The 53,081-nt window shown below is 64.5% G+C and carries 66 protein-coding genes, 1 tRNA gene and 3 pseudogenes (2 of these 70 cut by a window edge); 19 read left to right on the top strand and 51 right to left on the bottom strand.

Going from position 1 to position 53,081, the window contains the following annotated elements; all coding sequences use genetic code 11:
* The 3 genes in view from lexA to WS51_RS18540 are tightly spaced (at most 29 nt apart) and all read left to right on the top strand, a layout consistent with a single transcriptional unit that may run on beyond the window.
* A protein-coding gene (gene lexA / locus WS51_RS18550; protein ID WP_059449636.1) for a transcriptional repressor LexA crosses the window boundary here: on the top strand, positions 1 to 139 show its end. It extends 509 nt beyond the left edge of the window; 139 of the gene's 648 nt are visible here — the last part of the coding sequence; its start codon lies off the left edge, out of view; the stop codon is at positions 137 to 139.
* A 26-nt stretch (positions 140 to 165) separates the two neighbouring features.
* Positions 166 to 504: a hypothetical protein gene (locus tag WS51_RS18545; RefSeq protein ID WP_040144136.1), complete on the top strand. Its 339-nt coding sequence runs from the start codon at positions 166 to 168 to the stop codon at positions 502 to 504.
* A gap of 29 nt (positions 505 to 533) precedes the next feature.
* Positions 534 to 1,232: a DUF2939 domain-containing protein gene (locus WS51_RS18540; RefSeq protein WP_059868595.1), complete on the top strand. Its 699-nt coding sequence runs from the start codon at positions 534 to 536 to the stop codon at positions 1,230 to 1,232.
* Between the two features lie 90 nt (positions 1,233 to 1,322).
* Here WS51_RS18540 and WS51_RS18535 read toward each other — a convergent pair whose 3' ends face one another.
* Entirely contained in the window at positions 1,323 to 1,820 is a 498-nt protein-coding gene (locus tag WS51_RS18535) for a universal stress protein (RefSeq protein ID WP_044843612.1), read from the bottom strand.
* A gap of 327 nt (positions 1,821 to 2,147) precedes the next feature.
* Between WS51_RS18535 and nodI the strand changes: the two genes are divergently transcribed.
* Positions 2,148 to 3,062 carry a nodulation factor ABC transporter ATP-binding protein NodI gene (gene nodI / locus WS51_RS18530; RefSeq protein ID WP_059544592.1) on the top strand — a complete coding sequence of 305 codons (915 nt, stop codon included), beginning with the start codon at positions 2,148 to 2,150 and terminating at the stop codon, positions 3,060 to 3,062.
* A gap of 6 nt (positions 3,063 to 3,068) precedes the next feature.
* Positions 3,069 to 3,902: an ABC transporter permease gene (locus WS51_RS18525; protein WP_059544590.1), complete on the top strand. Its 834-nt coding sequence runs from the start codon at positions 3,069 to 3,071 to the stop codon at positions 3,900 to 3,902.
* Between the two features lie 51 nt (positions 3,903 to 3,953).
* Here WS51_RS18525 and WS51_RS18520 read toward each other — a convergent pair whose 3' ends face one another.
* The 4 genes from WS51_RS18520 to WS51_RS18505 all read right to left on the bottom strand — a co-directional run bounded on the left by WS51_RS18520 (position 3,954) and on the right by WS51_RS18505 (position 7,800).
* The gene (locus WS51_RS18520; protein ID WP_059449632.1) at positions 3,954 to 4,376 is read right to left on the bottom strand and encodes a hypothetical protein; all 423 of its coding nucleotides are present in this window, start codon (positions 4,374 to 4,376) and stop codon (positions 3,954 to 3,956) included.
* 223 nt (positions 4,377 to 4,599) lie between these two features.
* Complete coding sequence (locus tag WS51_RS18515) at positions 4,600 to 5,658, bottom strand: permease (RefSeq protein WP_069229612.1); 1,059 nt, start codon at positions 5,656 to 5,658, stop codon at positions 4,600 to 4,602.
* Positions 5,655 to 6,782 carry a tRNA 2-selenouridine(34) synthase MnmH gene (mnmH, locus tag WS51_RS18510; protein ID WP_059501939.1) on the bottom strand — a complete coding sequence of 376 codons (1,128 nt, stop codon included), beginning with the start codon at positions 6,780 to 6,782 and terminating at the stop codon, positions 5,655 to 5,657. The genes WS51_RS18515 and mnmH overlap by 4 nt, the downstream gene beginning before the upstream one ends.
* A 64-nt stretch (positions 6,783 to 6,846) precedes the next feature.
* Positions 6,847 to 7,800: a LysR family transcriptional regulator gene (locus WS51_RS18505; RefSeq protein ID WP_059501936.1), complete on the bottom strand. Its 954-nt coding sequence runs from the start codon at positions 7,798 to 7,800 to the stop codon at positions 6,847 to 6,849.
* A gap of 163 nt (positions 7,801 to 7,963) precedes the next feature.
* Here WS51_RS18505 and WS51_RS18500 point away from each other — a divergent pair, with 163 nt between their 5' ends.
* Both WS51_RS18500 and WS51_RS18495 read left to right on the top strand, forming a co-directional pair.
* On the top strand, positions 7,964 to 9,385 hold the full coding sequence (locus tag WS51_RS18500; protein WP_059449628.1) for a M20 family metallopeptidase: 1,422 nt from the start codon (positions 7,964 to 7,966) through the stop codon (positions 9,383 to 9,385).
* Positions 9,386 to 9,419: 34 nt separating this feature from the next.
* Entirely contained in the window at positions 9,420 to 10,706 is a 1,287-nt protein-coding gene (locus tag WS51_RS18495) for an MFS transporter (RefSeq protein WP_069229611.1), read from the top strand.
* Positions 10,707 to 10,789: 83 nt separating this feature from the next.
* On the opposite strand, the gene WS51_RS18490 is transcribed toward WS51_RS18495, so the two are convergent.
* Entirely contained in the window at positions 10,790 to 11,842 is a 1,053-nt protein-coding gene (locus WS51_RS18490; protein ID WP_069229610.1) for an NADP(H)-dependent aldo-keto reductase, read from the bottom strand.
* 170 nt (positions 11,843 to 12,012) lie between these two features.
* A complete protein-coding gene (locus WS51_RS18485; protein WP_059848694.1) occupies positions 12,013 to 12,450 on the bottom strand; it encodes a PaaI family thioesterase in 438 nt (145 codons plus the stop codon).
* Between the two features lie 168 nt (positions 12,451 to 12,618).
* Between WS51_RS18485 and WS51_RS18480 the strand changes: the two genes are divergently transcribed.
* Positions 12,619 to 13,101: a winged helix-turn-helix transcriptional regulator gene (locus tag WS51_RS18480; protein WP_059544576.1), complete on the top strand. Its 483-nt coding sequence runs from the start codon at positions 12,619 to 12,621 to the stop codon at positions 13,099 to 13,101.
* Between the two features lie 202 nt (positions 13,102 to 13,303).
* Positions 13,304 to 13,927, top strand: coding sequence for a phospholipase D family nuclease (locus WS51_RS18475; RefSeq protein WP_059501924.1), 624 nt, complete (start codon positions 13,304 to 13,306; stop codon positions 13,925 to 13,927).
* Positions 13,928 to 14,107: 180 nt separating this feature from the next.
* Here WS51_RS18475 and WS51_RS18470 read toward each other — a convergent pair whose 3' ends face one another.
* Complete coding sequence (locus tag WS51_RS18470) at positions 14,108 to 14,326, bottom strand: hypothetical protein (RefSeq protein WP_059544574.1); 219 nt, start codon at positions 14,324 to 14,326, stop codon at positions 14,108 to 14,110.
* Between the two features lie 312 nt (positions 14,327 to 14,638).
* On the opposite strand from WS51_RS18470, the gene WS51_RS18465 reads away from it, so the two are divergent.
* A complete protein-coding gene (locus WS51_RS18465) occupies positions 14,639 to 15,610 on the top strand; it encodes a GGDEF domain-containing protein (protein WP_069229609.1) in 972 nt (323 codons plus the stop codon).
* Positions 15,611 to 15,663: 53 nt separating this feature from the next.
* On the opposite strand, the gene WS51_RS18460 is transcribed toward WS51_RS18465, so the two are convergent.
* A complete protein-coding gene (locus tag WS51_RS18460; protein WP_059501918.1) occupies positions 15,664 to 16,137 on the bottom strand; it encodes a VOC family protein in 474 nt (157 codons plus the stop codon).
* A 119-nt stretch (positions 16,138 to 16,256) separates the two neighbouring features.
* On the bottom strand, positions 16,257 to 16,565 hold the full coding sequence (locus tag WS51_RS18455) for a phosphatidylserine/phosphatidylglycerophosphate/cardiolipin synthase (protein ID WP_069229608.1): 309 nt from the start codon (positions 16,563 to 16,565) through the stop codon (positions 16,257 to 16,259).
* Positions 16,566 to 16,768: 203 nt separating this feature from the next.
* Between WS51_RS18455 and WS51_RS18450 the strand changes: the two genes are divergently transcribed.
* Together WS51_RS18450 and WS51_RS18445 are read left to right on the top strand one after the other, a co-directional pair.
* Positions 16,769 to 17,512: a DUF695 domain-containing protein gene (locus tag WS51_RS18450; protein ID WP_069229607.1), complete on the top strand. Its 744-nt coding sequence runs from the start codon at positions 16,769 to 16,771 to the stop codon at positions 17,510 to 17,512.
* A gap of 453 nt (positions 17,513 to 17,965) precedes the next feature.
* A complete protein-coding gene (locus WS51_RS18445; protein ID WP_069229606.1) occupies positions 17,966 to 18,430 on the top strand; it encodes a plasmid fertility inhibition factor family protein in 465 nt (154 codons plus the stop codon).
* A 73-nt stretch (positions 18,431 to 18,503) separates the two neighbouring features.
* Here WS51_RS18445 and WS51_RS18440 read toward each other — a convergent pair whose 3' ends face one another.
* From WS51_RS18440 to WS51_RS31190, 3 genes are all read right to left on the bottom strand, one after another.
* Positions 18,504 to 19,019 carry a GNAT family N-acetyltransferase gene (locus WS51_RS18440; RefSeq protein ID WP_059544566.1) on the bottom strand — a complete coding sequence of 172 codons (516 nt, stop codon included), beginning with the start codon at positions 19,017 to 19,019 and terminating at the stop codon, positions 18,504 to 18,506.
* A gap of 667 nt (positions 19,020 to 19,686) precedes the next feature.
* Positions 19,687 to 20,646, bottom strand: coding sequence for a class I SAM-dependent methyltransferase (locus WS51_RS18435; RefSeq protein ID WP_081333588.1), 960 nt, complete (start codon positions 20,644 to 20,646; stop codon positions 19,687 to 19,689).
* Between the two features lie 117 nt (positions 20,647 to 20,763).
* Positions 20,764 to 21,657, bottom strand: a complete 894-nt coding sequence (locus tag WS51_RS31190; RefSeq protein ID WP_081333587.1) for a curculin (mannose-binding) lectin — start codon at positions 21,655 to 21,657, stop codon at positions 20,764 to 20,766.
* A gap of 364 nt (positions 21,658 to 22,021) precedes the next feature.
* Between WS51_RS31190 and WS51_RS18430 the strand changes: the two genes are divergently transcribed.
* The 3 genes from WS51_RS18430 to WS51_RS18420 all read left to right on the top strand — a co-directional run bounded on the left by WS51_RS18430 (position 22,022) and on the right by WS51_RS18420 (position 23,771).
* Complete coding sequence (locus WS51_RS18430; protein WP_069229604.1) at positions 22,022 to 22,321, top strand: hypothetical protein; 300 nt, start codon at positions 22,022 to 22,024, stop codon at positions 22,319 to 22,321.
* A gap of 119 nt (positions 22,322 to 22,440) precedes the next feature.
* Positions 22,441 to 22,686, top strand: coding sequence for a site-specific integrase (locus WS51_RS32890; protein WP_069229603.1), 246 nt, complete (start codon positions 22,441 to 22,443; stop codon positions 22,684 to 22,686).
* Positions 22,687 to 23,435: 749 nt separating this feature from the next.
* Complete coding sequence (locus tag WS51_RS18420; RefSeq protein WP_155773603.1) at positions 23,436 to 23,771, top strand: hypothetical protein; 336 nt, start codon at positions 23,436 to 23,438, stop codon at positions 23,769 to 23,771.
* Here WS51_RS18420 and WS51_RS18415 read toward each other — a convergent pair.
* The 5 genes from WS51_RS18415 to WS51_RS18390 all read right to left on the bottom strand — a co-directional run bounded on the left by WS51_RS18415 (position 23,755) and on the right by WS51_RS18390 (position 26,506).
* Complete coding sequence (locus WS51_RS18415; protein ID WP_069229601.1) at positions 23,755 to 24,444, bottom strand: SOS response-associated peptidase family protein; 690 nt, start codon at positions 24,442 to 24,444, stop codon at positions 23,755 to 23,757. The genes WS51_RS18420 and WS51_RS18415 overlap by 17 nt on opposite strands.
* 374 nt (positions 24,445 to 24,818) lie before the next feature.
* Complete coding sequence (locus tag WS51_RS18405; RefSeq protein WP_069229599.1) at positions 24,819 to 25,295, bottom strand: DUF2514 family protein; 477 nt, start codon at positions 25,293 to 25,295, stop codon at positions 24,819 to 24,821.
* The gene (locus tag WS51_RS18400; protein ID WP_069229598.1) at positions 25,292 to 25,837 is read right to left on the bottom strand and encodes a hypothetical protein; all 546 of its coding nucleotides are present in this window, start codon (positions 25,835 to 25,837) and stop codon (positions 25,292 to 25,294) included. The genes WS51_RS18405 and WS51_RS18400 overlap by 4 nt, the downstream gene beginning before the upstream one ends.
* Positions 25,834 to 26,331: a lysozyme gene (locus WS51_RS18395; protein ID WP_069229597.1), complete on the bottom strand. Its 498-nt coding sequence runs from the start codon at positions 26,329 to 26,331 to the stop codon at positions 25,834 to 25,836. Before WS51_RS18395 ends, WS51_RS18400 begins: the two co-directional genes overlap by 4 nt.
* Complete coding sequence (locus WS51_RS18390; protein WP_069229596.1) at positions 26,324 to 26,506, bottom strand: hypothetical protein; 183 nt, start codon at positions 26,504 to 26,506, stop codon at positions 26,324 to 26,326. The genes WS51_RS18395 and WS51_RS18390 overlap by 8 nt, the downstream gene beginning before the upstream one ends.
* 121 nt (positions 26,507 to 26,627) lie before the next feature.
* On the opposite strand from WS51_RS18390, the gene WS51_RS31180 reads away from it, so the two are divergent.
* Together WS51_RS31180 and WS51_RS18380 are read left to right on the top strand one after the other, a co-directional pair.
* Complete coding sequence (locus WS51_RS31180; RefSeq protein WP_167357992.1) at positions 26,628 to 27,422, top strand: SGNH/GDSL hydrolase family protein; 795 nt, start codon at positions 26,628 to 26,630, stop codon at positions 27,420 to 27,422.
* Positions 27,423 to 27,482: 60 nt separating this feature from the next.
* Positions 27,483 to 28,583 (top strand): acyltransferase family protein, encoded by a 1,101-nt coding sequence (locus WS51_RS18380; RefSeq protein WP_069229594.1) that lies wholly within the window; start codon positions 27,483 to 27,485, stop codon positions 28,581 to 28,583.
* Positions 28,584 to 28,848: 265 nt separating this feature from the next.
* Here the strand turns inward: WS51_RS18380 and WS51_RS18375 are convergent, their stop codons facing one another.
* The 7 genes and pseudogenes from WS51_RS18375 to WS51_RS18355 all read right to left on the bottom strand — a co-directional run bounded on the left by WS51_RS18375 (position 28,849) and on the right by WS51_RS18355 (position 33,662).
* A complete protein-coding gene (locus tag WS51_RS18375; protein ID WP_069230007.1) occupies positions 28,849 to 29,850 on the bottom strand; it encodes a hypothetical protein in 1,002 nt (333 codons plus the stop codon).
* A gap of 65 nt (positions 29,851 to 29,915) precedes the next feature.
* Positions 29,916 to 30,155, bottom strand: a pseudogene (locus WS51_RS32885) (baseplate wedge 1 family protein); the annotation flags it as partial.
* Between the two features lie 162 nt (positions 30,156 to 30,317).
* A pseudogene (locus WS51_RS33190) lies at positions 30,318 to 30,731 on the bottom strand (phage head spike fiber domain-containing protein); the annotation flags it as partial.
* Between the two features lie 198 nt (positions 30,732 to 30,929).
* Positions 30,930 to 31,379 (bottom strand): annotated as a pseudogene (locus tag WS51_RS32880) (DUF2612 domain-containing protein); the annotation flags it as partial.
* A complete protein-coding gene (locus WS51_RS18365; RefSeq protein WP_069229592.1) occupies positions 31,379 to 32,560 on the bottom strand; it encodes a baseplate J/gp47 family protein in 1,182 nt (393 codons plus the stop codon). The pseudogene WS51_RS32880 and the gene WS51_RS18365, both read right to left, overlap by 1 nt.
* A complete protein-coding gene (locus tag WS51_RS18360) occupies positions 32,557 to 32,910 on the bottom strand; it encodes a contractile injection system sheath initiator (RefSeq protein WP_069225609.1) in 354 nt (117 codons plus the stop codon). Before WS51_RS18360 ends, WS51_RS18365 begins: the two co-directional genes overlap by 4 nt.
* 8 nt (positions 32,911 to 32,918) lie before the next feature.
* Positions 32,919 to 33,662, bottom strand: a complete 744-nt coding sequence (locus WS51_RS18355) for a Gp138 family membrane-puncturing spike protein (protein ID WP_069229591.1) — start codon at positions 33,660 to 33,662, stop codon at positions 32,919 to 32,921.
* Between the two features lie 9 nt (positions 33,663 to 33,671).
* Here WS51_RS18355 and WS51_RS18350 point away from each other — a divergent pair, with 9 nt between their 5' ends.
* The gene (locus WS51_RS18350; RefSeq protein ID WP_236872396.1) at positions 33,672 to 34,043 is read left to right on the top strand and encodes a hypothetical protein; all 372 of its coding nucleotides are present in this window, start codon (positions 33,672 to 33,674) and stop codon (positions 34,041 to 34,043) included.
* On the opposite strand, the gene WS51_RS18345 is transcribed toward WS51_RS18350, so the two are convergent.
* From WS51_RS18345 to WS51_RS18255, 21 genes are all read right to left on the bottom strand, one after another.
* Positions 34,040 to 35,008, bottom strand: coding sequence for a phage protein (locus WS51_RS18345; protein ID WP_069229589.1), 969 nt, complete (start codon positions 35,006 to 35,008; stop codon positions 34,040 to 34,042). The genes WS51_RS18350 and WS51_RS18345 overlap by 4 nt on opposite strands.
* Positions 35,005 to 35,322 (bottom strand): phage baseplate plug family protein, encoded by a 318-nt coding sequence (locus tag WS51_RS18340; protein ID WP_069229588.1) that lies wholly within the window; start codon positions 35,320 to 35,322, stop codon positions 35,005 to 35,007. The genes WS51_RS18345 and WS51_RS18340 overlap by 4 nt, the downstream gene beginning before the upstream one ends.
* The gene (locus WS51_RS18335; RefSeq protein WP_335645612.1) at positions 35,322 to 35,879 is read right to left on the bottom strand and encodes a phage baseplate protein; all 558 of its coding nucleotides are present in this window, start codon (positions 35,877 to 35,879) and stop codon (positions 35,322 to 35,324) included. The genes WS51_RS18340 and WS51_RS18335 overlap by 1 nt, the downstream gene beginning before the upstream one ends.
* A 14-nt stretch (positions 35,880 to 35,893) precedes the next feature.
* Complete coding sequence (locus WS51_RS18330) at positions 35,894 to 37,891, bottom strand: lysozyme family protein (RefSeq protein WP_069229587.1); 1,998 nt, start codon at positions 37,889 to 37,891, stop codon at positions 35,894 to 35,896.
* The gene (locus tag WS51_RS33185; protein WP_418219701.1) at positions 37,884 to 37,958 is read right to left on the bottom strand and encodes a hypothetical protein; all 75 of its coding nucleotides are present in this window, start codon (positions 37,956 to 37,958) and stop codon (positions 37,884 to 37,886) included. Before WS51_RS33185 ends, WS51_RS18330 begins: the two co-directional genes overlap by 8 nt.
* Before the next feature lie 116 nt (positions 37,959 to 38,074).
* Positions 38,075 to 38,626 carry a phage tail assembly chaperone gene (locus tag WS51_RS18325; protein ID WP_069229586.1) on the bottom strand — a complete coding sequence of 184 codons (552 nt, stop codon included), beginning with the start codon at positions 38,624 to 38,626 and terminating at the stop codon, positions 38,075 to 38,077.
* Between the two features lie 2 nt (positions 38,627 to 38,628).
* The gene (locus WS51_RS18320; protein ID WP_069225602.1) at positions 38,629 to 39,069 is read right to left on the bottom strand and encodes a phage structural protein; all 441 of its coding nucleotides are present in this window, start codon (positions 39,067 to 39,069) and stop codon (positions 38,629 to 38,631) included.
* A gap of 15 nt (positions 39,070 to 39,084) precedes the next feature.
* The gene (locus tag WS51_RS18315) at positions 39,085 to 40,560 is read right to left on the bottom strand and encodes a DUF3383 domain-containing protein (RefSeq protein ID WP_069229585.1); all 1,476 of its coding nucleotides are present in this window, start codon (positions 40,558 to 40,560) and stop codon (positions 39,085 to 39,087) included.
* A 9-nt stretch (positions 40,561 to 40,569) separates the two neighbouring features.
* Complete coding sequence (locus WS51_RS18310) at positions 40,570 to 41,160, bottom strand: phage neck terminator protein (protein ID WP_069229584.1); 591 nt, start codon at positions 41,158 to 41,160, stop codon at positions 40,570 to 40,572.
* A 4-nt stretch (positions 41,161 to 41,164) separates the two neighbouring features.
* Positions 41,165 to 41,536 (bottom strand): hypothetical protein, encoded by a 372-nt coding sequence (locus WS51_RS18305; RefSeq protein ID WP_069229583.1) that lies wholly within the window; start codon positions 41,534 to 41,536, stop codon positions 41,165 to 41,167.
* Positions 41,537 to 41,594: 58 nt separating this feature from the next.
* Positions 41,595 to 42,077, bottom strand: a complete 483-nt coding sequence (locus WS51_RS18300; protein WP_069229582.1) for a hypothetical protein — start codon at positions 42,075 to 42,077, stop codon at positions 41,595 to 41,597.
* 27 nt (positions 42,078 to 42,104) lie between these two features.
* A complete protein-coding gene (locus tag WS51_RS18295) occupies positions 42,105 to 42,488 on the bottom strand; it encodes a DUF4054 domain-containing protein (protein ID WP_069229581.1) in 384 nt (127 codons plus the stop codon).
* Positions 42,489 to 42,496: 8 nt separating this feature from the next.
* On the bottom strand, positions 42,497 to 42,769 hold the full coding sequence (locus tag WS51_RS18290; protein ID WP_069229580.1) for an STY1053 family phage-associated protein: 273 nt from the start codon (positions 42,767 to 42,769) through the stop codon (positions 42,497 to 42,499).
* A gap of 1 nt (position 42,770) precedes the next feature.
* On the bottom strand, positions 42,771 to 43,808 hold the full coding sequence (locus WS51_RS18285; protein ID WP_069229579.1) for a DUF2184 domain-containing protein: 1,038 nt from the start codon (positions 43,806 to 43,808) through the stop codon (positions 42,771 to 42,773).
* Positions 43,809 to 43,818: 10 nt separating this feature from the next.
* Positions 43,819 to 44,307: a structural cement protein Gp24 gene (locus WS51_RS18280; RefSeq protein WP_069229578.1), complete on the bottom strand. Its 489-nt coding sequence runs from the start codon at positions 44,305 to 44,307 to the stop codon at positions 43,819 to 43,821.
* A 12-nt stretch (positions 44,308 to 44,319) separates the two neighbouring features.
* Entirely contained in the window at positions 44,320 to 45,621 is a 1,302-nt protein-coding gene (locus tag WS51_RS18275) for a DUF2213 domain-containing protein (RefSeq protein WP_069229577.1), read from the bottom strand.
* 1 nt (position 45,622) lies between these two features.
* A complete protein-coding gene (locus WS51_RS18270; RefSeq protein WP_081333609.1) occupies positions 45,623 to 46,267 on the bottom strand; it encodes a phage head morphogenesis protein in 645 nt (214 codons plus the stop codon).
* Complete coding sequence (locus WS51_RS31175; protein ID WP_081333584.1) at positions 46,206 to 47,789, bottom strand: DUF1073 domain-containing protein; 1,584 nt, start codon at positions 47,787 to 47,789, stop codon at positions 46,206 to 46,208. Before WS51_RS31175 ends, WS51_RS18270 begins: the two co-directional genes overlap by 62 nt.
* Positions 47,786 to 49,381 carry a TerL protein gene (locus WS51_RS18265; RefSeq protein ID WP_069229575.1) on the bottom strand — a complete coding sequence of 532 codons (1,596 nt, stop codon included), beginning with the start codon at positions 49,379 to 49,381 and terminating at the stop codon, positions 47,786 to 47,788. The genes WS51_RS31175 and WS51_RS18265 overlap by 4 nt, the downstream gene beginning before the upstream one ends.
* Before the next feature lies 1 nt (position 49,382).
* Positions 49,383 to 49,862, bottom strand: coding sequence for a DUF2280 domain-containing protein (locus WS51_RS18260; protein WP_060294337.1), 480 nt, complete (start codon positions 49,860 to 49,862; stop codon positions 49,383 to 49,385).
* 17 nt (positions 49,863 to 49,879) lie between these two features.
* A complete protein-coding gene (locus WS51_RS18255) occupies positions 49,880 to 50,512 on the bottom strand; it encodes a putative metallopeptidase (protein ID WP_069229574.1) in 633 nt (210 codons plus the stop codon).
* A 356-nt stretch (positions 50,513 to 50,868) separates the two neighbouring features.
* On the opposite strand from WS51_RS18255, the gene WS51_RS18250 reads away from it, so the two are divergent.
* On the top strand, positions 50,869 to 51,384 hold the full coding sequence (locus tag WS51_RS18250; RefSeq protein WP_059594705.1) for a hypothetical protein: 516 nt from the start codon (positions 50,869 to 50,871) through the stop codon (positions 51,382 to 51,384).
* 46 nt (positions 51,385 to 51,430) lie between these two features.
* Here WS51_RS18250 and WS51_RS32145 read toward each other — a convergent pair.
* The 5 genes from WS51_RS32145 to WS51_RS32875 all read right to left on the bottom strand — a co-directional run.
* Positions 51,431 to 51,517, bottom strand: a tRNA-Ile gene (locus tag WS51_RS32145).
* Positions 51,518 to 51,628: 111 nt separating this feature from the next.
* Positions 51,629 to 52,060 carry a hypothetical protein gene (locus tag WS51_RS18245; RefSeq protein WP_069229573.1) on the bottom strand — a complete coding sequence of 144 codons (432 nt, stop codon included), beginning with the start codon at positions 52,058 to 52,060 and terminating at the stop codon, positions 51,629 to 51,631.
* A complete protein-coding gene (locus WS51_RS18240) occupies positions 52,057 to 52,386 on the bottom strand; it encodes a hypothetical protein (protein ID WP_069229572.1) in 330 nt (109 codons plus the stop codon). The genes WS51_RS18245 and WS51_RS18240 overlap by 4 nt, the downstream gene beginning before the upstream one ends.
* 10 nt (positions 52,387 to 52,396) lie before the next feature.
* Entirely contained in the window at positions 52,397 to 52,873 is a 477-nt protein-coding gene (locus WS51_RS18235) for a RusA family crossover junction endodeoxyribonuclease (RefSeq protein ID WP_059594702.1), read from the bottom strand.
* Positions 52,870 to 53,081: the end of a DUF1376 domain-containing protein gene (locus WS51_RS32875; RefSeq protein WP_081333582.1), read on the bottom strand. Its footprint extends 892 nt past the window's final position; only the last 212 of its 1,104 coding nucleotides appear in the window; its start codon lies beyond the right edge, outside the window; its stop codon occupies positions 52,870 to 52,872. The genes WS51_RS18235 and WS51_RS32875 overlap by 4 nt, the downstream gene beginning before the upstream one ends.

The raw sequence follows: 53,081 nt of genomic DNA, 5'->3' as shown, positions 1-53,081 counted from the left end.
GCGCCTGAAGCGCCGGCCCGGCGGCCTCGAGCTGATCGCGGAGAACCCGGATTACGAAAACATCTTCGTCAAGGCCGGCAGCGCGGATTTCGCGCTGGAAGGCATCGCCGTCGGGCTGATCCGCTCGGGCGAACTCTGACAATCGGTCTCTCTGAGGAGAACATCATGGAACGCCTTTCCCGTCTGCTGCCTTTCCGTCAATTCGGCCGCCTGCGTCACCTGCGCGGCCGCACGCCCTGCGCGCCGCTGTCCGCGGCGGCGCCCGTGGTGAGCCAAGAAGTCGCAGTTGAACGGCAGGCGTCGCTGCTGCCGTCGGCGCTGCCCGCATTCGCGCGGGTGTCGCTGAACGCCGGCCTGAATCACGCGGAACCGGCACGTCGTGCGCCCGTGCGCGTCTATCACGGTCGCTCGCGCCTGATCATGGTCGGGACGATCGATGCCGTGTGCCGAATGATCGATCGTTGCATCGCGGAGGAACGATCGGCCACGCACGGCGGTCTCTGATTGCGGAACCTGTCCGTACCGGAGGCACCGTGACTGGATCTTCGGGCCGTGCGTGGCGGCTCAAGCCCTTGCTGATCGTCGTGCTGGCCGTCGCGGTCCTCACGGCGATCGGCTATGCATACGCATCGCCGTACGTCGCGCTCGGTCGCCTGAAATCGGCAATCGACGCGCGCGATGCGCAAGCGGTCAGCGAATATGTCGATTTTCCGTCGCTGCGTATCAGCCTGAAGCAGCAGGTCACGGAAGAGCTGATGCGCCGCATCGACGCTTTAAAGAAAGACAATCCGTTCGCGGTGATTGGCGCGCTGATCGGATCTGCATTGATCGGCCCGCTGGTCGATGCCTATGCGACACCGGAAGGCGTCGCGGCGCTGATGAGTGGCATTCCCCCGCGCGGCAATCCGGGAGAACGGCCGCCTGAATGGTCGAGCCCGCCGTCCGGCGCTGCGACTGGCAACGCGCCGGGCACATCGCCTGCCAATCCGGCGAGTGTTCCGGTGCCCGCCAGCAATGTGGCCGCCTCGGCCGCGTCTGTACCCGCTACCGCACCCGCAGCTGCGAACACCGGCGAGGTCGGCCATCCGCAGCAAACGAGCGCTGGCTACCGGAATATCGATGAATTTGTCGTGACCTACCAGCGCAACGCGGACGGCACGCGCTATGCAGCGATCTTCCACCGCTTCGGCCTGTTCTCGTGGAAGCTGTCCGCGATCGACCTGCACGCCTGAGCAGCCGCAATCGGCGCACATGTCGCCAGCGGCACGGCGCATGACCGGCGCGAATCGCGATACGATCCGGCCGGTTACACGATCATTGCGTTACTTGCCGCTCGCGGTGGCCGCTTCGCGTTCGCGTGCGATCTCGGCCTTTTGCTCTTCCGCCGACGAACATGCGACCAGAATGCTGCAGTTCACGCGATCGAGCAGCTGTGTGTTGCCCGAGCCCATCCACCATCTCGACAGTCCGCTGCGGCACCGATGGCCGACGACGACGAGGTCGGCTTTCAGCTCCGTCGCGAGATTCGCGATTTCGTCGATCGGATAGCCGAATGCGAAATGGCCTTCGGCCTGAACGCCGCGCTCGCGCAGCCAGTTCACGCCTTCCTGCAGGATCTCGCGCGCGGTTTCCTCGAAACGGCCGCACGCGACGTCGGTCAGCAGCCCGGCGCTTTGCGCGATGCTCGAGCGCATGTCGACGACCGACAACAAATGCGTTTCCGCCTTCAGGTCCAGCGCGAGATTGGCACCACACCGCAATGCCTTGCGTCCTTCGAGCGTGCCGTCGTAGCACAGCAAAATCTTGTTGTAGCTAGCCATGAAACCTCCCTGTCGCGACTACGTACCCTATGCACTCATCATGGTGCGCCGCAATTCAGGACGCAAGGGATGGAAAACGCTGATTCGCCACGCCGCGCGCGTCGGCGATGATGCGGTGCACGATCCGCGCACGCATGCACCATGCGGAGCACATACGCGCTGAAGAGACGCAGGCGATGCACTAGAATGGCCCGTTCGTGCCGTCGGCGCGCGTTCGCCCCGGTCATGCCCATGTGACACGCATTCATCCGATCCGTTCGCCGGGCTGTATGGCCGCCCGACCGGCCGCGAAACGCGTCCGCGTCCGCTAACAACGACAACCTGCCCATGTCCGTTGCACCGATCGATTTCCGGAACGTCGAAAAGCGCTATGGCGACAAGCTCGTCGTCAACGACCTGTCCTTTCATGTACAGGCCGGCGAATGCTATGGCCTGCTCGGGCCGAATGGCGCGGGCAAGACCACGACGCTGAAGATGCTGCTCGGCCTCGCGTATCCCGACGCCGGCGCCATTTCACTCTGCGGCGAGCCGGTTCCGTCACGCGCGCGGCATGCGCGCCAGCGCGTCGGCGTCGTCCCGCAGTTCGACAATCTCGATCCCGATTTCACCGTGCGCGAGAACCTGCTCGTGTTCAGCCGCTATTTCGGGATGTCGGCACACACCGCACGCGCGCTCGTGCAACCGCTGCTCGAATTCGCGAAGCTGGAAAACAAGGCTGATGCGAAAGTCGGCGAACTGTCGGGCGGCATGAAGCGCCGTCTGACGCTCGCGCGCGCACTCGTCAACGATCCCGACGTGCTGGTGCTCGACGAGCCGACGACAGGCCTCGATCCGCAGGCGCGGCACCTGATGTGGGAGCGGTTGCGATCGCTGCTCGCGCGCGGCAAGACGATCCTCATCACCACGCACTTCATGGAAGAAGCCGAGCGCCTGTGCGACCGGCTGTGCGTGATCGAGGAAGGCCGGAAGATCGCCGAAGGCGCGCCGCACGCGCTGATCGAATCGGAAATCGGTTGCGACGTGATCGAGATCTACGGGCCGGACCCGGTCGCGCTGCGCGACGAGCTCGCGCCGTTCGCGAAGCACACCGAGATCAGCGGCGAGACGCTGTTTTGCTACGTGACCGATCCCGAGCCGCTCAGTGCGCGGCTCAAGGGTCGCACGGGATTGCGCTATCTGCATCGCCCGGCCAATCTGGAAGACGTGTTCCTGCGGCTCACGGGCCGCGACATGCAGGACTGATCGATCATGGACGTACGCAACTATTCCGCCGCCGCGCCGTCCGCACCGCCGCGCGAGTCGCGCTTCGCGATCGCGCTGCCCGCGAATGCCACCAACTGGATTGCCGTGTGGCGACGCAACTACCTTGTGTGGCGCAAGCTCGCGCTCGCCTCGCTGTTCGGCAATCTCGCCGATCCGATGATCTACCTGTTCGGCCTGGGGTTCGGGCTTGGCCTCATGCTGGGCCACGTCGACGGCGTGTCGTACATCGCGTTCCTCGCGGCCGGCACGGTCGGTTCGAGCGTGATGATGTCCGCGAGCTTCGAATCGATGTATTCGGGCTTTTCGCGAATGCACGTGCAGCGCACCTGGGAAGCGATCATGCACACACCGCTCGCGCTGGGCGACATCGTGCTCGGGGAGATGGTCTGGGGCGCGAGCAAGGCGCTGCTGTCCGGCGTCGCGATCATGCTCGTCGCGGGCCTGCTCGGGTATGCACGGTTTCCGTCGATGCTCGCGGCGCTGCCGGTGATCGCACTCGCCGGCCTCGCGTTCGCGAGCACGGCGATGATCGTTACCGCGCTCGCGCCGTCCTACGATTTTTTCATGTTCTATCAGACGCTCGTGCTGACGCCGATGCTGCTGCTGTCGGGCGTGTTTTTCCCGATCACGCAATTGCCTCCGGTCGCGCAACACGCGGCACACGTGTTGCCGCTCGCGAACGCGGTCGAACTGATCCGCCCCGCGATGCTCGGCCGGCCGGCGACGGACGTCGGCCTGCATCTCGCGGTGCTCGCCGGCTATGCAGTCGGCGGATTCGTGGTCTCCGCGTGGCTGTTCCGGCGGCGGATGATGCGCTGACGGCCGGCGCGCACTGCGCCGGCTCGATGCTGCGATGAAACGGCGACGACGTTACTCGTCGTCGTCGCTCCACGGAATCTCGACGTCGGTCAGGAACGCGACGGTCGCCAGCGGGCCGCCTTCGTGCCGGCCGAGCTTGCCGTCGGCGCGATGCCATTCGACGCGGAACTGCGTACCCGGGTCGTCGGCGACGAGATAGACCGCGCGCAGCTCTTCCGCGTCGGCCTCGTCGACCGGACCGTCGAACGACACCAGCATCTTCTGCGGCCACAGGCCGTTCACCGGATCGTAAATGCGGTCGCCCTGCGGGATGTCGATGCTGGCCTCGACGCCGATCGTGGCGGAAGCTTCGATGATCATCGTGCCGAGTGCGTTCAGCACGGCAGTCGCCCGCGCGGAATTGGCCTGGCGGATCGCGAGATCGCCGCGCGTCAGCGCCTTTTCGAGTCGAGGATGAATCTTCGGTTGGGTCATGCGTTTTCCTGTTTGCTTCTTGTAAAGGGCACCGCACGCTTGAAGCTGCGGCGCCGGATGAATACGACGGTCGCGCGGCGGGACCGACCGGCGCGCGGCATGGCGGCCATCGCGCCGGCTCGGTCGCGGGCAGCCGGGCATGTCCTGGCTCGCGCCCGACCGGGCCGCGCGTGTCGCGCCGGTCCGGCCATCGCGCGCGATCGACGTGCCGCCCGCGTGTCCGTCAGAACCCGAATGCGATCGCGAGCAGCCCGCTCACGATCCCGAACACGATCACGAGGCCCGTGACGATCGCCAGCATGTAAGGCTTGAACGAACGCGCGAGCATCGCGAGCGACGGCACGCTGATCGGCGGCAGCGTCATCAACAGCGCGGCGGCCGGGCCGACGCCCATGCCGAGCGACAGCATCGCCTGGATGATCGGCACCTCGCCGGCTGTCGGGATCACGAACAGCGTGCCCGCGACGGCGAACGCGACGATCCAGCCGAGATGATTGCCGATGTCCGGGCCGATATGCGGGAACAGCCATGCGCGCGCCGCGCCGAGCAGCAGCACGAGCACGATGTATTCGGGCACGAGTCGCACGGCCATGCGTGCAAGCAGCTTCATCCAGCGGACGAACGGATTGCCTGCGGCAGCCTGCTCCGCCACCAGCGCGGCGAGTTGCGCGTCGTCGATGCTGCGGTCCTCGGGGCACGCGATACGGTTCAGCAGATAGCCGCCGCCGAATACCATCGCGACGCCGAGCACGAGCCGCAGCGCGCTCCAGTGCCAGCCGAGCACGAAGCCCATGAACACCAGCGCGGCCGGATTCAGGACCGTGTTGCCGAGCCAGAAAGCGACCGCGCCGCCCGGCGACGCATGCCGCGCGCGCAGGCCCGCGACGACCGGCGCCGCACAGCACGTGCACATCATGCCGGGCAGCGACAGCAGGCCGCCCGCGGCGACACTGCCGAAGCCCGTGCGACCCAGCGTGCGTGCAACCCAGTGCGCCGGCAGCAGCGCCTGCACGGCCGAACCGAGCAGCAGGCCGAGCACCATGGCCTGCCAGATCGCCTTGCCGTATGCCCATGCATAGTCGAGCGCCGCCTTCAGCGACGGCTCCGGCGCGCTCGCCGACGTGCCCATCAGGATCGACTGGCCGATCGAATGATGCTCGGCGGCAACGAACGCCTTGTTGTAGTACGGGAACCATTTCACGTAGAACAGTCCCGCGACTGCGATCAGCAGGAAGGTCATCCAGCCGAGCGCCGGATTGGGTTGAGTGCGTGTGGTCGTCATCGTGTGTGGGTCGATTGGTTTTTGTCGGTGTCGGATCCCGCAGCCGCGCCGGTGCCGTGCGTCGCCGGCAGCCCCGCGCGCGCCAGCGCATCGAGCAGCGCGCGCGCCTGCTGACGCCCGTCGACGGCATTCGGCCGGAACGCGAACGTCAGCGCGCGGTTCGGCTTGTCGTACGACGAACGATAGGTGCGTGCGTAGGCAGGATCGTAATGCTTGTCGATCAGCGTGCGGAACAGTTCGGCACGTGCATTCGCGTCGATCAATGCATGCCAGCGCGCGACTTCTTCGCGGCTGTGCAGGCCGATCAGCCGATCGAGCTGCGCCTTGAACGCCGCCGGCTCGTCGAACAGGTGCGCGTAGTCGTCGAGCAGGAACGCAATGCGTTCGTCGCGCTCCGCCTCGACCTGGACCCATGGCCCCGCGCGGAACGCGTCCAGCAACGCGAGGGGCAACTGGATGAGGCCGATCTTGCGGCTCTCCGATTCGACGAATACCGGCAATGCGGGGTCGAAACGTTCGAGCGCCTTGACGAGACCCGAATCGAACGCCTTCTGCGTGGGTTGCGGCACGCCCGGCAATGCGCCGAGCAGCGAACCGCGATGGCAGGCCAGCGCCTCGAGATCGAGCGTCTGCGCGCCTTCGTCGCGCAGCGCGTTCAGGAGCCGCGTCTTGCCGCAGCCCGTATGGCCGACGAGCGCGATGTAGCGAAAGCGCGTGGGCAACGTGTCGAGCGTCGCGCATACCGAGCGGCGATACGCCTTGTAGCCGCCGTCGAGCTGCCGGGCCTGCCAGCCGATCAGGTTGAACCAGGTGGTCATCGACCCGGAGCGCTTGCCGCCGCGCCAACAGTAGATCAGCGGCCGCCAGTTGCGCGGACGGTCGGCGAACGTGGTGTCGAGATGGCGCGCGATGTTGCGCGCGACCATCGCGGCGCCGACGCGCGTCGCTTCGTACGGCGACACCTGGCGGTACATCGTGCCGACGATCACGCGCTCCTCGTTGCTGAGCACGGGCGCGTTCAGCGCGCCGGGAATATGGTCCTCGGCGAACTCGAGCGGCGTACGCACGTCGATGATCTCGTCGAACTCGCCGGCGCGATCGAGGGTGACAATCAGGTTCTTCAATTTGGCGTCGAACAGGGGCGATGCGGCTCGGCGAGCCGCATGGGCACGGAAGGCGGATTGGCGATTATCTCATGCCCGGCCGTCTCGGGCCGCGCTTGGCAACCGGCGGGGGCGACACGCTGCTCATCGCGTCGATCAAATGGTCGCGAAACGCGCGCACGGACGTCGGCAGGTCGCGCCCCGCCATGGTCTGTACCTGGATGCTGCGCTCGCGCAACTGGGCATTCGTGACGGGCACGACGACGAAGCCGTCCGCGTCGAAACGATCCCGCACCGACAGCAGTCCCGTAAACATCACCGCGCCGGTACGCTGCGCGTAGCGGTACATCACCGCGGTGTTGTTGCTGGTCAGCTCCGGCTCGAGCATGAGCCCGTCGAGCACGCACGCGATGTCGATCAGCTGGCGCACCGTCGTGCCGGCCTCGGGCAGTACATGCGGATGCCGTGCGACATCGGCGAGCGACACCGAGTCGCACGCCGCGAGCGGATGGTCGCGGCGCACGAGCGCGAAGACCGGCGCACGCTCCGTGTGTTCGACGCGCACGCCCTGCTCCGGCGCCAGGCTGAACGTCAGCCCGATGTCTGCATCGCCGTCGCGCACACGCCGCGTGGCCTCCGCCGGCGACACGACCCACACCGAGAAGTCGACGCCCGGATGGCGCGCCTTGAAGCTTGCGAGCGCGCCCGGCAGAAAATCGATCGCGAATCCCTCCGAGCAGGCGATCTTCAACAGGCTGCCGTGCAGCGCCTCCAGCCCGCCGATTTCCTTCATCACATGCTCGGCCTCCAGCAGGCTGCGCTGCGCGAAGCCCAGCAGCCGTTGGCCGGCCTCCGACAATGCCATCCCTCGCGGCCGACGCTCGAACAGCGGCGCGCCCAGCTCGCTCTCGAGCTTCGCAATCTGCCGGCTGATCGCCGAGACGGCCACGTGCAGCCGCGTGGATGCGTCGCTGATCGACCCGGTGCGCGCCACTTCGACGAAATACCGCAGCGCGAGACCATGCAGGAAAGCCGCCATTGTTGTGTCCCCGGGCCCGCGTTCAGGCCGCTCTGCTTTGCCTTTTCGGCAAAGAAATGTTCGAAATTCGATCATTGTGACAAAAAAAACGGCTTCCTAGAATCGATCGCACTCTCGGTCGTGCGCGCCGCGCTCGACGCAGAATCGACACAGGAGACACGTCTTGAGCCGTACCGCCGCCATCCAGCATGCGTTGAACCAGTTCGAATCCGGCGCGTTCTTCACCACCCTGAGCCGCCGCATTGCCCTGCGTACCGAAAGCCAGGACAGCGGCGCAAGCGCCGCGCTGCGTGCCTACCTGACCGACGAGATCGCGCCGGAGGCCGCGCGTCTGGGCTTCACGTCGCGGATCGTCGACAACCCGGTCGACGGCGGCGGCCCGTTCCTGCTCGCGTCGCGCCATGAGGACGACGCGCTGCCGACCGTGCTCGTCTATGGCCACGGCGACGTCGTGCGCGGCTACGACGCGCAGTGGCGCGCGCCGCTGTCGCCGTGGACGCTGACCGTCGACGGCGATCGCTGGTACGGCCGCGGCAGTGCCGACAACAAGGGCCAGCACACGATCAACCTGAGCGCGCTGGCGAGCGTGCTCGATGCGCGCGGCGGCCGGCTCGGGTTCAACGCGAAACTGCTGATCGAGATGGGCGAGGAAACGGGGTCGCCGGGCCTCGACGCACTGTGCCGCCAGGAACGCGACGCGCTCGCGGCCGACGTGCTGATCGCGTCCGACGGGCCGCGCCTCACCGCCGAACGTCCGACCGTGTTCCTCGGCTCGCGCGGCTCCGTCAACTTCAAGCTCGGCCTGCGCGCACGCGACGGCGGCCATCACTCCGGTAACTGGGGCGGCCTGCTGCGCAACCCGGCGACCGTGCTCGCGAACGCGCTCGCGAGCCTCGTCGACGCGCGCGGCGCGATTCGCGTCGCCGGGCTGCGCCCGCCGCCGATCCCGGCCGCCGTGCGCGCCGCGCTCGCCGACCTGTCCGTCGGCGGCGGGCCCGGCGATCCGGCGATCGACGCCGACTGGGGCGAGCCCGGCCTGTCCGCCGCCGAGCGCGTGTTCGGCTGGAACACGCTCGAGATCCTCGCGTTCAAGGCCGGCAATCCCGAACATCCGGTCAATGCGATCCCGCCCGTCGCCTACGCGCACTGCCAGTTGCGCTTCGTGGTCGGCACCGACTGGGAGGCGCTGCATGCGCACCTGCGCGCGCATCTCGATGCGCACGGCTTCGCCGACATCGAGATCGACGTCGAACGCGGCGCGCCGGCGACGCGCCTGCCACCGGACGATCCGTGGGTCCGCTGGGCTGTCGCGTCGCTCGCGCGCACCACCGGCAAGCAGCCCGCGATCCTGCCGAACCTCGGCGGCACGCTGCCCAACGAAGTGTTCGCCGATACGCTGGGGCTGCCGACGCTGTGGGTTCCGCACTCGTATCCGGCGTGCTCGCAGCACGCGCCCGACGAGCACCTCCTCGCGAGCGTCGTGCGCGAGGGACTGCAGATGATGGCCGGCCTCTTCTGGGATCTCGGCGAGGCCGCGCCAACCGTTCGCCATCCGGCAGCCGTCGCGGCCGGTGCCGCCCTGTAACGCGCTTCGCCCCTTTCCCGGGACTGCTCACACGATGAATACGATCACCCTCACCTCGCAGGACGCCGCGCGACCCAGCGCCGCGAAGATCCGGCGCATCATCTTCGCCGCGTCGATCGGCAATGCGCTCGAATGGTTCGACCTGATCGTCTACGGCTTCTTCGCGGTGACGATCGCCAAGCTGTTCTTCCCCGCGACGAGCGAGGCGACATCGCTGCTGCTCACGCTCGGAACGTTCGGGCTGTCCTACCTGATCCGGCCGATCGGCGGCTTCGTGCTCGGCGCCTACGCGGATCGTGCGGGCCGCAAGGCGTCGCTGCTGCTGTCGATCGGGATGATGATGGCCGGCACGCTGCTGATCGCGCTGATGCCGACCTACGCATCGATCGGCATCCTCGCGCCGCTCGGGATCATGCTGTCGCGGCTGATGCAGGGCTTTTCCGCCGGCGGCGAATTCGCGAGCTCGACCGCGTTTCTCGTCGAGCATGCACCGCAGCGACGCGGCTTCATGTCGAGCTGGCAGTTCGCGAGCCAGGGCCTCGCGACGCTGCTCGCATCGGGCTTCGGTGCGCTGCTGACGTCGACGCTGAGCGTCGCGCAACTCGAAAGCTGGGGATGGCGCGTGCCGTTCCTGTTCGGGCTCGCGATCGGCCCGGTCGGGCTCTACATCCGCCGCTACGTCGACGAGGGGATCGAGTTCAAGACGCAGGCGCGCTCCGAAGCGCCCGTGCGCGAACTGTTCGCGGACCAGAAGATGCGCGTGCTGCTGTCGATCGGCGTGCTCGTGATCTCGACCGCGATCAACTACATGGTGCTGTACATGCCGACCTATGCGATCAAGCAGCTCGGGCTGCCGGCATCGACGGGCTTCGCGGCGACGCTTGCGACCGGCTTCGTGCTGACGCTCGTCACGCCGCTCGTCGGCCATCTCTCCGATCGCACCGGGCGAATCCGCGTGATGGCGGCGGCGGCCGTGCTGATGCTCGCCACCGTCTGGCCGACGTTTGCCTGGCTCTCGCATCACGCGTCGTTTGCGACGATGCTCGCCGCGCTGATCTGGATCGGGCTGCTGAAGGCGACGTACTGCGGCGCGCTGCCGGCGTTGATGGCCGAACTGTTTCCGTCGCAAACCCGCGCGACCGGCCTCGCCGTCAGCTACAACACGGGCGTCACGCTGTTCGGCGGCTTCGCGCCGTTCGTGATCACGTGGCTGATCAGCGCGACCGGCAACCGGCTGTCGCCGGCGCTGTACCTGATGGGTTGCGCGGTGCTGAGTCTCGTCGCATTGCTGGCCGCGCGCACGCGGCTCGGGATGCGCTGAGCGCGCGCCGGCGAAACCGCGGCGCGCCCCTGCGCGTCGAATGCGGCCGGTCGCGGCACCTCGCCGCGCGGGCCGCTTGCCGTTTACGGCGCCGGGTTCGGCTGCAGTTCGTGCAGCGCGTCGATCTCGGCGAGCACCTCGTCGGACAGCGTCACGTCGATGCTGCCGATGTTCTCCTTCAGTTGCGCGAGCGACGTCGCGCCGACCAGGTTGCTGCGCACGAACGGCCGGCTGTTGACGAACGCGAGCGCGAGCTGCGCGGGCGACAGCCCGTGCCGTTTCGCGAGCGCGACGTAGCGCGACGTCGCCTCGACGGCCTGTGGCTTGCTGTAACGCTGAAAGCGCTCGAACAGTGTGATGCGCGCGCCGGCCGGCCGTGCGCCGTTCTCGTACTTGCCGGACAGCCAGCCGAACGCGAGCGGCGAATACGCGAGCAGCCCGACGCCGTCGCGATGCGTGAACTCCGACAGGCCGTTCTCGAACGTGCGGTTCAGCAGGCTGTACGGATTCTGGATGCTGGCGATGCGCGGCAAGCCGAGCGTCTCCGCCGCCCGCAGGAACTGCGCGACGCCCCACGGCGTTTCGTTCGACACGCCGATCGCACGGACCTTGCCGGCCTTCACGAATTCCGCGAGCACGCCCAGCGTTTCTTCGATCGGCACCGTATATGCATCGTCGACCCACGGATACGCGGGACGACCGAACGTCGTCGTGCTGCGATCGGGCCAGTGCAGCTGGTACAGGTCGACATAATCGGTCTGCAGGCGCTTGAGGCTGCCGTCGAGCGCCTCGGTCAGGTTCTTGCGGTCGAACTGATTGCCTTCGCCGCGAATATGGCGCGGATTGTGCGGCTGCCGGGCCGGGCCCGCGATCTTCGTTGCGAGCACGATCCGGTCGCGCTGGCCACGATGCTGCGCGAGCCAGGTGCCGATGTACTGCTCCGTGCGCCCCTGCGTATCGGGCTTGGGCGGCACCGGGTACATCTCCGCGGTATCGATCAGCGTTACGCCCTGCCCGAGCGCGTAATCAATCTGCTCGTGGGCGTCGCGTTCAGAATTCTGCTCTCCCCACGTCATCGTGCCGAGACCGATCAGGCTGACCTCGATGCCCGAATCGCCGAGTGTGCGGTATTCCATGCTGTTCCTGTCGCGTCAGTGGAAAGCAGAAACGCTATCACATTGAAGCGAGCGCTTCAGACAGCCGGCGCGTTCGCTTACAGGCGCCCTTCGCCGTGCAGCCGGCCAACGCCCGTACGGCTCGCGCACGATCGCGGGCGGCCGGGCCGGCGAACGACGACACCGCTGCGTTACTGCGGCCGCTGAATAAAGCAGGTCGCCGATGCGTGCGCGACGATCTTGTCGTCCGGCGTCTTCAGCGTGCCCTCGGCGACGCCGAGCGAACGCGACAGGTGAATCACGCGACCCTCCGCGATCAGATCGACGTCGCGCGGCACGGGGCGCAGCATTTTCACGTGCAGGTCGACCGTGCCGTAACCGACGCCCGCGTCGAGCATCGAGTGCACCGCGCAGCCCGTGATCGAATCGAGCACCGTCGCGGCGAACCCGCCATGGACGCCGCCGAGTGGATTCAGGTGCCGGCCGTCCGCACGCGCGGCCATCTTCACGTAACCGAGCTCGACGCCCAGCGGCCGCATCGGGATCGTTTCGCAAATCGATGCGAGCGGCAGATCGCCCGCCGCCGCCGCGCGCAGCAGGTCGAGACCGGACAGGGAAAGCGGATTCATCGGGTTGTCTCCTGATTGAAAGCACGTCGCCGCGCGAGTAAGTTCTAAATTGGAACTCATTATTCGCAACCGCCCGGCGCTTGTCAACGCAGTTCCGCGCTTTGCAACCGAAGGCAAGTTCTATAATCGAACCCGCTCCTTCGCTGAACCGCCGCACGAGACTCGATCATGAAATGGGATGACATCGGCACGCTGAACTGTTCGGTCGCGCGCACGCTTGCCGTGCTCGGCGACCGATGGACCATGCTGATCCTGCGCAACGCGTTTCTCGGCTGCCGCCGCTTCGATGCGTTCCAGACGCAACTGGGCCTCACGCGCCACGTACTCGCCGAGCGGCTCGCGCGCCTCGTCGACGAAGGCGTACTGGTCAAGCGCGCATATCAGGAGCGCCCGCCGCGCTTCGAATACCGGTTGACGGAAAAAGGCCTCGACCTCTACCCGGCCCTGCTCGCGCTGATGACATGGGGCGATCGCTGGAAGGACGACGGCCAGGGGCCGCCGCTGCAATTGCGCCATCGCACCTGCGGTCAGCTGATGCATGCGGTCACGGTGTGCTCGGCATGCGGCGAGCCGCTCGATGCGCACGACGTGCAGCCGGAGCCCGGGCCCGGATGGATCGCACGCGAGGCGGCCGGGCCGCTCGATGTCTGACGCGTAGCACGGACGCGTGTCGTGCGCGCATGACTGCGCCGCATGGCCACCGACTGATGCAGATGCTGCCCGGCACGATGAACCGCATCCCGTCGACGGCCCCCTGCCGTCACACGATGCGTCGCTGCGCCCGGGCGTGACCGCGCCGCCGTGTGTGCGTTACACTCACGGCCCGCTGTCTCAAATTCATTCGCTGTCCAAGATGTTGTCGCGCCAACGCCTCGCCGCCGCCTGCCTCGCTGCCTCCCTGCTCGCCACGCCCTTCGCCGCCTTCGGCAAGACGCACAACGAATCGCTGCTGCAGCAGGCGATCGACTTCATCGCGCAACTCTTGCCGGCCCCGACACATGAAGCGCCGGCCACGCAGGTCGTCGAATCCGCGTTCTCGCCCGATGGCGGTGCCGAGGCGCTCGTGCTGAAAGCAATCGGCGCCGCGCGCACCTCGATTCGCGTGGCTGCCTACTCGTTCACGTCGCCCCCCATCACGCGCGCGCTGCTCGCCGCGAAACGGCGCGGCGTGAATGTCGCGGTGGTCGTGGACGACAAGGGCAATCGCGCGAAGAGCAGCAAGCAGGCACTGAACCTGCTCGTCAACGCAGGCATTCCGACACGCACGATCGACGCGTATGCGATCCACCACGACAAGTATGTCGTGGTCGATGCGGAACATGTCGAGACGGGCTCGTTCAACTACAGCGCGTCGGCAGCGAGCCGCAATTCCGAAAATGTCGTCGTGGTCTGGAACAATCCGCAGCTCGCGTCGCGCTACCTAGCGCATTGGCAAAGCCGCTTCGACCAGGGCACGCCATACCGCTCGTCGTACTGAGCCTTCGAACGCGAGCAATCGCCAGGCACCGCTCGCATGCGGCGCGGCTGACGGGCAGCGTTGCGTACATGCGCGGCGATGTCGTCCATGATCAGTGCGCATTGCATGCCGGTCAACCTGGCCGAATGGCCTGCACATCGCGCGCGACGGTACCGCGACCGGTGGAACCGGTCGATGAAATCAGTGGATGTCGGGCGATCGCTCGGAGATCTGCGTCGTCGCGACACATCGGCTCGCGTGCGCGTGTGCGTCGCTGGCCGAAAGCTGCGGTCGATCGCGATTCCCTCCCGGCAGCGCGCCGAGCACGCAGTCCGCACTGAAGGCCAGCGTGTCCTGAACCATCGGATAGAGCAGATACAACGCGAACGCGAGATAGCCCGCGTACAGAATTCGAACCATGGTGCGGTGGATGAGCGATTGATGTCTCCCTGTTTACGGCATCGCGCCGGGGAGCTTGAGCCGCCGCGTATCAAATCCGGATGTCGGGAGGCAGCGCACGACACGCGATGCGTTCATGTCGGATCGACATGTCGCTCCGGAACAACCGGACGTGGCAGTGCCATGGCGAATGCGCGATACTGTCCGACATGCGCTCGTCGAGCGCGGTAATTGATATCGGCAGAAGTGCGCCGACGGGCGTGTGCACGCCCGGCGCGCCATACAGACACGATCGATGACCGGCTTCGCGGCCGGGACCAGAGACAGAGGCCCATGCAGATTGCTCCCAAACCGGTCGACGAGGCGGCCCGGCTCGAGACGCTTCATTCCCTGTCGATCCTCGACACGCCGCCGGAAGAGCGGTTCGACCGCCTCACGCGCCTCGCGCGCCGGCTGTTCGACGTTCCGATCGCGCTCGTCAGCCTCGTCGACGAGAATCGCCAGTGGTTCAAGAGTCATCCGGGTCTCGACGCCACGCAGACTTCGCGCGATGTCTCGTTCTGCGCGCACGCGCTGCTCGCGGACGAAACGATGGTGATCCAGGATGCGCGCAACGACGATCGCTTCCACGACAATCCGCTCGTTACCGGCCAGCCCGGCATTCGCTTCTATGTGGGCCGGCCGCTTGCCGCGCCGAACGGCGCACCCGTCGGCACGCTGTGCCTGATCGACACGCGACCGCGCGAACTCTCCGTCGACGATCTCGCGCTGCTCGGCGATCTCGCGCATATGACCGAACGCGAAATCGCGGCGCTGCATCTCGCGACGACCGACGAGCTGACCCAACTGACGAACCGGCGCGGCTTCGAGATTCTTGCGCGCCACGTGCTGAGCCTGTGCGAGCGCATGGGCCGGCACGCGGTATTGCTGTTCTTCGACCTGAACGACTTCAAGGCGATCAACGACCGCTTCGGCCATGCCGAAGGCGACCGCGCGCTCCAGACCTTCGCGGACACGCTCACCGGTGCGCTGCGCGACAGCGACGTCATCGCACGACTCGGCGGCGACGAATTCGTCGTGCTGCTGAGCGCCAGCGATCCGGCCGATGTCGGCGAGCCGATCGAGCGGGTCACGCAGGCGCTCGCGCTGCGCAACGCGGCCGACGCACGCGGCTATGCAATCCGGTTCAGTGCCGGCTACGTGGCATACGATCCCGCGCGACATCGCGCGGTGGCCGACTTGCTCGAATCGGCCGATCGCCGCATGTACGAGGACAAACAGCGCGGCAAAGCCGCCGGCGCCTGAGCACGACCGAGCCGCGGCCGCAAGCCGCGTTCAGCCCGGTACGCGCCGTTCGGTCAGCTTCCGCACGGCGGCGCGCTCGCCATCGCTTGCGCGATCTGCTCGGGTGTCAGGTCGCGCTGATGGGTCGCGATCGACCAGCGATGGCCGAACGGATCCTCCACCTGGCCGTAGCGATCGCCCCAGAACATGTCGGCGGCCGGCATCGTGACGGTCGCGCCGGCCGCGACGGCCTGCGCGATCGCCGCATCGGTGTCCGGTACGAACAGGTGGAGGCAGACCGGCGTGCCGTTCAGCGCCTTCGGCCCGAGCGCGCCGTGCTCCGGCATTTCATCGACGAGCATCAGCGTCGAATCGCCGATTGCGAGGCACGCGTGCGCAAGCCGGCCGTCCGGGGTCGGCAGGCGAAACCGTTCGGTCGCGTTGAACGCACGCTTGTAGAAGTCGATGGCGGCGGCTGCGCCGGCGCAGATCAGGTGCGGCGTCAGTGTGCGCATCCCTTCCGGGATCGGGTTGACGGACGTGGCCATGAGTGTCGCTCCTTCAGTCGGTTATCGTGTCGGAAATCGGATCGCACGCACGATGCGCACGCCTCCGATGCCACGACGGACGAGCTCGACGGAAATCGACACGCCCGCGGATTATTTTTTCAGATCTGCGGAAGATCACGTAGCGTACGCGACTCGCTCGTCGCATCGATGTCGAGCTCGATCCCTTCCGACGCGTCGCGATAGCGCACGCGCTTCAGCCTCGGCCCGACCGCCATCCCGTCCGCTTCGTCGAACACGACGCGAACGTCGTCGCCAGCCGCAAGCGCACGCGCGACTTCCGCCACCGACGCCTCGGCCGGCGCCGCCGCCCACGACCTGTCCGCCGGATTGACGGCCGCCCAGCGCACGTGCGTCACGCGCGCGCTGAGCACGTCGATTCGGACACCATTCACAGCGAACATCGACATCGATATCTCCTTCGAAACGATTGCGGCCGGACGAACGCCGGACGATGGAAACCTGCGATGGCACGACAGCACGAGAATTCAACCGCCACCAGGCGGGCTTGACGGGCGATCATCCCCGCCCGTGGCTTCGGCCAACGCGATTTTCGATGATACATTGGGATGCTTTGCAACCGTCAACAGACAATCGTGCACGGGAGAAACACATGACCGACGCCTGGGGAACCTTCCCCGCCAGAATGGGCGACCATCAGGCCTTCATCAGCTTCAATCACGGCTTTGCGGAAATCGCCGAAAGCGATCCGCGCACGTCGCTGCTCAGCGTGCGTGTCACGCTCGAGCATCCGACGCCCGAAGGACTGCCGAGCAGCGACGAGTTCGCCGGTCTCACGAAAATCGAAGATCTGCTGGACGCCGCAGTGACCGCGAAAAACGGTGTGCAGGTCGGCCGCATCACGGTCGACGGCAACCAGGATTTCCTGTTCTACGTGCCGTTCGACGAAGAAGCCGCTGCCGGGATCGTCGACTCGCTGGCCGAGCACACGACCTACGCGCTTCAGTACGCCTACCAGGACGATCCGGACAAGGAAACGTACTGGCGCACGCTCTACCCGACCGACGACGACTGGCAACTGATGCGCGACATGCGCGTGCTCGATGCGCTGCGGCAGAAAGGCGACGTGAGCGACGTGAGCCGCCGCGTGATGCACTGGGCCTACTTCGCTGAACCGAGCGACGCGCATCAGTTCGCCGACTGGGCGGAGTCGAAAGGCTATCTGGTCGAATCGGTCGCGCCGACCGAGGACGGCAAATCGGCCGTGCGGTTTGCGCACGAAGGCTCGATGGTGCTGGCCGACATCACGCACCATACGCTCGAGATCAATCGCGAGGTGCGCTCGCTTGGCGGCGAATACGACGGCTGGGAAACCAGCGTCGAGCACGCGGGCTGATCTCGTGGGCGCGTGCGTTGCGCGTGTGCTGGTTCTCGATGGGAGCGGTACAAAAAGCATCCCGGCAGCGCGACGGCGCGCCGCCGGGACCAAGGCATCGCCGGCCGCAACCGGCGATGGGCCCAAGCAAGCGCTCAGGCACGAGGAAAGCGATTCATGCGGATCAGGCGAGCGGACGCCGTGGCGCGAGACGCCGCCTGCCGGACGCCTGTCCGTTTGCGCCGACGCGGCTTGCATGCGTCGTGCGGGGAAAAAGCCCCCGCTCCTGCGCGAGCGAGCGGGGAAATGGTTGACCGGGCCGGGGTAGAACGGTCAACCGGCCAGATTGTGATCGCGGCCCGTGCCAGCGTCTGTGCGGCAACTCACCCTTTCAGCGGGTATCTGCCTGCGCCGCGCCGCGGTCGCGCTGCTACACTCCGGCCACGATAGTCGCTTGCCTCACTCAAGGAAACAATGTCACTCGCCCGGGCACAACATGATGGCGTCGATGTCTGGATCATCCCGCTTTCGGGACATGCCGCCTATGCCTCCACGCATCTCAAGCGAGTATTCGCATCCGACGACTCGCGGCATCGCGTCGTGACGGTCGACCTGACGAAGCTGCTCGCCTGCGCCGATCGCGACACGACCGATTATGTGCTGCCGTCGGTTCAGTACTGGGCACCCGGCAAGGCTGTGGGCATCCGCGATTTCCTCGACCCGGCCCAGGCCCGGATTCCCGACATGCCATTCATCACCTTTCGCGAGACGAGGACGCGGACTTTGCTCGGCATTCCCGGGCTGTCGAAAGTCGGCGTGGCGTCATTCCGAAACGGTCAGCACCGCGCGCGCTATCTGGCGTATGCCGGGGCGACGAGCCTGCCGGTCGAGGTGCATGAAACGGAGGCGGATTTGCTGGTGCGGTATTGCGGGGACTAAAGACGGGCGCTTGACTCCGTGCCGAACGCGTCGAGCACCGCGCGCCCCCGTTCGAGTCGATGCCGACCGGCCGCTAGGCCTCGATTACATAGATCCGGTCCGTCACTTCCGTCCGGCCGATCAAGCTGGTTTCGACGGCAGCCAGTTGCCAGCCGTTGTGCTCGTAAAAGCCAATGGCGCGGACATTGCCGTCCAGCACCGAAAGGTGAACCTTGTCCGCGCCGATATTTCGCGCCCACGCGCGAACGGATTCGATCATCCGCTTGCCGGCCCCTTTTCCATGATGTGCAGGATGGACGTGAAGGCAATCGAGCAGGACGCCGCGCGTCGGATCGACCGGCCTTTCGGCGCTGACGAAGCCGATGATATCGTCCGATACCGCGACGAGCACGAGGCCCCGTTCGGCTTCGTTGCGGTCGAAGTAGCTTCGCCACCGCGTCGCATGCTCCATTGGCACCTCATCGGACAGATAGGCAGCAGGCAGGATATGGCGATATGCGCTCTGCCAGCTCAGCGTGTGCAAGCGAGCAATCGGAGCGGCGTCGTCTGGTGTCGCGCTGCGTAGCGTGACGAGTCGGTTTTCCTGCATGCGCGGGTGGGTCCCATTGTGCGATCGAGGCCGGGAAAGTGTAGCAATCGCGAACCCCGACGGGGGGACTGAATCGCGACTCGAACGAGATGCTGCACGACGGCGCCAGTCGCAAAAAAAGTCCCGGCGCCTTCCGGGTCGCCGGGACCGAACGGCCCTGCAAAGCTAAGGGCACGAGGAACCAAAATATTACATGGATGTAAGACTGTAAGGCTTTGGCGGCTGATGCCAAGACACTGGCCTATTCCGCCACCCGCGCTGACTTTCGCTAAGCGTCGCGAGAGCCGGGATCACCGGCTGATGTTTGAAGAAACAACACACGCTGAGTCAGCGACGGTTCAGTCGCGTCTCGATTTGCTGTCGGCGTCCTCCTGACGCGCGAATTGAGCCTCCCACTGTCTCAAACTCCAGAGGTGCCAATAGCGCGGGTGGAACACCATCGTCCAGAACGAAATGTTGCGCGGCGAGCCGATTTTCCGGCAGATCTTTGCCATTTGTTCTGTACGAAAATGATGTGCCAGCAATGGTGCCGCACACGAAATTATCAGTAATTCAAGCCAGAAGTTCTGAATCATATTTCAACTGAATGTGGTGAATCGAAGAAGTCAGGATTTCCGTCGATGGATCGCACGGGGTTCGTTCATCGCTATGTGTCAACGCATCGCGGTTACTGCATTTTTTCGAAGATCAAGATTTGCGATCGACCGAACATCAACTTGAATCCCGTCAAGAGGCGACTGACGCTTGCAACGCCCGGGTATGTTCCGGCGGAAGTGCCACGCGTGACTTTCCGCGTCCACAGGATCGACAGGGGCTTCAGCAGCAGATAAAGCGGGATAAGCGCCATGCGCTTGCGGCGATCGATGCGGATGCCCTTGAGCGTGCAGCCCATCGCACCAAACACATAGATCAGTTGAAGCGGCATGAACGGGCTCACGTGGCCACGATCGACCGACGCTCCGTGAGTCTGGCGCGCGCCGCGCGCATCGAACTGGAAGAAAGTACCCGTAAAGAGAAACTGCAGACGCGAATGCAGATTGGAAACGTTCGGCGTTGAAACGATGATGGCGCCCTTCTGCTTCGTTACGCGAACCAACTCGGAAATAAGATTCACCGGATTCAGTACGTGCTCGACTCCCTCGAGACAGGTGACCGCACCGAACTCGTCATTCTGGAACGGGAGAGGCGCTTCCATGTCGGCTACGACGGAATCGCCGTAGCCATGGATATCCGCCTGCACTACTTCATGGCCGAGCGCATTCAGTGATGCGGCGAACACGCCGGATCCGGACGGGATATCGAGGATTCTGGTCTTTTCGGGGCAACAGGCTGCGAAATGCTGCAGCACCTGCTTCATGTATTCCGTTTGGCCGTGGAGGTAGTAGCTGTAGTCGCGATGGTTCATTTTATGGTGCCGGCGATAGGTATAAAGATGTATACCTGCCGACAATCGCGGCTCATATCGGATATGTCTGAAAAGTGACTCGTTTGACAAAAACAGGCAACGGCGTCGTTGTTGGAATCGCTCCCGGCGTTGCATTTCGGCGAGTCCCGTTTTCGCTGTATTGGCGAATGCAGGAAAAACCGATCGGCTGATAGAGGCGGTGCCGCGGCGGCCGACCCACATAGGACACTATCCTTACCGCCCAAAATGAAAAAGCCCGCTCACGCAGCGCGCGAACGGGCAACGAAACCGGACTAGATCTTACTTAGCCGGCTCGTTTTTCGCATCATTTCGGCAAGCTCAAAACGCGGCGCCAGGATAGCCGGGTGTCGGAAATCCAAGGCCCGTAGTACCAACGCCGACGGGAGAAAATGGATTGCCATTGAGCGGGTGCGAGGGGCATGTGCCCACACAGATACCGCTACCCGGCCCACTATTCCCGCTGCTGGGAGCGGGTGCAGTAACCAGACCGAACTTTGTGCTCCAAGCAGCCGTAGGCGCATATATCACCAAGTTCCCGTCCGATTGCAGCACGAGTTGAGCTCCGTTGGCTCCCGCAGTCTTAGTCGACCAAAGTGCTGCCGCTCCTGCGTAAACCACGAAATTGCCGTCTGCCTGCATAGCAGCATGCGTGGCGCCCTTACCTTGAGTGTAAGTTGCCCAGATAGGATTTCCGCCGTTTTTGTACAGAACCAGATTACCGTCCGCCTGGAACACGAGCATGTACTGAGCGACGGTGAATGTCTGGCCCGCCGAAATTGTGGATCCCGAGGCGAGATATTTACTCTCCGCCGATTGTTGAGTGGCGGGATCGCTGGTATTGCTCGACCAGACAGGACGAGGCCAGTAGATCGCAACATTGCCGTCATCCTGGACGGCGAGGAACGCGCTTGGATGCGACGTCTTGGACGACCACACTGCCTTATTGTCGGCGCGGTAAACGACGAGGTTCCCGTCACCTTGCATTACGACCCTGTTGCCGCCCGAGCCTGATGTCTGCGATTGCCATACTGCGCCAGTCGGCCCATAGAGCACCAGGTTTCCGTCCGTCTGCATTGCAAGGTGATATTGACCGTTATCCGAGTAGACGACATTGCCTGCCGTCAGCGTTTCATTAGAACCAAGAATCTTGGCGCTCGAAAACATCGGAAATAAAATCGCCATACAGACGATTAATGCCTTAACAAACCTCATAGCAACCCCTCGGTGATGATTTTTAGAAACAATCCATGCCGGACTTTTGTGCGTTACAGTTTGTTGCAACAGGAGAGTAGCACAAGAATCGAAATTTCTTCAAAAGAAAGGACTTTTCACCGATCCGACGATTGCTCCTGAAGCTATTACCTTTAGCGCCCCCGTTCAAATTTCGCCCACCGGCAAGAAGCAGTTAGCAACTTCGCCCCGATACCCACATCACGAAATTTCAACTCGGCCGCCGCTTCATTTGAATCGATTGCAAATCATATTTTTCGTCTACCCGATCCGCACCGAAATATAGGCTGCTGGCATTCCATGAGGCCATCGTGACCACCGAGTTTACGCTTCGGAAAATCTGGTCATGCGCGACCGGGACGGCTATTTCGTCCACCCCGTTCTGCGCCATTTCTGCACGAGCGCGACGGGCGGCGCCGAGCACTGCACAAAGGAACAGTGGGCCGTGCCCGACGCACAGGCCAGCATCACGATGTCGATCTACTTCCTCGAATCCGGGCCCGAAGATTATCCGGCCGTGCTGACGTATCGAGAGCGCGACGAAGGCGCCTTGCTCTGGAAGTCCAGGTTCGAGCCTGGATGGTGGTTAATCGAGATTGGCGACAGCGAGGAAGGGGCGTACACCGTATCAGCGACCTTTGCGTGACGGCGCGACGACGAGCGCGCTACCGGATGTCGTATCGCACGTGCAGATCGGCCATGAACGCGCGAATCGCCACATCACACTCGGCTCGATCATGGCCACGGATCGGTGAGGCGGCCTGAGTGATCCGCGCGAAACAGCGCGGGAAGAAGCGCGGCGAGGTCATCGAGCAGATCGGAATCACGCCGGCGCTCGCCGCGCTGCTCGACCGTTTGGAAGTGATTCGGGGCGACCGGGGATATCTTTACGTCTTCACACCAAAGTCCGGCACGCCCTACACGCGAGACGAATTCAAACGGTTCTGGGGGAAGCTGATGAGCGAGGCGATCGGAGAAAAGGGTAATCGTCGAGCGCTTCACGTTCCATGAGCTGGGTGCATATTACGCGACGCCATTTGAGCAGTAGCGCGGGACGCTTCCTGACCTTCACGCGAATCCTGCGACGCCTGCGCTGGTCTACGATCGAAACAAAATCGTGAAGCGGAAGGCGCTGTGAATTCCCAATTTGGGAATTGCAAAACAAAAACGGCACTGCCTTGTGGGACAGTGCCGTTTCTAACTACCTGATACTGCTCAGAATTCTTTGGGGTGGCTGATGGGACTCGAACCCACGACAACAGGAATCACAATCCTTATACATTATTCTTATATTTCAAGACGTTAGGCAGGAGCATTGGAACATGTGGTGTCGTGAGAGTCTTGTCTGGCGTAGCGAAATTTCCTCATCTTCCAGAGAAATTCGCCTCATTCGGTTGGCGCCGCATCGGCCGTCATGTCGTCTACCGAGTAGAACTGCAGCACCGGCCGCAACGTTAGACGGCAGCACCAGCCGCCGCCCCGCCTGGCTTTACGCGCTCCCCATGGACTCGAAACGGCGTCGACCTCGAGGGCTAGAGCACATTTCAATCAAATAGGTTTTGCGATCCACTGTTTTTTCTTTTAATTTCAATTGGTTGGAGATGTTTTTTGGCGACGAGTAACATGCCAGAGTGTGCATCTTGCCGTCATAAGAGTTAAGCGTCTACCTACGTGTTCTGAATCATTAGGACGGTGGAAGCATTGCGTGGTCTACATCTAGAGTATTATCGACTCGTCGCCATGTCATAACGGAAGCAAAGATGTCTCCCATCAACATCAACGGCTGCCATTTTGAAAACAACGGCACCGCAATCAGCGCTACAGATGGCGTTCAAATGAACATCTCAAGCACGACCTTCGTGGGGAACGGGAAGGCCATCGATGTTCGCGACGTTCCTCCGCTGATTAAGCACTTGGGTCTCCCCGAGACGGTGTCACCAGACGATCTTGCCGCAGTGATGCGCGCAATGCAGGCGCAACCTCAAGAGGCGCGGGAAGGCGCCCTCAAATCGTCAAAAATTTGGCCACTCATCCAGAACTGCGCGAATATCGCGCAGATTGTTGGAACTCTCATAACTATCACGTCATCGCAGTAGCGACGGTCGGCTCGGCCGCCATGTCCTCGGACGGATACAGTTGCAGCATCGCGCGCGCGGCCTCGATGTTCGGGGTCGTCAGCCATTCCTCCCAATCCTCGGGTCGCAGGATGACGACCGAGCGCTTCTCATCGTCGGGACGGTGCATGTGCTTCATGATGGGGTGCTCGTCGCCGTTCACCGTGATCATCGCCATGGTGTGACGCGCGATGCCGTCCGGGTACTGCAGCGTGCGCCAGATGCCGGCAACGCAGAGCGGCCGCCAGCCGGCCAGTCCGATCCGGTACCGCACGTGCTTGCCTGTTTCCCAGTTCGGCTCGTAGATCCACTTCGCCGGAATCAGGCAGCGGCGACCCGCGCGCCATGCCGGCGCGTACAGCGGCGACTTCCCGAGGTTGTCGTCGCGCACGTTCATCGTGCTCCGCATGATCGGCGGTTTCTTGCCCTGCTCCTTCGCTTTCTCGACGTTGGCCTTCTGCAGCGCGCGTGGCCAGAAACCGAAGCCGGCGATCAGTGGCTTAAACTGCCCGTCGATGCTCGCGACGATCGGCGCGTCATAGTCCTGATAGATCTCAGGCTTCCACGGATGCCAGCGGTACAGATCGACGAAGCTGTCGATGCGCAGCTCGCTCAGTCCGGGATCCTCGCCGGGCGCCACATAATTCGTGCACATTGCCGTCCCCGATTTTCATCCTTGACGGAACCATCTTACCCCGCGATACACTGTATATCCATACAGCATAATTTCGCCCGACCATGCTTCGCCAGCCGCTTCCATCCTTCCAATCGCCGACCAATCGCGAGCTACGCCAGATGTGGCGGCGCTACCCGGAGGGCCATGAGGTGCGACGCCTGATCCTCGAGATCGCCCGGTGTCGACGCCAGTTCAGGGACGCGGAGAACCTGCGCCAAACGATTCAGAAGGTCTGGTCCGAAGACGTAGGCGGCCACCTCGCGGCTCTCCATAAGCTGCGATTGATCTTGCAGGATGAGGCTAGGCAAGCCGAAGACTGAAGCGATGAAGGATGGAAGCCTCTATCCAGGCAATCAGTGAGGCGCCGTCAGCGCGTCGTAGTCGCGTTCGCACTGCTGGCCGGCGATGCGGGCCCGATCGGCGTATTCAGCCAGCTCGCCCGCGCGCTGGTCAGCGCGGCCGAGCACGTCGGCAAGCAGATCAAGGGCGTCTCCGGTTGCCGGGCTTCCGGCGGCAGCGGCGGGATGGCGGGCGGCTGCGACGAGTTGGTCGACACGCTGCTGCAGGCTGCCAGCGGCAGCGCGAGCAGCAAAAGCATCCGCAAGCGCGGCCGTTCGTTGTTGGTTCGCATCTTTCGCAATCTCCGATTGGGCCGCGGTGCGGCGTTGTTCCTCGGCACGTGCGGCCGAGACGGCGTCGAGCTGCGCCTTCTGCGCTGCGGCGGACGTCGTGCGCACGCCATCAGCGTGCCCCTTGAAATACCCGCCAGCCACGCCGACAACTGCCGCCACAATGACGGCGAGCCATGCATGAGGATCGAGCCAGGTCATTTCTGCTCCTTCGCATGTAGCTGCTTCAATTCGTCCGGCGAGTAGACGAAGCCCGGCAGCAGGAACGCCTGCACGCTCCAGACCGGATCACTTTCTTCATGCCGGCCGTGATCCTTGCCCCGGTGATGGAGCGCGCACAGCAGCAGTTGGTTGTACGTCGAGTCGACGAACGCCTCCGGCCGCGCGGGGTCGAACGCCTCCCAGTCGAAGCCCTGCGTCAACTTGATCACGTCCCAGACCGGGTGCTGGCGTGGGATCGGCACAACGCGCTGCAGTTTGTGGCTGAACATCGTGTCGATCTGGTTCAGCGCAACGCTGCGGATCCACTTCCAGTCGATCGCGTGCGAGAACGCCCACTCGAAGAACCGGTGATGCGATTCAACCGCCTGGTCATCACCACACACCGCGCAGACGTAGCCGCCGGCCGCTTTCATCGTGCGCTTGCTCGCGCGGAACGTCGGCGATTCGGTGCGCGGCTCGTGGTCGGGATAAAAGACATCCTCCGCGAGCGTGCGTCGCGTCTCATGGGCTATCGTCGTCATAGGCCACGCTCGCACAGTGCACGCTCTTCAGCGCGTCGCTTCACCAGACCCGGCAGCACACGGCCGCCGGCTGTCACCCACTGCGGCCGCCCGTTGTCCGCCTCGTTCAGCGCGCGGCACGCGCCCTGCCAGTCGCCCGCGTTGAACCGCTTCGCCGTCGTGCTACCGCAGTACGCGCCCGCGCCGACGTTGTACGCGAAGCTGATCGCGGCCGCGAGCTGGTACGTGTGGCCCTTCAGCACTGGCGTGCACTTCAGGACTAGCTCGGCGTGCTCGATGAGCCGTTGCTCGAGGCGCGCACGGCATTCCTCCGGAGTGAAGCGCTGGCCGGCTCGCACGTCCTTCGTGTCGCCGTTACACGCCGTGATGATCCCGATCGGGTCCGGTCGTGCGACGAGCTCGAGCCCCTCGAACTTCGGAACCATGGAAAAAAGAAGGGCTGCCGCAGCAGCCCCTACAACACCAGCGAGTGTCTTCTTCGGTACGTTAGCCATCGAGTAGTGCCCTCTTCCCCTTGTTCTTGATCAGGTAGTACGCCTGCAGGCCGATATACGCGATCGTCGCGACGGCTACCCACCAGTTGATGTCGTGGCCGGTCAGCCACAGCCAGAAGTTGCTCCCCACCGCCGGCGCCGCCTTTGCCGCGCTCGTCGCGAGATCGTTCTTCATCGATTCCCCGAAATGAAAAAAGCCGCACGGAGGCGGCGATTTGAGTGTTCGCGCTGGCCGAGCGCGGACGGTGTTCTTCGTTCTGTCCAGTATGACTTTTCAGTCCCGGAGGTTCGTTACAATGTCGACCAATTTTTCCCAATTCCTAGGGCGCATCGCGATGAAAGGTGCATTCGTCTCACTGCTCGGAGCGCTCGTCGTATCCTGTAGCGGCTGCGGCGGTGGAGGTGATGGTGCCGGATCGCCGGCGACGACTGCACACACCGCCGCTGTCCAACCGGTTCTGATCGAGGCATATGGAGATTCAACGACAGAAGGTTGGCAGGTAATCCAGGGGGTCGGCCAGGTCACTCCAAACAGCGAGCCGGTCGAACTGCAGAAGATGCTGCGCGACCGCTTCGGTGACTCAGTAACGGTCGCGAATCGCGGTGTGGGAGGCACGCAAGCCTCGCAACTCCTCAATGGTACGGATGGTGTGCACGCGCGCTGGGCCGATCAGATGGCTGCATCGAAGGCGCAGATCGTCACGTTGAACTTCGGACTGAACGACGCCTATTACAGCGTCAAGGTATCGAAAAACCCGAACATCGTTCCCGAATCGCCGACGGACTTCGAGAGCACGATGACGCAACTCGTACAGATCGCGCGCAAGAACGGGAAGCTCATCGTGATCTTTGAACCGAACCCAACATGCGAAGAGACGCGCGCGCCGCTCATGCAGCAGTATGTCGATGCGCTTCGTCGCGTAGCTGCTACCGAGAGCGTGCCGATCGTCAACGAATTCGATCAGATCAGGAACTTGTCCGAATGGCCAACCCTACTCTCCGACTGCCTCCATCCGACCGATCACGGGTACCTGATGAAGGCAGGATTTGAATTACCGGCAGTATCGGCGCTCGTTCAGGCATACCGCTAACAGAACTTGCCGCTAGAAAAGCGCGGCACGCGACCAGTCAATACAACACTCACGAACGCAATGAAGTCTATCGAGCATCGTCTAACGAACGCCAACGGACGCCCCAGCGGATTCGACTATCTCCGGATCATACTGGCCCTGTCCGTCGTCGCACTCCATATCGCTCCCGTGAATTACGGTCCTGCACTGACAGCCGAACTGTTTGATGGCTGGCGCAGACCGCTACTCGCGTTCGTGCTACCGATGTTTTTTGCTCTGAGCGGCTTCCTGGTCGCCGGCAGCTTGCAGCGATCCAAGACGCTGATCTATTTCGCAGCGATGCGCGTCATTCGTATCATGCCGGCGCTCTGGGTCGAGGTCATCTTGTGCGCGCTCATTCTAGGTCCGATATTCACGGGGGCCGATCTTTCAACCTATTTCAGTGATGAGAAGTTCCGACACTACTTTTTGAACCTCGTCGGCGATATGCACTACGTATTGCCGGGCGTGTTCGAAAACAATCCCACCGCGAATCTCGTCAATGGCCAGCTATGGACCGTGCCGTGGGAACTCGAATGCTACATCGCCTTGATGGCGCTTGCCCTTTTCCGCATTCATTCGAACCGAATCCTGTTCCTCATCGCGGTTGTCGCAATCAATGTCGCAGCGTTTTTCATGAACTTCCAACTCGGCCGGGACGGCTGGGTCAGCGTTCACGGCTACGTACTCGTGCTCGCATTTCTGGCCGGTGTCGCGCTCTACTATGTCCGCGACAAGTTGCCAGCGGATTGCAGGCTGTTCTGCGCCGCGGTCGTTCTTATGTATATCCTGTTGTGGTTCCCGGGATGCGATGCGCTCGTTGCATTCCCGGCAGCGTACGCGACCGTGTATCTCGGAACTCTCAATCCACCCAAGCTGAAATTCCTCGAAAGCGGCGACTACTCCTACGGCATCTATCTGTATGCCTATCCGATCCAGCAGGCAATCGCGTACTTCCCTGGCCTGCGCTCGTGGTGGCTGTCAACGCTGATCACCATTCCGGTCACCGGCGCGATCGCGTACGTTTCGTGGCACTACATCGAGAAGCACTGCCTCCGTCTTCGCATATTCGCTACTGCTGCGGAGACGAAGCTCCTCGCGATACGTTCCTCGATATTCAAATCCATCTCGAGAAGCGCATAACCATGATTTTCAACGCGCGCCTACACCGGCGCGCCTATTGCGCAACGCGTTACAGTAGCGCTCGATCATTGTGTGACTGATGCAGCAGGAACAGGCAGTCCGCTGCGCGACTCCTCACACAACGAATTGTAGTAGGCCGAATACCGCGCGTCAGCGACGTCCACTCGTCCTTGGTACGGGTAGGCGTCTGCGTCCTGTTCACACGAGAATACCGCCACGATTTGTTGCTCCGCCGCATCAGAAAACTGGACGAACATAAAACCTCCTAAATCGTATACCCTGAAATATAAATAATGAATGTCGGCGTCCCCGCGGTCACATTCGTCGTGTAGTACACCGACTGCGGCGTCAAGATGGGAATCGAATAATTGCACTCTGAAACCTGACTCGCTGCCAAAGCACCCGCGATATTCTGGCCGCCAATGCTGCCCAACCCAGGTGTGATAGTTGCTGTGCAGGATGCAGCAGCAGTCGACGCCTCGTGCAACACTCCGGATATGCTTTTCGCATTCAGAGGAACGATACCGGCAATGCTCAGCGACGTCTGGGTCGGTGCGTTTGATGACGTCGTAATAGCAGCTGACGATGTTATCGAGATGCTCCGATCGCGCTGGAACCCAACAATCAGACGTCCGCCCGAATCCGTGGGCCACACGCTCAACAGCGCACTCGCCGTATAGCCAGCCGGCAAATTGCCGCCCCCGTACACTGCTGGTGCGACAACGCTGGTCGCGTTGGTCGCGAGCAGCGCACTCGCGCCGCTGAGCGGGTTATAAATCGCATACAGCGCAACGTAGCCACTCGCCGGCGCGGCGCCAGTATCCATCCCGCCGGCGCCGACCGTCGAGAGGTTGATCGTCTTCGAGAATTGTTTCAGCAGGTACTTCTGGCCGCCGAGCGCGGTGCCGACAACGAGCTCATCGGCGCTGATGGTTGCAGTGCTCGATGCAGCTGCAATAGACATCGCGACGTTTCGCGCCTGCCCCACCACTGCCGCTGACTGCGCCTGGACTGCAGTCTTCAGATTTGTGAGCAGCGTAGCCGTCGTCCCGTCGTCGATCGCATCCTGCCCGGTCAGATCGGCGATGAACTGTGCGAGGACGGCCGCCATGATCGAACTCTGGCGCCACACCTTGTTGAGCTGCGCCGACTGAGCAGTACCGCTGACGAAGCCAGTGAGCAGCGCCGCAAGGGCCTCATAGTCGGCCTGCGTCATCACGTTCGCGTTGGCACCGGCCGCAAATGCCTTGAAGTTGTTGTTTGCCATCTGTGCTCCGAGCAATAAAAAAGCCGCCCGTAGGCGGCTCATGGCGATAAATGCGTTGGGGGGGCTCAGGCTGGTACGCCCCACGCCCCGGTATCGAAGCCGGCGATGTACTGGTTGTTGACGTCGAAACCGAACAGCGGCTCGTTGTCGACGCTCGAAACAATCGTGTAGTTGACGCGCACACCCTCAGGCTTCAGTGGGATATAGCCGCCGGCAAGAAGTGCGAGGAAAACTGCCGACGGCACCTTCCCGGCGATCCCGATCGTCATCGACATGTCCTGGTGATCTTCGATGAAAACTCGCGTGCCCTGCCGATACACTGCCCCGTCCCCGGTCCACGACAACTTCGCGCCCCTCGATGGCGCGACAGCCAGTTGTGCGACGCCGCTTGAGCTGAGTACATAGTCGGCCACCGTGGCCGGCGCGGCGGCCGTGGGGATGTAGCTGGTGGGTGACGACATGCCGTCCGCCAGAGGTCCCAGTTGCGGCGCAAAAAACGTCACCGACGAATTCGCCGTGACGACATTCGTCGACGAAACGTTATTGAATCCGCTCGATGTCGGAACGATCTCGATCGAGCACCAGTACCAGCCACCTCCGATAGGAAAAATCTTCGGGTTTGACGCAATGCCAGTCGGCACTCCCGCTGAACCGGCTCCGGACAATGTGAAAATGCATTGGCCGGGCTGCGTGAAGCTGGTCAGTGCAATCAAATTGCCCGTACCGGGCTTTGCGATTGCATACAGTTCGTAGCGCTGTCCGGCAACCAGGTCGTTGAACCCTTGGTATAGGTATGCGGTGCCCAATGCGTTTGCGGTTAGCGTGGCCGCATTCGAACTACCATCGGGCCCCACTGCAGTTGTCAACGACGCGACACGCTGCTGGGCCCACGACGGTGACAGTAGGTTGCCCGATTGCAGGAACTTGTTCGTCCGCGATGTCGGATAGAGCTTCTGATTGCCCTGCCAGTCGTTGCGAAACAGCGTCGCGCTATCGACGCGCCGAACCTGTGCACCGCCATACGTCATTGGGAAGTTCTTCGTGGCGCCATCGCCTGTCCCGAACACCTCGCCATTGGCGTGCACTTGAATGAGGTCGTTACCCGGGTTCCCGAAGATGCTGTTGAGGATCGCCGCGCTCGATTCGAGCGTCCCGTCCCAGTGGTTCGCCCCGATCTTCGCGCGGATGACCAGCCGGTACGTGTCGTCGTCGAGCACCGTGAGGCCCGTATCGGGATCGAACGGTCCCTTCCAGATGCCCTGATCAAAGCCAAGGCCAGCGACGTCGAACGAGAAGTAGATCCCGGTCAGCGGCGTGCGGATCTTCCGCGACACTCCAACCCAGAGGCCGACATCATCGAGTTGCACACCGACCGCGTCATCGAGGTCGAACTTGCCCGGCATGCTCTCCAACACGTTCATCTGATCGACGAGAGGCTGCACGAGCGCGCCGAGCACTGCCGAGAACCGCGGCTGGTTGCGATGCTCCGAAGTGATCAGCGCGGCGTAGTCGGAAAGAGACGCGGTCATCAGTTCACCACCAGAGTGACGTTCGCCGGCGTGCACGACGCCGCCTCGTTGAACAGCAGCGCCACGTCGGGTGCGCCGGCGCCGCGCGGCCCGGTCAGCGTGAGCCCGGACAGCTTGAACGTCACGCCGCCGCCGACGCTGTTCGCCGCAGTCAACGCGTCGCCCCATTCGACGCTGCCGGAGATCCCGCCGCCGATCTGCACGCCGTTGATGTAGTCCGACACAGCCTGCTGGATCTGCTGGCCCGTCTGGCTCGTGTATCCGGTGAGCGCCTTGATCGTGACTGTGGCGCCGGTCGGCGCGGCCACCGGCCGGAAGAACCGGATCGTAATCGGGCGGCCGTAGATGTCCGCAACCACGACAGCGGTCGTGCCATACGTCCCGGCGCCCGGCGTCTTCTTCGCCGCAATCGCATTCGCGATCGCCGTCGCGTCACCGCCCTCGACCACGAGCGAGATCGAGTGCGACGGGATGCCGTTCGCGTCAGTCGCGCTGGTGTCGTTCTCATAAGCCACGTACCGCGTGACACCCGGAACGTTCGCCACCGCGCCGATGATGCCGTCGAGCACCGTGAGAGACGGCAACGCGGTCGACACGGTCTGCCGCAGACGCAGCGCCGCGTCTTTCTCGACGGGCGCGCCCTCGGCGGCGTCCGCCGGGTTCGTCACCGACTGCCAGCCAAGCGCCGGCGTCGCGATCTGGTTGATCGTGCCCGCCCGAGCGGACACGTCGCCAATCGTCGCGCATGTCGCGGTGACGGTGATCGTGCCGCTCGGCGGAATCGTCACGGTGGCCGGCAGCATCCATTGCACACCGTTGGCGTCCTTCGCCGCGCCGTTCGTGATCGTCGCGCCGGCCTGGCCGACGAGAACCAGATCGGCGCTCGAGTACGACGCGACCTTCCGCGCGATGCCGTTGATCTTGACGTTGCTCGACAGCGCATCGTCCTGCGCCGTCGCCGGGCTGAACGACCGGTAGATCGCGATCGCGACCGAGTTCACGTCGCTGATCGCCTTCGCGAACACCCCGAGCAGCTGGCCATCCTGACTGTCCGGCTCGAGGTATGTGTCGGCGCCGTAGATCGATCGGTACTGGTCCTGCAGATATGCAAGCACATCAGCGTACGTCGGCGCGGTGATGCCGTTCGCGTCGATAGTGGGTGCGATGGTCGTGAGAGTCACAATGTCGCCTGTACCGTGGTGGAGCCGTAGATGGTGTTGATCGTAGCGGTGACGGACAGCACGCGCGTCTCGGGATCGGCCGTGCTCGAGTAGCTCGTCAGCTCGGTCACGCCCTGCGTGCCGAGAATGCACGTGCGGATCGCAGCGTCGTACTTCCCGCTCGTGTACTTCCCGAGCACGTCAGTCGCCCACGGCATGCCAGCCGTCGTGTCGAGGAACCATTCGCCGCGCAGCAGGCGCAGGCGCGTCAGCACGGCCTGGGCGACCGTCTCCGGCGTGTTCACGAGAAAGTCGGCCGCGCCCCCGCCGAAGACGTAATCACCGTCAGCGTCGAGTTTTCGGTATCGCATGGGAGTCTTCAGTTAGGCGGGCTCGTATTGCTGCCCGCGCCGTTCTCGCGATGGGTATGCGTGTCATCGACGCGCTTTCCGTTCGCCGTGATCTGGCCGATCACATTGAGGATGCCGTTGAACACGGCCGCGGCACCGCTCGCCGCGCTGCCGACCATACCGCCGACGAACGTCAGCAGGCCCGTGATCGTCACGGCCGCCGAGAACGTCGACAGTGGCGCGACCACGTCGAAGCCGCCCGGCGCGACGATCTTGACCTTCTGCAGCGTCGGGTTCAGGTCGATGTACGTCGCGCCGTCGTCGCTGCGCAGCTGCGTCGAGGCACCGCTGACGCCGGAGAGCGCGCGCGGCCGCGATCGAAAGCCCAGCACCGCGAACCCGTCCGACAGGTCGTGCATGCGCAGCTCGGCTTGCTCCTGCACGCCGCCCGACTGCCACCAGGCGTCGATGCAGCGCGACGCGAACACGACGAGGCACTCGTCGCCCTGCTTGACCGGAAACGTCAACGTACAATTTCCGCCAGCCGGGAACTGAACCGGGCAGTCGACCAGCATCGGCAGCGCGACGCTCTGGATCGTGCCGTCGATGCCGCGCACCTGCGCCTTGATGGCGGGCTGCACGCTGCATGTCAGCGCTGCGGCATCGAACGACTGAATGATGCCGGGCAGCGCTGTCCAGATGCCCGCGCGCACGCCGTCGAACGCTTCACGCAGGGCGATCTCCGGGTCGCCTACCCTTTCACGTCGATCCATGAGATGAAAATGAAAAAACTGCTGTTGACCGCCGCACTGCTCACACCGCTCGCCGCCGTCGCTGACGACGCATACGTCTACCCGTTCGCCGGCATGAAGGTCGGCGCGACCGTCGACAACCAGGTCCCAACGATCCTCTACACCACACAGAAGTGCGACCTGCCGCTCGCGAACGCGAACAACATGCGACGCTACGAGTCCTACCGTGGCGTGTGGGACATCGGCTGCTGGGGCGAGACGATCGACGGCGACGCGGTGATCGTCGTGCCGAAGATGCCGACGAAGTCGGTCCCCCTCAACACGCTGGCGCGAGCCGACGTGAGTAGCTACGTGAACTGGGCGAGGATGACCATCAAGGCGCTCCCGACGTACGGCCGCTAGCCGAACCGTTTGATGACGCCGTCCGGCGGAACAGTTGCCTTGTCCCTGAACGAGTCGGGCAGCACGGTGACGTCTGCCGCGAGGCAGGTCACGCTCGTGTACCACTCTTCGCCCCGCGTATCGCCGCTTTTCTCCGCGAGCATCACGTAGTAGAAGCCGTCATCCTGCAGCTTCGCCTGCATCTCGATACGCTCGTTCTCGGCCTGCTGGCCGACGTTCAGGCTGTACTCGTACTGCTGGATGCTCGCGTTGTCGAGCCAGATCAGCCGGCCGATCTTCACGCTCGGGTTCAGCAGCATCTTCACCTCGATGCCGTTCGCCGTCTGCTGCGGCAGCCCGACCATGCCCGTCTCCGACGTGATCTTCGGGATGTCGCCTGGCATGTACGCCGTCTCCGGCACCATCACGACCTTGCCGTCCTGGATGCTCCAGACCGTCTGCGTGGTCCGTGCGGTCCATCGCATAAAGTCCCGCGCCATGCCGAACATCACCTTGCCCCGAGGCAACGAGTTCGACGGCAGTTCGGGTAAATATCCCTGCTGTACGCCGTACGGGTTCATCGCGGTGCAGGCGGCCGCTACGTGGTCGGCTGGCGTCGAGCCGGCCGCGAGCGTCGTATTCACCACCGCGAAGTTGTACGCCGAGTCGCCGTCCGCCGCCGTGATGTCGAGGAACGTATCGGTCTGACTCTCGCGACCGCGGCGCACCTGCTTGATCTGACCGTCGAAGACGATCCCGTAGTTGCCCTCGTAGCCGGCCTGCAGCACGACGCGCGTGAACTCCTTCTGCGCGCGCCGTGCCGTCGTCGCGGAGACGTTGTAGACGCGGATCCGCGCTTGGTTCGGCGTCTGCAGATCGCCGCGCTGCACGCGGAACACGATCCGCAGCTCGGACAAGTCCAGCGCTTCGCCGCTGTCGAAGCCGATGATCAGCGATACCTTGCGGCCGAACTGCTCAACGCTCATTGGTCGGTCACCCAGAAAACGTGCGATCCGATGCCGAGATCCTCGTACGTCGGAACGTCGTCCGGATCAGCGGCGCCCTGCACCCACAGCCGCCCCTCAAAGCCCAGGTGCTTGTACTGACCCAGCAGGTCGATGCCGGTCACCAGCGGGATGCCGGACACCAGCGGGTTGTCCGACGCGTCCGCGATGTCCAGCACCCATCCCGCGCCGCCGGCCTTGCGGTACTGGACCGTCAGGCGATAGTCGGTCCCGCTCAGCGTCACGGTGAAACGTTCGGGCCGCGGCGAAAACGGGATCTCGAAGAAGCTCGGCATCACATACTCCCTGGCGCCACTGCGCCGCCTGGCGCCGGCGTCGCCGGCGTCGCGGCCTTCGTGCCGCCGTTGCCAGTCTCGGCAGTCGACGCGGGGTCGGCCTGGTTCTCGCGCGGCGGCAGCTTCGTCACCTGCGTCGACACGATGCGGATCTGTTTGAGCGTCGCCGTCAGGATCAGCGCGCTCGACGTTTTCGCATCCACCGTGAGCCGCAGGCCCTGCAGAAGCATGTTCTGGTAGGTGCGGCGGCTCGTCGTGACGTCGAACGGCGTGCGCGCCTGCTGCAGCGCCAGCAGCTGCGAGTAGATCGCGTTGACGTACTGCGCCGACGGCAAGCCGCCGCCGTCGAACGTCGCCTCCGCCGCGCCGAGCAGCGCTTCGTAGTCAGCGTTGCTCCAGCCGCACCGCATCGATAGATCCGGCTGGCGCTTGAACGCGTGATCGGTGATCTGCGCCCCTTGCTCGACCGGATGCTCCGTGATCGTCAGCTCGTCGTTGTAGACCTCTTCGATCGCGACCTGCACCGTGATGCTGCCGATCTTCTTCGGCGAGATCATGATCATGTCGAGGATCACGCTATCACCCCCTGTAGATTGCGCACCATGTCGGCGTTCACCGCGCGCTGCTCGCGCTCCACCGCGCGACCGGCCGCGGCGGCATCGCCGGAGCCGCTCACGTGGATCTGCGTCGACTGGTGCAGCTCTACCTTCGCTGCGCCGCGTGCCGTCGACTGCGCCGTCAGTGCGGCCGCTGGCTGGTACGTCGCGCGCGTGTTGCGCAGCGCGGCTTCCATCTCAGCCGCCGTGATGCTCGCACGGTTGTTGCCCTTGCCGGCGTAGTAGCTGCGGCCGGTGTCGGGGTCTGCGACGCTCGCCCACTCGCGCGACGCCGCGCGCAGCGCGCCGCGCAAATCGTCGCTACGCCCTTCGACGTAGTCGGCAATCGCACGCCGCTTGTTGCGCACGAGGTACTGCTCAAAGATGCGGTCCTGGAGCTTCCGGTCGAACATCTCATCGCCGTTGAGCTTCAGCGACCGCGCCGCCTCGGCGAGCGTGCTGCCGATGATCTGGTAGCGGCCGGCCGCATTGAATTGGCCGGCCCGCTGCGCCGCCATGACCTGCCCGAGCGTCATGCCTTCGAGGTTCTCCGTGCCGGCGCGGTAGCCGCCGCGCGCGCCGCGGTTGACGCTGTTGTAGTCGCCCTCGCCGCGCGCGATCAGCTGACCGAACGCCGTGTCAGCGAGGCGCGACATCGCGCCAGCCAGACCAACAGGCGCGGCGGGAACTGCGGTCGCCGGCGCAGCGGCAGCACCGCGCGGCAGCGTCAGCTTCGCGCCGCCGCCGTCCTTCACGCTGTCGATCTCAGCCTGTGTGTAACCGCCCGTCGCGTCGAGGCCGCGCCGATCCTTCCCGGTCACCACGTCCCAGATCGAGCGGAATCGGCCACCGGAAGCCTTCGAAATCCATCCATCGACCGAGTCGCGCAGCGCATCGCCGATCTTCCAGCCTGCGAACGCAGCGCCGGCGATCGCAGACAAACGTCCCAACAGCGTGATCAATCCGCCCACATTGCCGATCAATCCGGAGATGACGCTGGCCGTGCCGGTGCCTGCCGCCCCCATCACGCGGAGCGCAGCAGCGGCCTTCCAGATGCCCCGCGCAATGCGGAACACCCCAAGCGCCTTCAGCGCGACGCCGAGCAAGAGGATCTTCGTCGACCAACCGTTCGTCGAGTGGTCGAGCTCGATGAACAGGTCGACCAGCTTTCCTAGTGGCGGCCCGACCGCTTCTGCCACCTTCAGAACGACGCTCGCGATGTCCGCGATTCGGTTCGCGACCTCGTCGCCGTGCTCGTCCATCCAGTGCTGGAACCGATCGAGGCTCGGACCAACCTTCCCCAGCATCGCACCCTCGACGCGAATACCGAGATTCTCGAACGTCGTGCCGAGCCCGCGCAGCTGCGTCATGAACTTGTGCGAGTCGTCCGCGGCCTTGTCGAGGCCCGTCGTCTGCGACATCTCGCGGTACTGCTTCATCAGGCGTTCGAAGTCCCCGTTGCGCATCGCGAGCATCAGGTTCTCGTCGATGCCGAGGATGTTGCCGTACTGGCTCGACAGCCACGTCGGCTTGCTTGCCATGGCCTTGCCGAGGTCGGACATGATGTCGACCGTGTCGCGCAGCTCGCCGTTCGCGTTGCGCGTCTGCACACCGAGCGTCGCGAGGTAGCCCTCGCCCGCCGGATTATTGCGCAGGAAGCGCGCGAGGTTCTCGATGGTGCCGGTGGCCGCCTCGGCCGAGACGCCCATGTTCCGCGCGGCGAATTCGAAGCCGCGCAGGTTCGCCGCCGAAGCGCCGGTGCGTTGCGACACGAAATACAGGCGTTCGAGCTTCGACGCGAACGCCGCGACGCCCGCGCTCACCGTGAGGGCGGCGCCGGACACCGTCGCGATCAGCTGCTTGACGCCCTTCGTCGTGCCTTCGACGCCTTCCTTGAAGTTCTTCAGGCCCTTCTCGTCGACCTTGAACCCGAGCGCGACCAGGAACTCGCGGATGACGACCGAATCAGCCATTTTCTCTTTCCATCTTGCGGCGGAACGCCGCGTCGTTGTCTGCCCGGACAGCAAGGGAATCGTTCATCAACGCAACGTCGGCAAGGCCGAGCGTCCCGTCGATCAGCGACTCGTACCGACACATCTGCGCGTGCACGGGCGCGAGCAGCCAGTCCTCGCCGCCGGGCAGCGTGCGGATCCAGCCTACGTCGCCACCGGGCTGCTCGTTTGGCTGGTAAGCAGCCCGCTGATAAAAGGGCCGAGATTCGCAACCACGACGCGCACGACGAGCGGCAGCATCACATCGATGCCGATGTCGTCGAACATCGCCGTCTTGTGAGCGGTGTTCCAGACCTTCGCCCAGCTGGCCCCCTGCCAGCGCTCGACGACGGACAGGCACGTGCCGAAGACATATTCCGCGTCCTCGTCTTTGAGGCCCGCCAGCGCGTCAGCGAACGGTTGCAGCACGGGCGCAATCGCGTCGACCATCGACAGCAGCTCGCGCGACTTGTCGGCCGCCGGCGCGTCCGCGGCCTCGCTCGGCGCCTTGCGTTCGGCGAGCACTGCGAGCGCGGCGTTCGCGCGCGCCTGCTCGCGAGCAACGTCTGCCTGCTCGAGCTCCGCGTAGAACTTCATCAGCACCGGGATCATCGGCGGGATGATTGGGGCGATACGCCGCGACACGTGGAACTGCTGCATCGCGCTCAGCTTGCCGATCGCGTACCGCACGCCGTTCAATTTGACTTCGGTCGTCATGCTCAGTACGTCCCGAGGATGTTATCGATCTTGATCGCGTCGAAGACCCATTCGACGATGTCACCGTCCTTCGCGTACTTCAGGTCGGGCGCCTTCTTGAACGCGCAGCTACGCGCAGTCGTCACGTCGCCGGCGGCCGTCTGTCGAACCTCGATCAGGTTCTTGCCCCACAGCCGACTGTCGAGCGACTGTGCGTCGTACAGCGCCATCAGCTTCGCGTTGATCGGCGCGGTCTTGAGGTAGCGCAACGTGACCTGGCCGGACTTATCGGCATGCAGGCTGTGCATACCTTCGCCGTCCGATCCGATCGTCATCGTGTTCTTGTCGCCGGCGCGCGCGATCGTGATGCCTTCTTCCGCGGTCGCTTCACCGTAGCCAAGCGAGAACGCGCCGCCCGGGCCCACGAGCGTCGCCGCGACGTCCTGAAAGCTGTAAGTCGCCATGTTGGGATGCCCCTGTTAGCGGTTGATGTTGACGAGGATGTCGGCACCATGGATCGCACCGGCTTCCTTACCTGCGACCTGGAATACGACGGACTTCCGCGCCTCGCGGTCGGCCTGCGACTGCGTCGCTATCGCCGGCTGGTACACGTAGTAGCCCTTCGCCAGCGTGTCTCCCTGGTTCAACGCGCCGAAGCCCGCCGAATTCCAGACGCCAGGCGCGAGATACCCGTTGTTCACGCCAGCCTCACAGGCCGCCGCGATCGTTGCAGCTATCTGCGCGTTCCCGCCGTCGGTCTGCGGGATCTTCGTGGGGCTCTGGTACAGCAGGTTGTAAACGTCCGTTTCGATGCGATTGCGGAACCAAATCGCGTTGTAGACGGAATCGACATAGATACCGCTCGGCGTCACGCCGTACTGGATGATCGACGTGTCGTTGCTGTAGTTCACGAAGACGTTGCAGTTCTTCGCCTGAAGCGTGTTCGCCTGCGTGCTGGTCAGCTGTTCGGCGGCGACGCTCGGCTCCTGCTTGAACATCAGCGTAATCGTCGTGTTGTTGCCGTCGAAGTTCACCGTCAGCAGACGGCCGAGCAGCGACGACACCGCGTACGGCGTCGAGCTCGAGTACTGCAGGATCGTGTACTTCAGCTTCAGCGCCTTCAGTTGGCTCGCGATGTCGGTCGACACCGTCGAGTCGAGCACCTGCGGGTTCTGCGTCGTGATGCCGTAGATGTGGCGCTGGTCGGCCTCGATGAGGTTCGCGACTGCGATGTGCTGCGCGTCCGTGATCGACGCGTCGGCGAAGTCCAGGCCGAGGAACTGATTCGCGAAGCGGTCGAGAAACAGCGCCGCGGCGTCGACCGGTTGCTCGGGCGCAATGCCGTCCGCCGGCACGCCGGCAAGGCCGCTCGTCAGACCGAGCATCGCCGAAATGTCGGTGCCGCTGCCCGGCGCACTCGCATAGCCGACCTTCGAATTCGTGCCGATGGTACTCGACGTCACAACGAACTGTGAGCCGTTCCACACGACCGTGGCGCCGGTCAGCTTCGCATTGATCACCGTCGCGACGCCGTTCAGGTTCGTCTGTGCCGAGAAGTCGAGCGCAGTGACCGATTTCGCAGTGCCGTCGATCGTGATGCTGAACGCGCCGGTCGTAACCGCCTTCCACACCGTAATGTCCTGCTGCGCGGCCGACAGCACGCCACCGCGCAGCGAACCGGCGGTTGCCGTCTTCGCCCAGCGGCCGATCATGAGCTGCTGCGGTTGCGGCACCTGGTTGAAGTACAGCGCTGCGGCGTAGTACTCCGGCGTGTTCGTGCCGAAATCGGCCGTCACCTCGTCGATGCCACCGTACGAGCGCGCGCGCTCGTTGGTGTCGATGATGGCCGACGGGCCAAGAATCAGCCCGGTGTTCATGTTCGCGCCCTGCGCCGCCAGCGCGGCGAGGTTGATCGTCACGTTGATCAGACGCGATACCGGCAATCCGTTGGACATGCTGGTCCCCTACGAGTGGATGTTCGAAACGCCGGCCACCGGCGTCGACGAGTCGGTCGTCGTCGCCACGGTGGCCGATTTGAGGTTGAGGACCGCGTAGGTCCGGGTGATCTTGCGGCGCAGCGTCACGGTCATGTCGTAGCGCCGCACCCATTGCTGGTTGACGAGGTCCGGCGCCGCCCTAATCGCACCGACTCCGACGAACGCCATGTCGAGCAACTGGAGCTGCTCGCGGTTCTGCGGGATCGCAAGACCGTCTGCGAGCCGCTGCGCATATCCCTTCGCGAGCGGCCCGTAGAACGTGCACATCACATCGATGTCCTGGTGCCGGACGTACGTGTCGTGCCCGTCGCCGGTGCCGTCGTGCTGGATAGCGGGGCCGGCGTCCGGCTCCTGCTCCTGCAGGCCGAACGCACACCAGTTCACGGACGGCTCGGGCTGCTTCGGTACAGTCGGCTGCCAGCGCGGCCGCACGAGATCAGGCGGCAGCGCCGTGACGCCCGCGATCAAGTCATGGACGAGATCGTCGAGGGCATCGTCCTCGGCCGGCGGCGCATCGACGGCTGGCGCCAGGTATCCGCCGGTCGAGCTGTCGTTCATGGGGTCACCCTGAAAGAGGTTTCAGGTCGCACGTCGCGCAGACGAAGCCGCGGCCAAAGTGCGAGTAGTCGTTCACGTTCACCACCGTGTAGGTGCGGCCGGCCCACACGACTTCGTCGGCGTCGTGGCCGGCGCTGCCGTCCATCAGTCGGAACATCGTGTGCAGCGTGATCGAACCGATGATTCGGCTCCCGTCCGCGTTGCGGTGCAGGATGTCGCCCTTGTCGCTGGTCACGACGGCCGAGAACGGCGTCGATGCGACTGCGTTCTGCGCCCGGCCGTGAGCGTCCACCGTCTGCGTCATGCGGTTGCAGAGCAGTCCTGTGTCCATGAAGTCGGGATCGAGCAGGACGTCGGTGACGTCGAGGAACGCCATGCGGAGCTCCAATGAAAAAGGCCGCACATGGCGGCCCTCGGGTCATGGGGACTGAAAACTACTTCTTGCGGCGCACGACGTACGTCGTCGCGTTCCGATACTGGCCGGTGTCGACCAGCGTGTTCTCCCGCGTGACGCCGCGGCGCCGGCGCGCGGCCAGCGTCGAGTCGGCGAGTTTGGGAGCAATGTTGCTGTTGATCTTCGCGCGCACGGAGTTCACCGCAACGTGACCAGCGTGATTGAGGCTGCGGTCGACCTTCTCGAGGTCGCCGTCGAGCGCCGCTTCAACGCCCTTCTGCAGGTGCGGCTCGAACTTCGGCCGCGCGTCCTGCACGCCCGGCACCAGGTGCGGGCGGGCCGGGATGTTGTTGGCCGGCGAACCGTTCTCGAGGATGTAGCCGATCTCGGCGTTGCTGAGCGGCTCGCCTTCGTCCTTGCGGCCGGCAGTGCTGTCGGGCACGCCGACCAGCACTTCCTTCTGCACGAGTCCGCTGATCGACTTCAGCACCTCGTCGAGGCGATCGATTTTCATGCCGTCCATGGGGTCTCCCGATGGACAGCGGCGGCGTTACAGCTGCATGCCGCCCGCGCCCATCATCATTGCGAGGCTGAGATAGCGGACGCCGTACATCGTGGCGTTCCAGAAGCCGCCGTCCTTGATGGCGACGGCCGCGGTGTCGTAGCTCGCGCTCACCTTGTCGACGGCCTTCGACGACTGCGGCCCGGACACCTGGCCGGGCACGCCACCGACGGCGGCCATCTTCTGGTCTTTCACGGCGAGCGCGAGGTGATGCGCGGTGACGAGTGCGATACCCAGCTCAGTCAGATCGCCCCATCGCTCCGCGTTGACGAGCGACACCGCGACGGTCACCCAGAACTGGATGAGCGAGTCGGAGTACGTCGTCGTGTCGTCAAACTCAGGGAACGACTGTCTGAACTGGGAAACGTCCACGGGTCACCTTACTTGTTGCCGGCCTTGGCAGCCGTCTTTGCCGGCGCCGCGTCGGGCACGGCATCCTTCGCAGGGTCGGCCTGCGGCGGATCCGCGTCGGCCGCCTTCGCCGGCGCGGCCGCGACGCCGTCCGGCAGCGGGCCGGTGTGCGCCTGCGTGTACCAGTGGTCGGCGATGTAATCCTCGACCTCTTGCACACCAGCGACGATGCGGCGCTCGATCGACTCGCCCTCGTGGACGAGCCGCACGGTGAATGCCTTCAGCACGTTGATGAGCTGCATGTTACACCCCGTCCCGGTAGGCGATCGTTTCCGGATAGACGACTTCGACCACGCCGAGGCGGCCGAAATACGTCACCAGCTGGCGCAGGTCGCGGTACTCGAGCGGCGTGCGCTGCAGCGGCACCAGCGGGAAGCGCACACGGCCCTTGTCCTTCGTGTACGCGACCATCCGGTTCTTGCCCGCAGCACCGCGGCCGGTGAGCCACTTCGACGGGTAGATCTCGAGCGGCCGGCCGTTGAGCTGGTTCGACAGGCTGTTTTCCTGCAGATAGCGCAACACGCTGATGTTGCCGGCGTCGCTGACCTTGCGCGATACGACCCGGGAGAAGTTCAACGGATCGAGGAGCGCGCGACCCGGGCATACTGCGTAGCCGGACGCCGCCCAAGCGCTGTTGAGCATCTCATTCACGTCGTCGAGCATCTGGTCCGGCGTCGCCGTCGCCCAGTTGCCGGTTTGTGCGTTCGAAACGTTCTCGACCGCCGTGCTGTTCACGAGGCCCGTCACGCCGATCACGGTGTCGCCGATGTAGACCTGCTCGTCGACGTCCATGTTGTGCTTCAGCTGCATGCCCTCGAACTTCTGCTGGTCGACCGGGCGGCCGAGCCTCTGCGCGGATTCGAGTTCCGGGATCGTCCAGCCGATCTGCATGCCCCACAGCGTCAGCGGGTTGGGCGTCTTGCCGATATCCAGACCGAGGCTTGCGATCGCGTTCGTGTCTTTGCCAACCCACGACTTGCCCGCGGGCGACGCGCCGCCGGCAGCGGCGAACGCCGAGTTCGTGAACGAGGACACTTCGTCGGCGATCGACACGTCCTCGCGGAGGTCGATGTCACGCGACCACGTGACGGACGCGAGCGGCATGTGCAGCGTCTGGTCGAGGCGTTCCAGCTCGCCGACCAGGAACGCGCCGGCGCTGTCGATCGTGCGCGCGTCGAACGTCATCATGCTGTCGCGCGTACGCGCGCGGATGATCGCCGGGGCGCCGGCGATTGCGATGCCCGCCGCGCGGGCGAGCAGCGACTTGTTGTGAGTCGTCATGTCGGCTCCCTTAGATGTTGTAGGCGATTTCGACGTTGCCGTCGGCGTCAGCGCCGGCCATGAACGCCGCGCCGGTGATGGCGATCGTGTTCGTGCCGTCGGCCGCCGCCTCGATGCCGCCGATCGGCTTGCCGGCCGCCGCCGCAGCGACGCGCACGTACACCTGACCGTCGAGCGCTGCGACACCGGCGTTCAGCTTCACCGTCTGGTAGCCGCGGCGCAGCACGTCCGCGATGCCTTTCGTCGGCGGCGTCGACGTGCCGAGCGGATCCTGCGAGCTCTGCGTGGGGTACGCACGAACCAGCAGACCGTAGACCGCCGTGGCGACGTCGCCGGCGCCGATCGGCACGAACTTGCCGTTCGCGATCTTCCCGAACAGGCCGTACGCCGGGAACGGCGCGGTCGGATCGAGGGGAACCGGCTCGATCGTCGACTGCGACGGCCGGGTCACGTCGCCGGGAATGCCCGACGGCATGCGATACAGAATTGCGTTGCCCATGAGGCATTCTCCTTACTGGTTGGACTGGCCCGCCCAGAACTTGCGGTTCTGTTCGTTGATGTCGGCGATGGTTTTCACCTTGCCGAAATCGCGCGTGCTGACCTTGCCGCTCGAAGAGCCGGCGTTGTTCTTCGCGCGCATCAGCTCGGCGGCGCCGGTGAAGATTGCGTCGACCACCGGCGCGGGCATGGTGTCGAAGTCCGGCGCGCGGCGGCCGAGGAACGGCGCGATCGCGGCGCGGCCGGCGTCGGTTTCGTACGCCTGGTCGAGCGCGCGGCGCTGGCACTTGCAGAGCGCGGCCGCACGGTCCTTCGTCTTCAGGCCGTCGAGCGTCGGCAGCTTCACGCCGGGCGCGAGGATCTCGGCGCGCGCGGCGATGAGGCGCGCGGAGTCGCCGGTGTACAGCTCGACGCCTTCCTCGCTGACGCGGCGCGACGGCTCGGCCTCGATGACCGTGTCGGTCGTCTCGTCCGTTTCGTCGTCCTCCTCGTCGTCGTCCTCGGTTTCGCGTTCGCGCTCGGCGTCGCGCGCTTCGATGCGCGCCATGCGGCGGTCGAGCGAGCGCAGCGTCTGCAAGATCGCTGCCGTGTCGCCGGTGCGCCCTTCGCGCTCGCCGGCTTCTCGCCGCTCGCGCTCTTCCTCGGACTCTTCGTCCATGGCTTCCTGCCCTTCCTTGAGCGCTTCCTCGACGCCGGCTTCGTCCTTGGCCTTCATGGACTTCATCAGGCGATCGAGCCACGCCGGCCGGCGCTGGGGCTTGCTGTCTTTCGTCTTCATCTCGGGTTCCTTATCGCCGATCGCGCAGCGCGGGCCGCAGCGGCCGCGAGGGACGATGGCTACGTGGTTGACAACGATGTTCCGCTGTACCCCGCGGCCGGGTGATACCTGTTCGTAGTCCGCCTCGTAGCCGAGGCTGACCTCTTCGATTTCTTCTTCCTGCACCGCGGTGATGGCGGACGGATCCTTGATGAGGATGTCCGCGAGCAGCAGGTCGTCCTCGATGCCGCTCCCACGACGCGGGTTGAGCATCACGCCGCGCGTGAGCGTCGCGTAGTTCGCCGGGGCGACGAAGTCGTCGGGATGGTCGAGCGTGACGTCCTTGCCCTGGCAGCTCGCCATCGTCGCGTCGCGGAACACTTCCTCCGGCGTGCGGCTGATGCGAATCAACCCGTCCGGGCCGGCCTCGATCGGCACCTCGCCGGCCGCGTACAGCATCTCGCCGGTGCGCGCGACGGGTACGTCCTCGCACAGCAGGAAGCCCTCGGGCGTGAGCGAACGCTTCGGCCCGAGCTTCTGGATCGTGTAGAAGCGCATGTCAGTCCTCGGAAATGATCGGTTCCGCCCAACACCGGCAGTTCCAGATCTGTCCGGGGTGGAAGTTCATGATTCGGCCGTTCTCGACGACATCGGGCGGCTCGGCCCACGCGCAGACCTTGCCCTCCATCGCACGATGGCCGGCGCGCACGTCGCTATCGCCGCTGGTGCGCCAGATGTAGTGCGTGCTGCCGACGGCGCGCGCGCGGGCTTCGGTCAGCGATGTCGCCGCGCGCGAAACCTCCGTGCGCGCGATCAGGTCGGCGCGGCTCTTCGCCACCTCGCCGGATCGCTGAATCTCTTTCGAGATAGCCGCCGCTCGCGTGCTGTCTTCGAGCGCCTCGATCGTGAGCCGGTGGACGCGCTCGGCGGCATCGAGCGGGATCGACTTGATCAACGTCACCTGCTCGGCCATCAGCGCGCGCATCGTCTCGCCGGTCGGCGCGCGCCGCAGCTCGTCGCGCAGCGCGCGCGACATCTCCTGCGCCTGCTGCATCCAAGCCTGCTCGTCGCGCCGATTCAGGTCTTCCAGCATCCGCGCAGCGGTCGCCTCGGCCCACGGTGTGAGTGCCTCGGCATAGCGCCTAAGCATCTGCTCGATCGTCGGCGCCGCGGCGGGATCGCCAGGCGGAAAGCCATCGACCAACGCGCCCACCTGCTGCGCGATCTTGCGCAGCTGCGTTCCGTACCGGCGCTCCGGCCCGCTCAGGCGCACCGGGTTTCGGCGGCGTTTGCGGTCCGTCGTTCGGGTCGTCAACATCGAGGGGAAGCTCCGTTTCGGATGCGGGCGGCGGCTGGTCCTCCGCTTCCTTGATCTCTTCGTCGGTGATCGACGAGAACACGCCGGTGCGGTGCGCCGACGCGCGCAGCTCCTTCATGCCGCCCGCCGGCGTCATCAGTCCCGCGTCCACTGCCTTCGTCACCGCGTCGGTGATCGTGTTGGCCGTCGTCGCCTTCTGCTCGTCGGTCATCTGCCAGAGCGCGCGGAAGTCGTACGAGAAGCCCTCGGGCGGCTTCGTGCCGAGCACCGAGCGGAACATCACCTCGAACAGCTGGTTCAGCGCGCGGCGCAGCCGGCGCTCCTGCTGCTGCTTGATGTTGTCGTAGTAGGTGCGCAGGTCCGACTCGCCGGTCGCGTTCAGGCCGGCCGGCGATTGGCCGAGCAGGCGCACGAGCGGGATCTGCAGCGCGCCGGCGAGCTGCTGAGCGAACTGCAGCAGCACTGCATCGAGCCCGGTGAACGCGTACTGGTCGACCTGCAGATCGTCCGCCGCATCGATCAGCGACAGTCCCTCGTTGGACTGGAAGCGCCGGATGAAGTCGACGTTCTTGAGCAGCGCTTCAAGCGCGGGGCCGCCGGCCGCGATGATCTTGCGCAGACCATCAACCTTCAGCGTGCGCAGGTGCGCCTTGAATACGAGCTGCGCCCCGCCCATTGTGGTGCTGTCGAACGCCACAAGACGGTCGATCAACCGCTCGATGACCGACTGGCCCCACAGGTTCTCGGCGATCTTCTGCCAGTACGGCAGCGTGACGCCGTCGAAGCGCAGCACGCGGCTGTAGTGGATCCGCTGGCGCGGCAGCGCCATCGAGTCCGCGACGACGTCGTAGAACTTCGGCATGCCGAGGTCTGGGCCCGGCTCGGTCACCAGGTCGTTCAGCGTCGGCTGCACCAGCCAGCGATCGAGCACGCAGAGGCCCTTGAACTGCCCTTCGGCGATCGTGTCGAGGCGCAGCGGCTTCGACGCGTCCTGCCCGTCGATCATCATGACGGCCAGCGCGCCGCCGTACAGACGAGCCCACTTGATCGTGTCGCAGAGGCTGTCCCATACCGCAAGGTTCTCGAACTCCTGATTCAGCTTGTCCTTATCCTCGGGCGCGATGTCGGAGCCGATCTCGACGCCCATGCGGGTCATGTCCTCGGCAACGACGTCGACGGCTTGACCGACGATCCACGACGACCGGTACATCGCCTCCATCTGCACGCGGTTGCGCGAGATGAAGTCGAATCCGTACTGGTAGGCGGACGACTGGTTCGGCGTGCCGAGCCCGACCCGCGCTTCGAAGTTCTGGAAGCTGTCCGGCGTCATCCAGCGCTTCGCGTTGGCGGAATCCGCAGCCATCGCGCGGTATTGCCGCTGCTCGGCCTTGCGTTGCTTTCGATTCATCCTGCCAACCTTGTCCAGATGTCCAGAACCTGCCCGGCCGGCTGATACGCGATCATGACCGCGTCAGCCAGGTTCGGCGATTTCGTGCCGTCAGGCGCCTTGTCGATGACGATCTTCCCGACGCCGTTGACCGTGTAGGTCGGCTGCGCAAGCTCCATCGTCAGCGCGGACAGCTCGTCCAGCGCCGGGTCGATGGAAATGATGTCGTCGGGGTTGTACGGCTTGCCCTCAACGACCGCGCGGTACGTCGCCTGGAAGCGCAGCCGCAGCGCCCACCAGGATTGCGCCTTGAGGTTGGCGAAGTAGTCCTTGTTCTTGCGCTCCGGCACCATCTCGCCTTCCGGGTCGTGCACCGGGCCCGAGCCGCGAAACGGCTCGTCGTTGATCGGCCGTTTGCCGATCGCGACGCGCTGCTCGTTGATCACACGCGCGTCGCCGCGCACGCCGGCGCCGAGGCCGTCGGCGTCGTAGTCGAACGACTCGTAACCGAGCTCGTCGCAGATGCCGAACGTCTTCTCGACCGTCTCGTAGATGTCGCCGCCTTGGCCCGACCACGAACGCAGGAAGTTCAGCAGGAAGCCGTAGCGGCCCGCGAACGCGTTCTTGTCCTTGCCTTCGTCGGCGACGTCTAGCCCCCCGCGCCGCATGCCGCTCGGCTCGATGCCGAGCTTCACGTGCGCGCCGATCGCCGCCTGCACCCATGCGGACGGGATAACGACGCCCTCGACGGACGCCGCGTAATTGATGTCGATTTCCTGCGCGACGACGACCGGGTCAAGCTCGGCGCACTGCTTCGCGTACCACGTGTCGTCCTTACGCGGATCATCGCGCCAGTGGAACGTGAAGACCCGTACCTTGCCGCTGTGGCGGCGCTGCGCGAACGAGTTCCCCATGCCGTTCGGCGTGGAGATGTCCTGCCGGCAGTTCGTCGTCGCCGACAGCGACGCGTCGACCAGCTGCGGCCGCTCGAGGAACGCCGACTCGTCAACGATGTAGAAGCTGGCGCGGTCGCCACGGCCGATACCGTCGCCCGACTCGCCGGTGATCACCGATCCGGTGTCCGGGAAGATGATGCGCATATGCGGCGCGTGCGTGCCGATGTCCCACGATCCGCGGAACTCAGCGGGCAGCAGCCGGAGGAACTCGCGCGCCTTCCAGAACAGGCTCTTCGGCGAGCCGATCTTGTCGACGTACTCTTCCTTGCGCGAGCCGAAGCCGGCCGCGACGCCCTCGTGGAACAGGCAGATCGTGTCCGCCAGCCCCACCGTCAGCCACGACATACCCATGTCGCGCGTTTTCTCGGTGATGCCGGGCTGCTGCGCCTTCCAGCGCTCCATGAACCACTGGCACCACTCCTCCTGTTTCGGGAACAGCAGGAATGGGATCGTCGCGGGCAGCCCACGCTCGACGTTCCGCGGATCGAACGTCATACCCCAGTCGATGATGAACTGGGCGGGATTGTCGCGGTAGAACGTGCGCAGTGCTGGCAGCACGCCGGGGTTCGCGCGGATGCGTTTCAGCCGCTCCGCCCGCCATTCGAACACCTGCACATAGTCCGGTGCGCGGAAGTCGAACGGGAACGGGATGGGCATGCTACGGGTTCATCAGCGTGGCGTAGATCTTCGCCGCCTCCTGTGGGTCGTTCGTCACAGTGGAGATCGCGGTGATCGGGCCGCCCCCTTTGCCCGTGTGCTCGAGCCGGTGACGGTTCGTGAACGCGTCGCCGGCCTCCTTCGCGGCTTGCTCGAGCAGGGCCGCCATCAGGGGCAGGTTGCCGCGTTCTTCGGCCTTGTCGACCGCGCTCGCGAGCTTGCGCAGGCGCACCGCGCGATGGGCGATACCGATGCGCGACGTGTCGGACAGAAACTCTTCGCGCGTGCGCTCGAAGATCTCGCGGTACTTTTTGCTCAGCGTCGAGCCGGCACGCTTCGTCGGATCGTACCGCTCGCACTGCTGCGGCGACACCTCGACGCCGAATTCCTCGCGCACGGCCTTCGCGACGCGTGAGATCGTGTCGAAGCACGCGAGAGACTGGACGATGTACACCTTGATCGCGTCGGGAAGTGCTGCCATAGCGGGAATACGTTCGGTTACGCGGCCCGCAGGATGCAGGTGCCGCAGGCGCGCGCGATGTCGGCGTGGCCGACCTCGGGCGCGCGGCGGGCAGCATCGATCAGCTTCGCGGTGTCGCCGGCGCCACCGCCTGCGCCGTAGCGGCGGACGATGCCGACGAATTCCTCGACGTCGTGCCCACGGATGCCGAGCTTCGGCATGCCGTCCTTCGTGAAAGCCGGCGCTCCGAACTCGTCAGTGCGCTGGCCAATGTGATACAGCTCATGCTCGACCAGCGCGCACCATTCGAGATCGCTGCACTCGCGCGCGTAGTGCGCGTCGAGCGTGATCAGGAACGCCGGCACGCGGCCGAACCATTCGCAGAGCTGCTGCTCCTGCCTGGCGCGCTGCCAGCCGCCGGCGCGGATCATCACCTCTTCGCACTGGCCGACAACACGCCGCATCTGGCGCACGTTCTCGACGGCCGCCCAAAGGTAGGCGACGTCGGCGTCGACCAGGTGCGCGTGGTCCTCGTTGTGCAGCGGCGCGCCCTCGCGCAGGAACGTGTGGTGCACCCATTCGTTCACGCCGTCGGCCGGCGCGAGGTAGCGGAACCAGTTCGAGCCGTCGAAGAGCGCGTCGGGCGGCGCAGGACGCGACGAGTGGGTCATGGGCGCGGTACTGGTTAGTTTTGAACGAGGCATGCACTTCGAGACTGCTCGGTCGGACCAGGCAGCCGGCGTAGAATCAGTGAGCCGGAATCCGCCGGCTAACAAGACCACTACGGGAAATCATGTCGAATCTAAATCCAACCGACGCTCGGGAACGTGCAATCGCACTCGTGAACGAAGCTCTTAAAGCCGGCGTTGCAGAACCAACGCAAGGCTGGACCGGCAACCCAGCGATGTTCGGAGAAAAGTTGGGGGCATTTATCGGTGCGGCAGTCGAGAGCCTAACGAAAAAGCTTCAGACCATCTAACGAAAAGGCTCGCTGGGTTTCGCTCAGCGGGTCTACTTCCCGCCCACTATGAACGAACTCCAAGTCAAATTGATGCGCCGCACCGCATTGGCGCGCCGCAAGGACGCTCAAACGCTACGAGACGCAGACCCGTTAGGTGACAGGTCTGACACCGAGTACATGCTCGATCTGCTCGCACTCGAACTGCTGATCAAGTGCTTGCTCAACGCCCATGATCTGAAATACACGCTTACGCAAGGACACAATTACGAGGAGTTGTTCAACCTCTTTCCGAATGAGCTGCGGACGGAAATTCTCGAAAAAGCGATCGAGATCACCGGGCCATCACAGCTGACCGAAGATTCTGCACTGCTGCTCAGAAAGCTTGGTCGACAGTTCATCGATCTACGATACCCACACGAATGCTACCGAGATCTGTCAACCGAGGCGGAATACGTCGAAATCGGCGAGGCATGGGACGAGGAAGGAGCCGATCCGACAATGGCACGGGTGTGGTATCACCCGGAAGAACTTCGAGCGCTCCTGATTGCCCTCGAACAAATTACCGCGCAATACGATGCCTAGACGCGAGAAAGCCCGCTGGCTTTCGCTCAGCGGGCTTCACATATCTTGGTGGGTCGTCTGGGAATCGAACCCAGTTCGCCGTTAGGCTACGGGTGTATCAAACCCGCCGGTACACCCTCGTACCACCCGACCCATCGCGTTCCAACAGAAAGCCCAATGTCGCGGGCATCGGTACTCGCACGCCTGCCTCCCAACCGGGAAGCAAAAGCTCACGCGCGAGGCGGAATCAGTAATCTGCCGAGGATCATAGAACAGATTCAGGCGGTTTACAACCGGTCGCCGCAATTTTTCTGATGACCGAGTCCGCGGTGAGCTTCACGATGCTCTGCGAGATCCCGCGGTGCGCGTCGGCGAGCACGAGCTCGAAGCGCCGACCGCGCAGCACCGCACCGTGCACCTTCCGCATGCGCGTCTGCACCTGGTCGGGCGCCATGCGCCAGACGTACGTGTACTTCAGCACCCACTTCGCCACGTGGTTCGGCATCGCCGACCACGCCGCCTCGACGAGCCAGCCGTCCTTCTGCTCGGGCGGGATCTTCATCTCGGCCACCGCCTTGTCGCGCAGCGCGACGTGCAGGCGCGCCCACTGCGCGCAGACCTCCGGCTTGAACCGCGGCGAGCGCACCGTCGCCCCCCAGTTGTCGAGCCGCTCTTCGATGCTTTCGAATCCGCTCATCGAGCACCCCGCGTCGTCATGGCGAGCGCCTGCACGCTGCGCAGCCAGCAGGCATATCCGTTGAGGTGGCTCGTGAAGTCCGGGCGGACGCGCGCGTCCACATAGCCGCTTCCGCCGCACGTGCCAGCCAGCGAGAACATCTGGCCGCGCCGCTCGCCGCGCTTGATGTCGACGCGCGTCGCCGCGCGGTCGCTTGAGAGCAGATGCCGCACGGTCGACAACGGTGCGCCAGAGCTGCGCGCGAGATCGTGCGCCGTGTAACGCTGCCCGGGCTTCATGACCGAGAGCACCGTGTCGAGGGTGATTTTCGTGGGTTTCGTTTTCAAAGGGCCCTCCCTATGCTCGCTGCAGGTTCAGTTCGATTGCTTCGATGCGCACGCCCGGCGTGGTCGCGTAGCGCTTCGACACCCAGAGGTCGACGACCTGGCCGTCGTCCCCGTACACCACGCCGTTCATGCCGTCCTTCAACGCCTTGACAACGTTGTCCGCGTCCGGCTTCTTCGTCGCGCCGATCGCTCCGGCTGCGGCCTCGCGTTGACGCCGCTGCGACCAGCTCGTCGGGATCGGCACGCCGATGTCGACGATCAAACGCACCGGGCCGGCGTACGGCTCGTCGTCGCGCATCACCGCGCGCGCGGCCATCTTCACGAGGTTCTCGTAGCGCTCGGTGGCCTCGGGCGTGAACGTGCGGACATGCGCGCCGTGGCGCGCGAAACGCGGCCGGCCTTTCGCCACCGGTTTGCCAGGCACGACGAACACGACGCGGCGCGCGATGACCGGCGCGGCGATCAGGGACTGTTGCTCGTGGCTCATCGGCCGCTCTCCAGGATGGCGCCGGCCGCCACGGGGCCGGCGGTGTTGCGGAATGCGCGGTTGTGGTCGTCCCACCACGGGCCGTCGCCGGCCGCGTTGAACACGCGCAGCTTGAAATCGAACGGCTGCTCGTCGGTCCCCTGCTCCGTCCCGAGCGTTCGCCCGTGCTCGACGATGCCGGTCCACGAGCGCCACCAGTCGCCGACGG

The sequence above is a fragment of the Burkholderia territorii genome (genome assembly GCF_001718335.1).
Classification (GTDB): domain Bacteria; phylum Pseudomonadota; class Gammaproteobacteria; order Burkholderiales; family Burkholderiaceae; genus Burkholderia; species Burkholderia territorii.
This window is presented reverse-complemented; position numbering and strand designations above follow the sequence as displayed.

Coding starts and splice junctions, on each gene's coding strand:
- WS51_RS18330 (WP_069229587.1), bottom strand. CDS start 37,891: ATGGCTGATTCGGTCGTCATCCGCGAGTTCCTGGTCGCGCTCGGGTTC.
- WS51_RS18480 (WP_059544576.1), top strand. CDS start 12,619: ATGAAATGGGATGACATCGGCACGCTGAACTGTTCGGTCGCGCGCACG.
- WS51_RS18310 (WP_069229584.1), bottom strand. CDS start 41,160: ATGAACGACAGCTCGACCGGCGGATACCTGGCGCCAGCCGTCGATGCG.
- WS51_RS18495 (WP_069229611.1), top strand. CDS start 9,420: ATGAATACGATCACCCTCACCTCGCAGGACGCCGCGCGACCCAGCGCC.
- WS51_RS18245 (WP_069229573.1), bottom strand. CDS start 52,060: ATGAGCGGATTCGAAAGCATCGAAGAGCGGCTCGACAACTGGGGGGCG.
- WS51_RS18260 (WP_060294337.1), bottom strand. CDS start 49,862: ATGGCAGCACTTCCCGACGCGATCAAGGTGTACATCGTCCAGTCTCTC.
- WS51_RS18275 (WP_069229577.1), bottom strand. CDS start 45,621: ATGCGCTTCTACACGATCCAGAAGCTCGGGCCGAAGCGTTCGCTCACG.
- WS51_RS18420 (WP_155773603.1), top strand. CDS start 23,436: ATGTCTCCCATCAACATCAACGGCTGCCATTTTGAAAACAACGGCACC.
- WS51_RS18455 (WP_069229608.1), bottom strand. CDS start 16,565: ATGTCGATGTTCGCTGTGAATGGTGTCCGAATCGACGTGCTCAGCGCG.
- WS51_RS31175 (WP_081333584.1), bottom strand. CDS start 47,789: ATGAATCGAAAGCAACGCAAGGCCGAGCAGCGGCAATACCGCGCGATG.
- WS51_RS18485 (WP_059848694.1), bottom strand. CDS start 12,450: ATGAATCCGCTTTCCCTGTCCGGTCTCGACCTGCTGCGCGCGGCGGCG.
- WS51_RS18235 (WP_059594702.1), bottom strand. CDS start 52,873: ATGAGCCACGAGCAACAGTCCCTGATCGCCGCGCCGGTCATCGCGCGC.
- WS51_RS18450 (WP_069229607.1), top strand. CDS start 16,769: ATGACCGACGCCTGGGGAACCTTCCCCGCCAGAATGGGCGACCATCAG.
- WS51_RS18350 (WP_236872396.1), top strand. CDS start 33,672: ATGAAAAAACTGCTGTTGACCGCCGCACTGCTCACACCGCTCGCCGCC.
- WS51_RS18535 (WP_044843612.1), bottom strand. CDS start 1,820: ATGGCTAGCTACAACAAGATTTTGCTGTGCTACGACGGCACGCTCGAA.
- WS51_RS18325 (WP_069229586.1), bottom strand. CDS start 38,626: ATGACGACCGAAGTCAAATTGAACGGCGTGCGGTACGCGATCGGCAAG.
- WS51_RS18255 (WP_069229574.1), bottom strand. CDS start 50,512: ATGACCCACTCGTCGCGTCCTGCGCCGCCCGACGCGCTCTTCGACGGC.
- WS51_RS18465 (WP_069229609.1), top strand. CDS start 14,639: ATGCAGATTGCTCCCAAACCGGTCGACGAGGCGGCCCGGCTCGAGACG.
- WS51_RS18415 (WP_069229601.1), bottom strand. CDS start 24,444: ATGTGCACGAATTATGTGGCGCCCGGCGAGGATCCCGGACTGAGCGAG.
- WS51_RS18515 (WP_069229612.1), bottom strand. CDS start 5,658: ATGACGACCACACGCACTCAACCCAATCCGGCGCTCGGCTGGATGACC.
- WS51_RS18430 (WP_069229604.1), top strand. CDS start 22,022: ATGCGCGACCGGGACGGCTATTTCGTCCACCCCGTTCTGCGCCATTTC.
- WS51_RS18400 (WP_069229598.1), bottom strand. CDS start 25,837: ATGACGACGATAGCCCATGAGACGCGACGCACGCTCGCGGAGGATGTC.
- WS51_RS18265 (WP_069229575.1), bottom strand. CDS start 49,381: ATGCCCATCCCGTTCCCGTTCGACTTCCGCGCACCGGACTATGTGCAG.
- WS51_RS18440 (WP_059544566.1), bottom strand. CDS start 19,019: ATGCAGGAAAACCGACTCGTCACGCTACGCAGCGCGACACCAGACGAC.
- WS51_RS18250 (WP_059594705.1), top strand. CDS start 50,869: ATGAACGAACTCCAAGTCAAATTGATGCGCCGCACCGCATTGGCGCGC.
- WS51_RS18335 (WP_335645612.1), bottom strand. CDS start 35,879: ATGATCTCGCCGAAGAAGATCGGCAGCATCACGGTGCAGGTCGCGATC.
- WS51_RS18320 (WP_069225602.1), bottom strand. CDS start 39,069: ATGGCGACTTACAGCTTTCAGGACGTCGCGGCGACGCTCGTGGGCCCG.
- WS51_RS18545 (WP_040144136.1), top strand. CDS start 166: ATGGAACGCCTTTCCCGTCTGCTGCCTTTCCGTCAATTCGGCCGCCTG.
- WS51_RS18285 (WP_069229579.1), bottom strand. CDS start 43,808: ATGACGACTCACAACAAGTCGCTGCTCGCCCGCGCGGCGGGCATCGCA.
- WS51_RS18340 (WP_069229588.1), bottom strand. CDS start 35,322: ATGCCGAGCTTCTTCGAGATCCCGTTTTCGCCGCGGCCCGAACGTTTC.
- WS51_RS31180 (WP_167357992.1), top strand. CDS start 26,628: ATGTCGACCAATTTTTCCCAATTCCTAGGGCGCATCGCGATGAAAGGT.
- WS51_RS18315 (WP_069229585.1), bottom strand. CDS start 40,560: ATGTCCAACGGATTGCCGGTATCGCGTCTGATCAACGTGACGATCAAC.
- WS51_RS18505 (WP_059501936.1), bottom strand. CDS start 7,800: ATGGCGGCTTTCCTGCATGGTCTCGCGCTGCGGTATTTCGTCGAAGTG.
- WS51_RS18380 (WP_069229594.1), top strand. CDS start 27,483: ATGAAGTCTATCGAGCATCGTCTAACGAACGCCAACGGACGCCCCAGC.
- WS51_RS18490 (WP_069229610.1), bottom strand. CDS start 11,842: ATGGAATACCGCACACTCGGCGATTCGGGCATCGAGGTCAGCCTGATC.
- WS51_RS18345 (WP_069229589.1), bottom strand. CDS start 35,008: ATGAGCGTTGAGCAGTTCGGCCGCAAGGTATCGCTGATCATCGGCTTC.
- WS51_RS18445 (WP_069229606.1), top strand. CDS start 17,966: ATGTCACTCGCCCGGGCACAACATGATGGCGTCGATGTCTGGATCATC.
- WS51_RS18460 (WP_059501918.1), bottom strand. CDS start 16,137: ATGGCCACGTCCGTCAACCCGATCCCGGAAGGGATGCGCACACTGACG.
- WS51_RS18435 (WP_081333588.1), bottom strand. CDS start 20,646: ATGTGGGTCGGCCGCCGCGGCACCGCCTCTATCAGCCGATCGGTTTTT.
- WS51_RS18470 (WP_059544574.1), bottom strand. CDS start 14,326: ATGGTTCGAATTCTGTACGCGGGCTATCTCGCGTTCGCGTTGTATCTG.
- WS51_RS18525 (WP_059544590.1), top strand. CDS start 3,069: ATGGACGTACGCAACTATTCCGCCGCCGCGCCGTCCGCACCGCCGCGC.
- WS51_RS18390 (WP_069229596.1), bottom strand. CDS start 26,506: ATGAAGAACGATCTCGCGACGAGCGCGGCAAAGGCGGCGCCGGCGGTG.
- WS51_RS18395 (WP_069229597.1), bottom strand. CDS start 26,331: ATGGCTAACGTACCGAAGAAGACACTCGCTGGTGTTGTAGGGGCTGCT.
- WS51_RS18355 (WP_069229591.1), bottom strand. CDS start 33,662: ATGGATCGACGTGAAAGGGTAGGCGACCCGGAGATCGCCCTGCGTGAA.
- WS51_RS18520 (WP_059449632.1), bottom strand. CDS start 4,376: ATGACCCAACCGAAGATTCATCCTCGACTCGAAAAGGCGCTGACGCGC.
- WS51_RS18290 (WP_069229580.1), bottom strand. CDS start 42,769: ATGCAGCTCATCAACGTGCTGAAGGCATTCACCGTGCGGCTCGTCCAC.
- WS51_RS18475 (WP_059501924.1), top strand. CDS start 13,304: ATGTTGTCGCGCCAACGCCTCGCCGCCGCCTGCCTCGCTGCCTCCCTG.
- WS51_RS18360 (WP_069225609.1), bottom strand. CDS start 32,910: ATGCGATACCGAAAACTCGACGCTGACGGTGATTACGTCTTCGGCGGG.
- WS51_RS18280 (WP_069229578.1), bottom strand. CDS start 44,307: ATGGGCAACGCAATTCTGTATCGCATGCCGTCGGGCATTCCCGGCGAC.
- WS51_RS18305 (WP_069229583.1), bottom strand. CDS start 41,536: ATGGCGTTCCTCGACGTCACCGACGTCCTGCTCGATCCCGACTTCATG.
- WS51_RS18405 (WP_069229599.1), bottom strand. CDS start 25,295: ATGACCTGGCTCGATCCTCATGCATGGCTCGCCGTCATTGTGGCGGCA.
- nodI (WP_059544592.1), top strand. CDS start 2,148: ATGTCCGTTGCACCGATCGATTTCCGGAACGTCGAAAAGCGCTATGGC.
- WS51_RS31190 (WP_081333587.1), bottom strand. CDS start 21,657: ATGAGGTTTGTTAAGGCATTAATCGTCTGTATGGCGATTTTATTTCCG.
- WS51_RS18300 (WP_069229582.1), bottom strand. CDS start 42,077: ATGGACGGCATGAAAATCGATCGCCTCGACGAGGTGCTGAAGTCGATC.
- WS51_RS18375 (WP_069230007.1), bottom strand. CDS start 29,850: ATGGCAAACAACAACTTCAAGGCATTTGCGGCCGGTGCCAACGCGAAC.